The 56,337-nt window shown below is 61.4% G+C and carries 53 protein-coding genes and 1 riboswitch (1 of these 54 only partly in view); of the genes, 14 read left to right on the forward strand and 39 right to left on the reverse strand.

From position 1 onward, the window contains the following. From ACQ4WS_RS17705 to ACQ4WS_RS17720, 4 genes are all read right to left on the reverse strand, one after another. Window positions 1-597, reverse strand: a 597-nt coding sequence (locus tag ACQ4WS_RS17705; protein WP_436478351.1) for a transposase domain-containing protein, incomplete at its 3' end; no start/stop codon positions are given. Between the two features lie 115 nt (window positions 598-712). After that, the gene (dxs, locus tag ACQ4WS_RS17710) at window positions 713-2,581 is read right to left on the reverse strand and encodes a 1-deoxy-D-xylulose-5-phosphate synthase (RefSeq protein ID WP_436478353.1); all 1,869 of its coding nucleotides are present in this window, start codon (window positions 2,579-2,581) and stop codon (window positions 713-715) included. Continuing rightward, entirely contained in the window at window positions 2,582-3,481 is a 900-nt protein-coding gene (locus ACQ4WS_RS17715; protein ID WP_436478355.1) for a polyprenyl synthetase family protein, read from the reverse strand. It abuts the gene before it with no gap. A gap of 8 nt (window positions 3,482-3,489) precedes the next feature. Further along, entirely contained in the window at window positions 3,490-3,741 is a 252-nt protein-coding gene (locus ACQ4WS_RS17720) for an exodeoxyribonuclease VII small subunit (protein WP_436478357.1), read from the reverse strand. A gap of 405 nt (window positions 3,742-4,146) precedes the next feature. On the opposite strand from ACQ4WS_RS17720, the gene ACQ4WS_RS17725 reads away from it, so the two are divergent. From ACQ4WS_RS17725 to ACQ4WS_RS17735, 3 genes are read left to right on the forward strand one after another with little or no spacing between them, the layout of a single operon-like run. Beyond that, complete coding sequence (locus ACQ4WS_RS17725) at window positions 4,147-5,247, forward strand: aromatic ring-hydroxylating oxygenase subunit alpha (protein ID WP_436478359.1); 1,101 nt, start codon at window positions 4,147-4,149, stop codon at window positions 5,245-5,247. Window positions 5,248-5,306: 59 nt separating this feature from the next. Beyond that, complete coding sequence (locus ACQ4WS_RS17730; RefSeq protein ID WP_436478361.1) at window positions 5,307-6,230, forward strand: DMT family transporter; 924 nt, start codon at window positions 5,307-5,309, stop codon at window positions 6,228-6,230. 13 nt (window positions 6,231-6,243) lie between these two features. Continuing rightward, the gene (locus ACQ4WS_RS17735) at window positions 6,244-7,095 is read left to right on the forward strand and encodes a sulfurtransferase (RefSeq protein ID WP_436478363.1); all 852 of its coding nucleotides are present in this window, start codon (window positions 6,244-6,246) and stop codon (window positions 7,093-7,095) included. Window positions 7,096-7,142: 47 nt separating this feature from the next. Here ACQ4WS_RS17735 and ACQ4WS_RS17740 read toward each other — a convergent pair whose 3' ends face one another. The 4 genes from ACQ4WS_RS17740 to polA form a co-directional block, all read right to left on the reverse strand. Next, window positions 7,143-8,879, reverse strand: a complete 1,737-nt coding sequence (locus ACQ4WS_RS17740; protein ID WP_436478365.1) for an ABC-F family ATP-binding cassette domain-containing protein — start codon at window positions 8,877-8,879, stop codon at window positions 7,143-7,145. Between the two features lie 271 nt (window positions 8,880-9,150). Further along, a complete protein-coding gene (locus ACQ4WS_RS17745; protein WP_051959370.1) occupies window positions 9,151-9,909 on the reverse strand; it encodes a ZIP family metal transporter in 759 nt (252 codons plus the stop codon). Between the two features lie 243 nt (window positions 9,910-10,152). Next, window positions 10,153-11,037 (reverse strand): dienelactone hydrolase family protein, encoded by an 885-nt coding sequence (locus ACQ4WS_RS17750; protein ID WP_436478368.1) that lies wholly within the window; start codon window positions 11,035-11,037, stop codon window positions 10,153-10,155. A 134-nt stretch (window positions 11,038-11,171) separates the two neighbouring features. Next, on the reverse strand, window positions 11,172-13,922 hold the full coding sequence (gene polA / locus ACQ4WS_RS17755) for a DNA polymerase I (RefSeq protein WP_436478369.1): 2,751 nt from the start codon (window positions 13,920-13,922) through the stop codon (window positions 11,172-11,174). Between the two features lie 291 nt (window positions 13,923-14,213). On the opposite strand from polA, the gene ACQ4WS_RS17760 reads away from it, so the two are divergent. The 3 genes from ACQ4WS_RS17760 (at window position 14,214) to ACQ4WS_RS17770 (ending at window position 16,437) form a co-directional block, all read left to right on the forward strand. Continuing rightward, window positions 14,214-14,609 carry a hypothetical protein gene (locus ACQ4WS_RS17760; RefSeq protein ID WP_436478371.1) on the forward strand — a complete coding sequence of 132 codons (396 nt, stop codon included), beginning with the start codon at window positions 14,214-14,216 and terminating at the stop codon, window positions 14,607-14,609. 83 nt (window positions 14,610-14,692) lie between these two features. Continuing rightward, a complete protein-coding gene (locus tag ACQ4WS_RS17765; RefSeq protein ID WP_436478373.1) occupies window positions 14,693-15,649 on the forward strand; it encodes a homoserine kinase in 957 nt (318 codons plus the stop codon). Between the two features lie 2 nt (window positions 15,650-15,651). Further along, window positions 15,652-16,437, forward strand: a complete 786-nt coding sequence (locus tag ACQ4WS_RS17770; RefSeq protein WP_436478375.1) for a BPSS1780 family membrane protein — start codon at window positions 15,652-15,654, stop codon at window positions 16,435-16,437. A 73-nt stretch (window positions 16,438-16,510) separates the two neighbouring features. Here the strand turns inward: ACQ4WS_RS17770 and ACQ4WS_RS17775 are convergent, their stop codons facing one another. Continuing rightward, on the reverse strand, window positions 16,511-18,820 hold the full coding sequence (locus ACQ4WS_RS17775) for a UvrD-helicase domain-containing protein (RefSeq protein WP_436478377.1): 2,310 nt from the start codon (window positions 18,818-18,820) through the stop codon (window positions 16,511-16,513). A 109-nt stretch (window positions 18,821-18,929) separates the two neighbouring features. On the opposite strand from ACQ4WS_RS17775, the gene ACQ4WS_RS17780 reads away from it, so the two are divergent. Beyond that, complete coding sequence (locus ACQ4WS_RS17780) at window positions 18,930-19,205, forward strand: hypothetical protein (RefSeq protein WP_436478379.1); 276 nt, start codon at window positions 18,930-18,932, stop codon at window positions 19,203-19,205. On the opposite strand, the gene ACQ4WS_RS17785 is transcribed toward ACQ4WS_RS17780, so the two are convergent. From ACQ4WS_RS17785 to ACQ4WS_RS17840, 12 genes are all read right to left on the reverse strand, one after another. Then, a complete protein-coding gene (locus ACQ4WS_RS17785; RefSeq protein WP_436478380.1) occupies window positions 19,202-20,065 on the reverse strand; it encodes a hypothetical protein in 864 nt (287 codons plus the stop codon). The genes ACQ4WS_RS17780 and ACQ4WS_RS17785 overlap by 4 nt on opposite strands. A 187-nt stretch (window positions 20,066-20,252) precedes the next feature. Further along, window positions 20,253-21,359 (reverse strand): S-(hydroxymethyl)glutathione dehydrogenase/class III alcohol dehydrogenase, encoded by a 1,107-nt coding sequence (locus tag ACQ4WS_RS17790; RefSeq protein ID WP_034749160.1) that lies wholly within the window; start codon window positions 21,357-21,359, stop codon window positions 20,253-20,255. A gap of 26 nt (window positions 21,360-21,385) precedes the next feature. Beyond that, entirely contained in the window at window positions 21,386-22,018 is a 633-nt protein-coding gene (locus ACQ4WS_RS17795) for an ANTAR domain-containing response regulator (protein WP_034749164.1), read from the reverse strand. A 79-nt stretch (window positions 22,019-22,097) separates the two neighbouring features. Further along, window positions 22,098-22,733: a thiamine phosphate synthase gene (gene thiE, locus ACQ4WS_RS17800; RefSeq protein ID WP_436478382.1), complete on the reverse strand. Its 636-nt coding sequence runs from the start codon at window positions 22,731-22,733 to the stop codon at window positions 22,098-22,100. Window positions 22,734-22,743: 10 nt separating this feature from the next. Next, complete coding sequence (locus ACQ4WS_RS17805; protein WP_436478384.1) at window positions 22,744-23,505, reverse strand: hydroxymethylpyrimidine/phosphomethylpyrimidine kinase; 762 nt, start codon at window positions 23,503-23,505, stop codon at window positions 22,744-22,746. 2 nt (window positions 23,506-23,507) lie between these two features. Further along, on the reverse strand, window positions 23,508-24,302 hold the full coding sequence (locus tag ACQ4WS_RS17810; RefSeq protein ID WP_436478385.1) for a thiazole synthase: 795 nt from the start codon (window positions 24,300-24,302) through the stop codon (window positions 23,508-23,510). 15 nt (window positions 24,303-24,317) lie between these two features. Next, window positions 24,318-24,521, reverse strand: a complete 204-nt coding sequence (gene thiS, locus ACQ4WS_RS17815; RefSeq protein ID WP_436478465.1) for a sulfur carrier protein ThiS — start codon at window positions 24,519-24,521, stop codon at window positions 24,318-24,320. Window positions 24,522-24,541: 20 nt separating this feature from the next. Continuing rightward, on the reverse strand, window positions 24,542-26,455 hold the full coding sequence (gene thiC / locus ACQ4WS_RS17820) for a phosphomethylpyrimidine synthase ThiC (protein ID WP_436478387.1): 1,914 nt from the start codon (window positions 26,453-26,455) through the stop codon (window positions 24,542-24,544). A gap of 79 nt (window positions 26,456-26,534) precedes the next feature. Next, window positions 26,535-26,650, reverse strand: a riboswitch (TPP riboswitch). Between the two features lie 84 nt (window positions 26,651-26,734). Further along, window positions 26,735-26,989, reverse strand: a complete 255-nt coding sequence (locus tag ACQ4WS_RS17825) for a hypothetical protein (protein WP_436478389.1) — start codon at window positions 26,987-26,989, stop codon at window positions 26,735-26,737. A 39-nt stretch (window positions 26,990-27,028) separates the two neighbouring features. Beyond that, entirely contained in the window at window positions 27,029-27,835 is an 807-nt protein-coding gene (locus tag ACQ4WS_RS17830; protein ID WP_436478391.1) for a response regulator, read from the reverse strand. A 28-nt stretch (window positions 27,836-27,863) separates the two neighbouring features. Then, window positions 27,864-30,107 carry a PAS domain S-box protein gene (locus ACQ4WS_RS17835; RefSeq protein ID WP_436478393.1) on the reverse strand — a complete coding sequence of 748 codons (2,244 nt, stop codon included), beginning with the start codon at window positions 30,105-30,107 and terminating at the stop codon, window positions 27,864-27,866. Window positions 30,108-30,151: 44 nt separating this feature from the next. Further along, complete coding sequence (locus ACQ4WS_RS17840; RefSeq protein WP_436478395.1) at window positions 30,152-30,892, reverse strand: Crp/Fnr family transcriptional regulator; 741 nt, start codon at window positions 30,890-30,892, stop codon at window positions 30,152-30,154. A gap of 237 nt (window positions 30,893-31,129) precedes the next feature. Here ACQ4WS_RS17840 and ACQ4WS_RS17845 point away from each other — a divergent pair, with 237 nt between their 5' ends. Then, window positions 31,130-33,178, forward strand: coding sequence for a putative bifunctional diguanylate cyclase/phosphodiesterase (locus tag ACQ4WS_RS17845; RefSeq protein WP_436478397.1), 2,049 nt, complete (start codon window positions 31,130-31,132; stop codon window positions 33,176-33,178). Here the strand turns inward: ACQ4WS_RS17845 and ACQ4WS_RS17850 are convergent. Then, window positions 33,175-34,215: a porin gene (locus ACQ4WS_RS17850; RefSeq protein WP_436478399.1), complete on the reverse strand. Its 1,041-nt coding sequence runs from the start codon at window positions 34,213-34,215 to the stop codon at window positions 33,175-33,177. The two genes, ACQ4WS_RS17845 and ACQ4WS_RS17850, sit on opposite strands and share 4 nt — an antisense overlap. 456 nt (window positions 34,216-34,671) lie before the next feature. Further along, entirely contained in the window at window positions 34,672-34,830 is a 159-nt protein-coding gene (locus tag ACQ4WS_RS17855; RefSeq protein WP_436478400.1) for a hypothetical protein, read from the reverse strand. Between the two features lie 264 nt (window positions 34,831-35,094). Here ACQ4WS_RS17855 and ACQ4WS_RS17860 point away from each other — a divergent pair, with 264 nt between their 5' ends. The 4 genes from ACQ4WS_RS17860 to ACQ4WS_RS17875 all read left to right on the forward strand — a co-directional run bounded on the left by ACQ4WS_RS17860 (window position 35,095) and on the right by ACQ4WS_RS17875 (window position 41,676). Continuing rightward, entirely contained in the window at window positions 35,095-37,902 is a 2,808-nt protein-coding gene (locus ACQ4WS_RS17860; protein ID WP_436478402.1) for a valine--tRNA ligase, read from the forward strand. 114 nt (window positions 37,903-38,016) lie between these two features. Continuing rightward, complete coding sequence (locus tag ACQ4WS_RS17865; RefSeq protein ID WP_436478404.1) at window positions 38,017-38,472, forward strand: DUF2147 domain-containing protein; 456 nt, start codon at window positions 38,017-38,019, stop codon at window positions 38,470-38,472. A gap of 275 nt (window positions 38,473-38,747) precedes the next feature. Then, window positions 38,748-40,523: an ice-binding family protein gene (locus tag ACQ4WS_RS17870; protein ID WP_436478406.1), complete on the forward strand. Its 1,776-nt coding sequence runs from the start codon at window positions 38,748-38,750 to the stop codon at window positions 40,521-40,523. A 13-nt stretch (window positions 40,524-40,536) separates the two neighbouring features. After that, complete coding sequence (locus ACQ4WS_RS17875) at window positions 40,537-41,676, forward strand: OmpA family protein (protein ID WP_436478408.1); 1,140 nt, start codon at window positions 40,537-40,539, stop codon at window positions 41,674-41,676. Between the two features lie 40 nt (window positions 41,677-41,716). On the opposite strand, the gene ACQ4WS_RS17880 is transcribed toward ACQ4WS_RS17875, so the two are convergent. The 11 genes from ACQ4WS_RS17880 to tyrS all read right to left on the reverse strand — a co-directional run bounded on the left by ACQ4WS_RS17880 (window position 41,717) and on the right by tyrS (window position 50,867). Beyond that, a complete protein-coding gene (locus ACQ4WS_RS17880; RefSeq protein WP_436478467.1) occupies window positions 41,717-42,199 on the reverse strand; it encodes a YaiI/YqxD family protein in 483 nt (160 codons plus the stop codon). Between the two features lie 35 nt (window positions 42,200-42,234). Continuing rightward, a complete protein-coding gene (ruvB, locus tag ACQ4WS_RS17885) occupies window positions 42,235-43,290 on the reverse strand; it encodes a Holliday junction branch migration DNA helicase RuvB (RefSeq protein ID WP_436478410.1) in 1,056 nt (351 codons plus the stop codon). A gap of 12 nt (window positions 43,291-43,302) precedes the next feature. After that, on the reverse strand, window positions 43,303-43,881 hold the full coding sequence (gene ruvA, locus ACQ4WS_RS17890; protein ID WP_219134988.1) for a Holliday junction branch migration protein RuvA: 579 nt from the start codon (window positions 43,879-43,881) through the stop codon (window positions 43,303-43,305). A gap of 42 nt (window positions 43,882-43,923) precedes the next feature. Further along, the gene (ruvC, locus tag ACQ4WS_RS17895) at window positions 43,924-44,463 is read right to left on the reverse strand and encodes a crossover junction endodeoxyribonuclease RuvC (protein WP_436478412.1); all 540 of its coding nucleotides are present in this window, start codon (window positions 44,461-44,463) and stop codon (window positions 43,924-43,926) included. A 134-nt stretch (window positions 44,464-44,597) separates the two neighbouring features. Further along, on the reverse strand, window positions 44,598-46,184 hold the full coding sequence (purH, locus tag ACQ4WS_RS17900) for a bifunctional phosphoribosylaminoimidazolecarboxamide formyltransferase/IMP cyclohydrolase (protein ID WP_436478414.1): 1,587 nt from the start codon (window positions 46,182-46,184) through the stop codon (window positions 44,598-44,600). Between the two features lie 102 nt (window positions 46,185-46,286). Then, window positions 46,287-46,520, reverse strand: a complete 234-nt coding sequence (locus tag ACQ4WS_RS17905; RefSeq protein ID WP_008445162.1) for a helix-turn-helix domain-containing protein — start codon at window positions 46,518-46,520, stop codon at window positions 46,287-46,289. 168 nt (window positions 46,521-46,688) lie between these two features. Further along, the gene (gene dusB, locus ACQ4WS_RS17910; protein WP_436478417.1) at window positions 46,689-47,741 is read right to left on the reverse strand and encodes a tRNA dihydrouridine synthase DusB; all 1,053 of its coding nucleotides are present in this window, start codon (window positions 47,739-47,741) and stop codon (window positions 46,689-46,691) included. Window positions 47,742-47,847: 106 nt separating this feature from the next. Continuing rightward, window positions 47,848-48,492 carry a histidine phosphatase family protein gene (locus ACQ4WS_RS17915; RefSeq protein ID WP_436478419.1) on the reverse strand — a complete coding sequence of 215 codons (645 nt, stop codon included), beginning with the start codon at window positions 48,490-48,492 and terminating at the stop codon, window positions 47,848-47,850. Window positions 48,493-48,495: 3 nt separating this feature from the next. Continuing rightward, complete coding sequence (locus ACQ4WS_RS17920) at window positions 48,496-49,128, reverse strand: YbhB/YbcL family Raf kinase inhibitor-like protein (protein WP_436478421.1); 633 nt, start codon at window positions 49,126-49,128, stop codon at window positions 48,496-48,498. Window positions 49,129-49,155: 27 nt separating this feature from the next. Beyond that, entirely contained in the window at window positions 49,156-49,605 is a 450-nt protein-coding gene (gene dtd, locus ACQ4WS_RS17925; protein ID WP_141171706.1) for a D-aminoacyl-tRNA deacylase, read from the reverse strand. Beyond that, a complete protein-coding gene (tyrS, locus tag ACQ4WS_RS17930) occupies window positions 49,602-50,867 on the reverse strand; it encodes a tyrosine--tRNA ligase (RefSeq protein WP_436478423.1) in 1,266 nt (421 codons plus the stop codon). The genes dtd and tyrS overlap by 4 nt, the downstream gene beginning before the upstream one ends. A 152-nt stretch (window positions 50,868-51,019) precedes the next feature. Here tyrS and ACQ4WS_RS17935 point away from each other — a divergent pair, with 152 nt between their 5' ends. Then, the gene (locus ACQ4WS_RS17935; protein ID WP_152253546.1) at window positions 51,020-52,387 is read left to right on the forward strand and encodes a M23 family metallopeptidase; all 1,368 of its coding nucleotides are present in this window, start codon (window positions 51,020-51,022) and stop codon (window positions 52,385-52,387) included. A gap of 144 nt (window positions 52,388-52,531) precedes the next feature. Continuing rightward, window positions 52,532-53,623: an anhydro-N-acetylmuramic acid kinase gene (locus ACQ4WS_RS17940; protein WP_436478426.1), complete on the forward strand. Its 1,092-nt coding sequence runs from the start codon at window positions 52,532-52,534 to the stop codon at window positions 53,621-53,623. Between the two features lie 65 nt (window positions 53,624-53,688). Here ACQ4WS_RS17940 and erpA read toward each other — a convergent pair whose 3' ends face one another. From erpA to rplM, 5 genes are all read right to left on the reverse strand, one after another. Continuing rightward, window positions 53,689-54,051, reverse strand: a complete 363-nt coding sequence (gene erpA, locus ACQ4WS_RS17945) for an iron-sulfur cluster insertion protein ErpA (RefSeq protein WP_029496047.1) — start codon at window positions 54,049-54,051, stop codon at window positions 53,689-53,691. Window positions 54,052-54,149: 98 nt separating this feature from the next. After that, on the reverse strand, window positions 54,150-54,539 hold the full coding sequence (locus ACQ4WS_RS17950) for a bactofilin family protein (protein ID WP_436478428.1): 390 nt from the start codon (window positions 54,537-54,539) through the stop codon (window positions 54,150-54,152). 90 nt (window positions 54,540-54,629) lie between these two features. Continuing rightward, window positions 54,630-55,667, reverse strand: a complete 1,038-nt coding sequence (gene argC, locus ACQ4WS_RS17955) for an N-acetyl-gamma-glutamyl-phosphate reductase (protein WP_436478430.1) — start codon at window positions 55,665-55,667, stop codon at window positions 54,630-54,632. Between the two features lie 179 nt (window positions 55,668-55,846). Then, on the reverse strand, window positions 55,847-56,239 hold the full coding sequence (gene rpsI, locus ACQ4WS_RS17960; protein ID WP_010393285.1) for a 30S ribosomal protein S9: 393 nt from the start codon (window positions 56,237-56,239) through the stop codon (window positions 55,847-55,849). Between the two features lie 9 nt (window positions 56,240-56,248). Further along, window positions 56,249-56,337 carry the 3' end of a 50S ribosomal protein L13 gene (gene rplM, locus ACQ4WS_RS17965; protein WP_010393282.1) on the reverse strand. Its footprint extends 340 nt past the window's final position, so only the last 89 of its 429 coding nucleotides appear in the window; its start codon lies off the right edge, out of view; it ends in the stop codon at window positions 56,249-56,251.

The following is a 56,337-nucleotide window of genomic DNA, read 5'->3' on the forward strand; positions in this document are numbered from 1 at the left end:
ATCGATTAGCTTTTTGGCGTACAGCATTTCGTTCGTGCCGTAAGGCCCAAACGCAGCGCTGTGAACAAGATGGGTTGACAACGCAGTGACGGTCACCCCGCGTACCTGAGGGTAGCTTGCGATGGCGCCACTGGAATAATTTTGTGCGCCGAAGTGTTCACGGGTCTCAGCATTGTCGTGGGTCCGCAAGGTGGTCCCGTCCATGGCAAACAACACCAGCCCTTTAAATACATAGGCGCGGCGATCCTGGCCGCACCAATGCTGCGCCGAGTGATCGAACAGCCATTTCAACGGGTCTGAACCGAGGCGCTGGCGCGCCTGGGCAGCTGCGCTCTTGCTGACAAAAGGGGTCTGCGCGTCTGGAACGGCCAAGCCCAGATCATCGAGGACCTCACAAATGGACTTGTGGCGATAGAGCGCCAATGCCACCATCAGCCAGACGACTTGCTCCGCTGGCAGGCGACGATGGCGGATGCTCGTTGCATCAGTGCGCTGCACGGCTTGCTCAATCCACTCGACCGGCAAGTGTTCGCCCAGCCGGCGCCAGTCAGGTGCTTCAAGGTGATTAGCAAGGAAGTGGAGAGTATCGTCGAGCATAGCCAGGCAGGTTAACAGCAGACCCTGACGTTTACAAGCCCAAAATGAAAATGCCGTTCAGTCTTAACTGAACGGCATTAGCACTGCAGTGCCGCTTTTCCGTATGCCGGCAAACTTAGCTGACGGCGGCCAGGCGCGGCTGGGCGCCGCCAAAACGCTGCTCGATCGATGCGGCGATGCCGCTGGCGTCCAGGCCCACGCTTTTCAGCAACTGCACCGGGTCGCCATGGTCGATGAAGACGTCCGGCAAGCCCAGCATCAAAATTGGCTTGACGATCCCTGCGGCCGCCAGGGCTTCGGCCACGGCCGAGCCGGCGCCGCCCATGATGCAGCCCTCTTCCACCGTCACCAGGTAATCGTGTTCTGCGGCCAGCTGTTTCACCAGTGCCACGTCGAGCGGCTTGACGAAGCGCATGTTGGCCACCGTCGCGTCGAGCTTCTCGCCGGCCGCCACGCCAGGCGCCACCATGGAACCGAAGGCCAGGATGGCGATGCGCTTGCCGTGGCGCTTGACTTCGCCCTTGCCAATTTCAATGCTGGTCAGTTCCGGCACGATGGCCACGCCGGCGCCGGCACCGCGCGGATAGCGGATCGCGGCCGGGCCCGGGTAGTGGTAGCCCGTGGTCAGCATTTGACGGCATTCGTTTTCGTCGGACGCGGCCATGACGACCATGTTCGGGATGCAGCGCAAGAATGCCATGTCGTAATTGCCCGCGTGCGTGGCGCCGTCGGCGCCCACCAGGCCGGCGCGGTCCAGCGCGAACGTCACGTCCAGGTTTTGCAGGGCCACGTCATGGATCAGCTGATCGTAGGCGCGCTGCAGGAACGTGGAGTAAATGGCCACGACGGGTTTCAAGCCCTCGCAGGCCAGGCCCGCGCCAAACGTCACGGAATGCTGCTCGGCAATGCCGACGTCAAAGTAGCGGGTCGGGAATTGCTGTTCGAACTTGACCATGCCCGAGCCTTCGCGCATGGCGGGCGTGATGCCCACCAGGCGCTTGTCGTGCGCGGCCATGTCGCACAGCCAGTTGCCGAACACTTCCGTGTACGTCATCTTGGCCGGCGCCGTGGCCGGCTTGATGCCCTCGGCCGGATTGAACTTGCCCGTGCCGTGGTACAAAATCGGTTCCGCCTCGGCCAGCTTGTAGCCCTGGCCTTTTTTGGTCACCACATGCAGGAATTGCGGGCCCTTCAATTGCTTGATATTTTGCAAGGTCGGGATCAGCGAATCGAGGTCGTGGCCATCGATGGGGCCGATATAATTGAAACCGAATTCCTCGAACATGGTGGCGGGCACGACCATGCCTTTGGCGTGCTCTTCAAAGCGCTTCGCCAGTTCCAGCACGGGGCCGGGCAAGACGGACTTGCCGACATTTTTCGCCGCAGCATAGAACTGGCCGGACATCAGGCGCGCCAGGTGGCGGTTCAGCGCGCCCACAGGCGGCGAGATCGACATGTCGTTGTCGTTCAAGATCACCAGCAAGTTGACGTCTTCCTGCACGCCCGCATTGTTCATCGCCTCGAAGGCCATGCCGGCCGTCATCGAACCGTCGCCGATCACGGCGATCGCATGCAGCGGGTCGCCCTTGATCTTGGCGGCCTGCGCCATGCCCAGCGCGGCCGAGATCGACGTCGACGAGTGCGCCGTGCCGAAGGTGTCGTATTCGCTTTCGTCGCGTTTCGGGAAGCCGGAAATGCCATCCTTCTGGCGCAGGGTATGCATGCGCTCGCGCCGGCCCGTCAAAATCTTGTGTGTATAGGTCTGGTGGCCCACGTCCCAGACGATGCGGTCGTGCGGCGTGTTGAACACGTAATGCAGCGCGACGGTCAGTTCGACCGTGCCCAGGTTGGACGACAAGTGGCCGCCCGTCTTGGAAACGGAATCGAGCAGGAAGCTGCGCAATTCCTGGGCCAGCGGCACCAGTTGCGAGCGGGCCAGCTTGCGCACTTGCGCTGGTTCATTGATGGTTTCTAACAGTTTCATTTATGCCTTCCGCTGCACGACCAGGTCTGCCAGCTCGCGCAAACGGCGTGCCTTGTCCCCGAATGGCGCCAGCGCCGCATGGGCGTCGCACCGCAATTGTTCTGCCAGGGCTCTCGATGCTTCCAGCCCCAGTATCGATACGTAAGTGGGCTTGTTGGCGGCCGCATCCTTGCCCGCCGTCTTGCCCAGGGTGGCCGAGTCGGCCGTGGCGTCGAGCACGTCGTCGACCACCTGGAACGCCAGCCCGACGGCGCGCGCATACGCGTTCAGCGCCGTCATCTCGTCTGGCATCAAATCCTTGCCAGCCAGCGCGCCCAGGATCACGGCCGCGCGCAGCAAGGCGCCCGTTTTGAGTTGATGCATCTGTTCCAGCTGCGGCAAGGTCAAGGCCAGGCCGACACTGTCGAGGTCGATCGCCTGGCCGCCGCACATGCCAGAGGAACCGGAGGCGTGCGCCAGCAACTTGACCATGGCCATTTGCCGCCCCGGTGGAATGGCCGCACCGTCGGCCAGCAGCATGAACGCTTGCGATTGCAGCGCGTCACCCACCAGCAGGGCCGTCGCTTCATCGTAGGCGATGTGCACGGTCGGCTTGCCACGGCGCAAGGCATCGTCATCCATGCACGGCATGTCGTCGTGCACCAGCGAATACACGTGAATCATTTCCAACGCACAAGCAGCGCGCGCGAGGGTATCTTGATCGGCATCAAACAATTCACCGGCCGCCATCACCAGCAGCGGGCGCACGCGCTTGCCGCCGCCCAACAGCGCATAGCGCATGGCCGCGTGCAACTTGTGCGGCACGGCGTCGGCCGCAGGCAAAAATTGGTCGAGCCGGCCTTCCACGCCCGACTGGGTGGCTTGCATCCAGTCGCCGAAGGTCACGCCGTCTTGTTGCATGTTCGCCATCATAGCGCGGCCTCGCCGGCATCCACGAAGGGTTTCAACATGTCGCCTTCGAGTACTTTCACCTGTGCTTCGACGCTGTCGAGCTGGCTTGCGCAATACTTGACCAGTTCCGAGCCGCGCTGGTACGCCGCGACCGATGCTTCCAGCGGCAACTGGCCCGCTTCCATTTGCGTTACCAGCTGCGCCAGTTCCGCCATTGCCTCTTCAAACGAGGCCGGCGCTGCGGCAGCGGCAGTTAATTTCTTCGACATAGACTCAGATCTCTTCGTGGCACGAGGGGCTTGTAGGGAGACGCCGGGGATTCCCGGCCAGCATAGAAGCGTTATTTTAGAACAAACCACACTATTAAGTGAAAACTAAAGCGCAATCGTCGCGCTCAAAGTCAATAGCGTTGCCAGCTTGGCAGTGGATTTTAGCCGAATCGCCCCCCTCTGCCGGAAATTGCACGCCAAATGACAATGTTTCTCATTAATAGGCTATTTGCCGCAGGGGTTTGGCAATGCCGAGGCCGATACGCGCTATAATCGCCGGTTCTGTCCGAAATACCGTTTCAACAAATTTGAATTCAGGTCTTTGCGGATTCTTTCTCTCTGTAGCGGTTGCCCAGGGAATGGCCTGGGGCACTGCTGACCGTTGTACATTTATGAGGGGTTGGGATGTCCGATCTGGCTACTCACGCCAAGCTGGCGCGTTCAAACGCGCAACTTCCGGTCCACGTCTATTTTGACGAAACGCTGTTGCAGCGTGAAATGCAGCAATTATTCCAAGCCGGTCCGCGCTATGTCGGGCATGCGCTGATGGTGCCGGAAACCGGCGATTTTGCGACCCTGGCGTCTGAGAACGAAGGGCGCATGCTCGTGCGCAACGCCAATGGCATCGAAGTGCTGTCCAACGTGTGCCGCCACCGGCAGGCGCTGATGTTCAATGGCCGCGGCAATGCGAACCATATCGTCTGTCCGCTGCACCGCTGGACCTACGACCTCAAGGGTGAATTGATCGGTGCGCCGCATTTCCCCGAGACGCCGTGCCTGAACCTGTCGAAAACCCCGCTGCAAAGCTGGAATGGCTTGCTGTTCGAGCAAAACGGCTACAACGTGATGGAAAAATTGAAAGATTTGTCCGTCTCGAAAGACCTCGATTTTTCCGGCTATATGTTCGACCACGTGGAAATCCACGCGTGCGACTACAACTGGAAGACCTTCATCGAAGTCTACCTCGAGGATTATCACGTGGAACCGTTCCACCCGGGCCTGGGCAGCTTCGTCAGCTGCGACGACCTGCGCTGGGAGTTCGGCAAGGATTACAGCGTGCAGACGGTGGGCGTGCACCGCGGCCTGCAGCAGGCCGGTTCGCCTGCCTATAAAAAATGGCAGGAGCAGGTACTGCAATTCCGCGGCGGCGAAGCGCCACCGTATGGCGCCATCTGGCTGACCCTGTATCCGAACATCATGGTCGAATGGTATCCGCACGTGCTGATCGTCTCGACCCTGTGGCCCGATGGTCCGCAAAAAACGCGCAACGTGGTGGAATTCTATTACCCGGAAGAAATTGTGTTGTTCGAGCGCGATTTCGTCGATGCGGAACGGGCTGCCTACATGGAAACCTGCGTCGAGGACGATGAAATCGCCCAGCGCATGGATGCGGGCCGCAAGGCCCTGATGGCGCGCGGCGTGAGCGAAGTGGGCCCTTACCAGTCGCCGATGGAAGACGGCATGCAACATTTCCACGAGTGGTACCGCAGCAATATCGAACTGTAACGAGTAGAGGGGCCGCATTGCGCGGCCCTTTTTTTATCCTCCCATTTCCCAGGAATCCTATGCAATCATTGTGGATGCTGTTTGCCAGCTTTATGTTCGCCATCATGGGCGTGTGCGTCAAGCTGGCGTCGGAGTTGTATTCGACGTCCGAAATCGTCATGTACCGCGGCATCATCGGCATGACCGTCATGAGCTGCACCATCCTGTACCAGGGCGGCAGCTTCAAAACCACGATGCCGGGCCAGCATCTGTGGCGCGGCATCGTGGGCGTGATCGCCCTGTGGCTGTGGTTTTATGCCATCGCCATCCTGCCGCTGGCCACGGCCATGACGCTCAATTACATGGCGCCCATCTGGATCGCCGTGATCCTGCTGGCCGGTGGCTGGTGGAAAGGCATGCAACAGGTCGAGTGGCCGCTGGTGGCGGCGATTGCCATGAGCTTTGTCGGCGTAACCCTGCTGCTGCAACCCGTGTTCGAAACGGACCAGCTGGGCGGCGCCATCACGGCCCTGATTTCCGGCATGCTGTCGGCCCTCGCTTACTTGCAAGTGCGCAAGCTGGGCTTGCTGGGCGAACCTGAATACCGCGTCGTGTTTTATTTCTCGGTCGTCAATTTCCTGGCCGGCGTGATCGGCCACGTGGCCAGCGCCGGCGGCGGCCCCGTCGTCTGGCACGCGCACACGAGCGATTACGGCATCGGCTTGCTGGCCGCCATCGGCCTGTGCGCCACCATGGCGCAGATGGCCATGACGCGCGCCTATCGCCTGGGCAAGACCCTTGTGGTTGCCAATTTACAATACACGGGCATCGTCTTTTCCAGCTTCTGGGGCGTGGTGATCTTCGGCGACCTGTTCGACTGGCACGGCTGGGCCGGCATCGGCATCATCCTCGCCTCGGGCATCGCGGCAACCTATTACAATACCCGCAACACGGCCCGTGGCGCGGCGATAGCGCGCACGGATCCCATCGCCAGCGAAGTGTAAAGGAGCATTCCTGATGTACACCACCTTGATCCAGGCCAGCGAACTGGCCAGCCATCTGAATGACAGCAACTGGGTCATCCTCGATTGCCGCCACGACTTGCTCAACCCCACGGCCGGCAGCGATGCGTTTGCCGCCGGCCACATCCAGAACGCGCAGTTCGCCGATATCGACACGGCCCTGTCCGGTCCCAAGACGGCGCGCGGCGCGGACTTTACCGGTCGGCATCCCTTGCCCGACCGCAACGCCCTGCTGGCTACCTTGCGCGGCTGGGGCATCCATGACGACACGCAAGTAGTCGCCTATGACGGCCAGGGCGGCATGTTTGCCGCGCGTTTGTGGTGGTTGCTGCGCTGGCTCGGCCACCCGGCCGTGGCCGTGCTCGACGGCGGCCTGGCCGCCTGGCAGGCGCAAGGCTTGCCCCTGGTCACGCCCGTCGCGCCCCGCCCTGCCGGCACGCTCATGGAAAAAGCCAGCCTGACGCGCACGGTCAGCGTACGCGACGTCATTGCCAACCTGGATACGCAAGCGCTGACCGTCCTCGACGCGCGCGCCCCCGACCGTTATCGCGGCGAAAACGAAACCATCGACCCTGTGGGCGGCCATATCCCCGGCGCGAAGAACCGTTTCTTCAAGGATAACTTGCAGGCGGACGGCCGCTTCAAATCCGCTACAGACCTGGAGCAGGAATTCGCGGGCCTAATCAGCACGGCTGAATCTACTATCCTGCAGTGCGGCTCCGGCGTGACGGCCTGCCACAACTTGCTGGCCATGGAAGTGGCCGGTTTAAGCGGCGCGGCCCTGTATCCCGGTTCGTGGAGCGAATGGTGCGCCGACCCGGCGCGGCCCGTGGCGACGGGGACTTAAAAAAAATGGCGGACCAGATGGTCCGCCATTTTCTTACCAGTGGATAACTACGACGTTATCCCCGGCGCCTGATTCAACTGCGCCAGCTCCGCCTGCCACGCCTGCTGGCTGGCCGGCTTCTGGTGGCGCGGTTTTCTCGCCAGGTCTTCCGCCAGCAATTGCTCCAGTTCGCACAAGCGCTCCAGCTGCACGTCGATGTCCGTCAGTACCGCAGACGCCTGCTCCACGCGCGGCGCGGGTGTCAACGCCGGCCCATCCTCGGCGCTCAGCCTTGCATAGGCGCTGGCCGCATCCGGCCACTCTTCCAGATGGCCATCGGCCACCACCCAAAAGCGATTGCATGCCGTCTCGATCAGGTCGCGGTCGTGCGACACCAATAAGCAGCCGCCGGCAAAGCCGAGCAGCGCTTGCCCCAGTTCCGCCTTGCCCTGCATGTCCAGGTGGTTGCTCGGTTCGTCCAGCAGCAGCAAATGGTAGCTGGCCAGCGACAGTCCCAGAAACAACAGGCGCGCCCGCTCGCCGCCGCTCAGGGTGGCCACCGTCTGACCATGGCGCGCATACGGAAAACCGGCCGCAATCAAGGCCTGCTTGCGCGCCACCTGGCTGCGCGCAGCCTCGTTTTGCACGGCAAACGGGTACAGGGCGTCGGACAGGTCGGCCGTATCGGCCAGTTGCCTGAGCGACTGGTCGTAATAACCGATGTTGGCCGCCTTGTGGTAGCGCAAGTCCGCCCGTTCCTCCTGTGCCTGTACCGCTTGCCAGCACAGGCGCAGCAAGGATGACTTGCCGCTGCCGTTGGCGCCCAGCAAGGCGATGCGGTCGCCCGGTTTCAGCCACAGTTGGCCGACCTGGAACAGCACGGGAGAGGCCGGCACGGCGCGCACATCGAGTTCGTCCAGCGCCAGCAGCTGGTCGGCCGCCAGCGCCTTGCCCCGCAGGCTCAAGCGCCAAGGTGCGCCATCGCTGACGAACGACTGTTCATCCTGCAGCTTGTCGATGCGCCGCTGCATGCTTTTGGCCTTGCGCGCCATGCCGACGTTATCGTAGACCTTGCCCCACAGAGCCAGGCGGGTGCTGCTGACGGCCAGGCGGTCGATTTCCTTCTGTTCGGCCGCATGCCTGGCGGCAGCGGCCATATCGGCTTCGGCCAGCGCCGCCAGCGCGGGGCCGCACGGCAAGTCGAAATCATACAGGCGGCTATCGCGCAAGATCCAGCTGCGCGTGGCCACGTTGTCGAGCAGGCGCTGGTCGTGCGAGACGAGGATGAAGGCGCCGCGCCAGGCCAGCAGGAACTGCTCCAGCCACAGCAGGGACGGCAAGTCCAGATGATTGCTCGGTTCATCGAGCAGCAGCACGTTCGGCTCCTGCAGCAGGGCGCGCCCCAGCAGCAGCCGCGTGTGCTGGCCGCCGGATAAGGAATGCACGGGCACTTGCGCCGTCTCGTGCTCGAAGCCTAACTCGGCCAGCAGGCTGTCGACCCGCCAATGCAGTTCCGGCTGCTCCAGCACGGGCGCCAGCAAGGCGTCATACAGGCTCAGCTTGGCAAGTTCTGGCGGCAAATGCTGTTCCACGTGCTGCAAGCGGCAGGCACGGGCGACGTGGATGGTGCCGGAGGTCGCTACACGTGTGCCGCTGAGCAAGCCCAGCAAGGTGGATTTGCCGCAGCCATTGTGGCCGATCAGGCCGATGCGGTCGCCCTGGCGCAAGGTAAAGGCGAGTTCGTTGAAGAGGAAACCGTCGTGGGTATCCAGTTGTAAAGCTTGGGTAGAGATAAGGGTAGTCATGGCTCTTGTCTTTGTTCGGGATGCAAGCATCCGCGTTAACAGGAGCGCTAACGAAAACCGTGAGCCGAGAAAGGACTCTAGAGAAAAACTCTATGCAGGAGGGTGGCTTTGCTCTGGCCTGGTTATCGCAGCGCGATAGAACGTGGGCAAGAGCTTGCAAATGTGCTTAAAGAACGCGCATCCCATAGGGCGAGCATAAAAATTTCCATATTTTCCTCCTTTCTGTGCAAGTTAGTCAGAAAGGCAATACTACACCCGGCAGCGCCAGGCATCAACCGCCGTGGCGCTTATGCGTCAAAAACAGCACGATGCACACGCCCAGCGCGATCAATAGCACTTGCGGAATGGTTTCGCGCAGGGTGGCGCGACGCTGCATCTGCGGCATCAGGTCGGACAGTGCAATATATATGAAGCCGGACGAGGCGAACACGAGCACGTAAGGAATCAGGTTGCTGGCGCGATCCAGGGTGAAATAGCCGAGCAATCCACCGGCCACCGCCATCAGGCTGCACAGCAGATTGAAGATGTAGGCGCGCAGGCGCGAGAAACCGGCATTGAGCAGCACGATGAAGTCGCCGATTTCCTGCGGAATTTCATGCGCGATGATGGCCAGGCCCGTCACCAGGCCCAGCTTCGGGTCGGCCAGGAAGGCGGCGGCGATCAGGATGCCGTCCGTAAAGTTGTGCATGCCGTCGCCGACGAGGATCATCCAGCCAGCCTTGCCCGCCTCGTGCTTGTCGTGGCCGTGCGCATGGTGGTGGCCATCGCCTTCGTGATGGTGCGAATGGCGCAGGATGGCGAATTTTTCCAGCATGAAGAAGGCCAGCAAGCCCGCCAGCAAGGTGGCGAACAGGCTGCGCGGGTCCGCTTGCGACTCAAACGCTTCCGGCAAGGCGTGCAGCAGGGACGTCGACAACATGATGCCGACGGACAAGCTGACCATGCGCTCGACCACTTTGGACAGGAATGCAAACGAAAAGATCGCCGCCGCGGTAATGCTCAACACGCCCGCGATCGTGGTCGCGAGCAAAATGGATATAAGGACGGGATCGATGATTTTCTTACCTCAAAATGGCGCCGGGTCACTGGCGCCCGCGATGCTGGCGTCTGGCCTGATGAATGCGTTGTTATCTATTGTTTACATTTGCGCGTTTGGCGGCAGCGTAGCGCGATGAAGATGCAATTGTACTGCATTGACGCGCACCGGGCATTTTACAGCCCGGTGCGCCTTTCGCGCCAACTTCTGGAAGATGCGGTATTTTTCTGTTGCAGATCACGCCACGCCGTGGCTCTTGAACCAGGCCAGGCAGCGTGCATAGCCGTCTTTCGCATCCGCCGCCACATAGCTGGGACGGTAATCGGCGTTGAAGGCGTGGCCCGCATCGGGATACACGACAAATTCCGACTTGTTGCCGCCCTTGCCCAGCGCATCTTTCATCTTGCCGATCGATTCCTGGCTGATGCCCGTATCCTTGCCGCCATACAAGCCCAGCACGGGAACCTTCAAGCTGGCGGCGATATCGATGGGGTTCTTCGGCTGCAAGGGATTGGGCTCGCCCACCAGGCGGCCATACCAGGCCACACCCGCCTTGACGGCCGGATTGTGCGCCGCGTACAGCCACGTGATACGCCCGCCCCAGCAAAAGCCCGTAATGCCCAGGCGACTCGTGTCGCCGCCATTCTGTTTTGCCCACGCAACAACAGCATCGAGATCCGCCATGACCTGCGCGTCCGGTGTCTTGGCGATGATGCCTTTCATCAATTCCGGGATGCTGGCCACCTTGGTGGGATCGCCCTGGCGCACGAACAAATCGGGCGCCAGCGCCAGATAGCCCTGCTTGGCGAAGCGGCGCGCCATGTCAGCGATATGTTCATGCACGCCGAAGATTTCCGAAATGACCAAGACCACGGGCAAACCCGTCTTGCCCTCCGGCTGCGCCGCATACACGGGCACGGCCTGGCCATCGACCATCACCGACATGGTGCTCGTGACGAGTCCGACGGAATCGGTCTTGATGACGTTTTGCGCCGCCACAGGCAATACGGCCACGGCAAAGCCCGTTCCCAGCGCCACCTTCAGGAAACCACGCCGGCCGTCCGGCCCAGACATGCTGCTCTGGCCCAGCAAACTTTCACAATCGGTGATCATGTCGCTCATGCGTTTCTCCTGAAGGGTGTGTTGACAAAAAATGTCGGCTTACGCGCTGCGCGCTAAGCCGACCTACGGTCATTGCTAATGTTAAACATGTAGGTCGGCTTAGCGGGGCATGCCCCGCGTAAGCCGACACCGCATCAGTGCGCTTCGTCCCAGTTCTTGCCGATACCTACCTCAGCCGTCAGTGGTACTTTCAGCGCGGCCACGCCAGCCATCAGTTCCGGCAGCTTGCGCTTGACCAGTTCCAATTCCGCGTCCGGCACTTCCAGCACCAGTTCATCGTGCACCTGCATGATCATCTTCGTTTGCAAGCCGTCCGTTTCCAGCCAGCCTTGCACGGCGATCATGGCCAGCTTGATCAGGTCGGCGGCCGTGCCCTGCATCGGCGCGTTGATCGCCGCCCGTTCCGCGCCCTGGCGGCGCGGGCCGTTCGGCGAATTGATTTCCGGCAACCACAGACGGCGGCCGAACACGGTTTCCACGTAGCCGCGCGCCTTCGCTTGCTGGCGCGTGTCTTCCATATACTGTTTCACGCCGGAGAAGCGGGCAAAGTAACGGTCGATATAGCTTTGCGCGGCCGTGCGGTCCACGCCCAGGTTGCCGGCCAGGCCGAACGCGCTCATGCCGTAGATCAAGCCAAAGTTGATGACCTTGGCGTAGCGGCGCTGTTCGCTCTGCACCTCGGCCGCCGGCACGCCGAAGATTTCAGCGGCCGTGGCGCGGTGAATGTCGATGCCGTCGGCAAACGCGCGCAACATGGCTTCGTCGCCCGAGATATGCGCCATGATGCGCAATTCGATTTGCGAATAGTCGGCCGAGACGATGTGGCTGCCGGGCGGCGCGATAAACGCTTCGCGGATGCGCCGGCCTTCCGCGCTGCGGATGGGAATATTCTGCAAGTTCGGGTCGTTCGACGCCAAGCGCCCCGTCACGGCCACGGCTTGCGCATAGTTCGTATGCACCCGGCCCGTGGTGACGTTGATCATCTTCGGCAATTTATCCGTGTAGGTCGATTTCAGCTTGGCCATGCCGCGGTATTCCAGCAGCACTTTGGGTAGCGGATAATCCTCGGCCAGCTTTTGCAAAACTTCCTCATCCGTCGATGGCGCACCCGTCGGGGTTTTCTTGACCACCGGCAGCTTCAGCTTTTCAAAGAAAATTTCGCCGATCTGCTTGGGCGAACCCAGGTTGAACGGCTGCTCGGCCAGTTCATACGCCTTCTTTTCCAGTTCGAGAATTTTCACGGCCAGCTCGGCCGACTGAATGTTGAGCAATTCATCATCGATCAGCACGCCATTGCGCTCGATCTTTTGCAAGACCACGGCCGTCGGCAGCTCGATCTGTTCATAGATGAAGGTCAGTTTTTCATCGTTGGCCACATTGCCCCACATGGCATTGTGCAAGCGCAAGGTGACGTCGGCATCCTCGGCCGCGTATTGCGCCGCCTGCGCCACTTCCACCTGATTGAAGGTGATCTGCTTGGCGCCCTTGCCGCACACGTCCTCGAACGGAATCGTCGTGTAGTTCAGGTGGCGCAGGGCCAGGCTGTCCATGTCGTGCTTCTTGTGCGACTCGAACACATACGATACCAGCAGGGTATCGTGGGCGATGCCGCGCAACGTCACGCCATGGTTGGCGAAGATATGACTGTCGTATTTCAGGTTCTGGCCCAGCTTGGGCTTGTTCGCATCTTCCAGCCACGGGCGCAATTTCGCCAGCACGTGTTCGCGCGTCAACTGTTCCGGCGCGCCCGCGTAGTCGTGGGCCAGCGGGATGTAGCAGGCGGCGTGTTCCGCAACGGACAGGGAAATGCCGACCATTTGCGCCGTCATCGGTTCCAGCGACGTGGTTTCCGTGTCGACAGCCGTCAAGGGCGCCGCATCGATCAGGGCGATCCATTTGTCCAGCTGCTCATCCGTCAGCACGGTTTCATACACGGCCTCGACCGCAGGGGTGGCATCGGCAAACATGTCGCCCGTGGTATTCGTCGTGGCTACCGGTGCACCGACGGGCGACATCGGTGGCGGCGTGGCGCCCAGTTCGCGCAGCAGTGCCTTGAAACCGTAGCGCTGGAAGAAGGCCAGCAGCGCTTCCTTGTCTTCGTGTTTCGCCACCAGCGAGTCGGCGATCGTTGTCATGTGGCCCGACAAATCGCAATCGGTCTTGACAGTGATCAAGGCGCGCGCCTGCGGCAACCATGGCAGGGCCGTGCGCAGGTTTTCACCCACGGCGCCGCCCACCTTGGCCGCGTTTTGCATGACGCCTTCCAGGCTGTCGTACAAGGTCAGCCATTTGACGGCCGTCTTCGGGCCGCATTTCGACACGCCCGGCACGTTGTCGACCGTATCGCCGATCAGCGACAGATAATCGATGATGCGGTTCGGCGGCACGCCGAACTTGACCAGCACGGCCGCTTCATCGAGCTTTTCATTGCTCATGGTGTTGATCAGAGTCACCTGGCTGTTGACCAGTTGCGCCAGATCCTTGTCGCCCGTGGAGACCACCACGTTCATGCCGGCGGCAGCCGCTTGCACGGCCAGCGTCCCGATCACGTCATCGGCTTCCACGCCGTCGACCATCAGGATCGGCCAGCCCATGGCGCGCACGGCTTCGTGGATGGGTTCGATTTGCAATCGCAGGTCGTCCGGCATCGAGGCGCGCGTGGCCTTGTACTCGGGATACATGTCATCGCGGAAAGTTTTACCCTTGGCATCGAACACGCAGGCGATATAGGCGGCCGGGTAATCGGCGCGCAGGCGGCGCAGCATGTTGACCATGCCGTGCATGGCGCCCGTGGGATAGCCGTCCGGGCTGCGCAAGTCAGGCAGCGCATGGAAAGCACGATAAAGGTAACTGGAACCGTCGACTAACAGCAGGGTGTTTTGCATAATGCCAATAAAATAAGGTGAGCCGCGCCAGCCGGGACGAAACAGCGGCGGGCGGGCGGAATATCGCACAATTATCGCAGAGTTTAGGACGGCGCCACCGGCCGCAATGCGTGCTGCTCTTGCTGTTTTTGCCACACTGGCGGCCCCGTGCGGACGTGCGGGTTGCCGCTGCGGGCCATTTCGGCACATTTAAACAGCATTGCCTACCAGTTTGTTACAATGCCTTATAGATAAATTGACGGCATTACACGCTGCACGCGCTGCAGTCCCACACATGGAAGCGAACCCATCATGATGCGTACATCGACACTCTGGACATTCCTCGCCCTGCCCCTGCTGGCATGTTCGGCCATTGCCAGCGCCCAGACGCAGGCCAAACCGAGCGACGCGCCACCGCAGCTGGAACGCATCGATGAATTGGGCGAAGCGCCCATCACCGTGGCGCCGGCCGCAGCCAAGCAGCAGATTACCGAAAAACGCGAAGCAGGCGTGACGTCCGAAGTGAAAGTCACGAGCGGCGGCAGCACCTATTACATGAAGCCGGCCGCCGGCGCCGACCAGGCCAACGGCAACGCCCTGCGCGGCCCGCAATGGAAAGTGCTGGAGTTTGACCTGAGCAAGAAGAAACAGAAACAACGCGATGAAGAGGCAGCGGACGCGCCAGCACCACCAGCACCAGCGAAGTAAGCAGCCACTCTCTTCTGCCCTGCCCCGGCTACCTGCGGGGCAGTCGGCTTTTTTTGACCTTTTAGACCATTCCTCTCTTTCCCATGGCAGTTTTTACCGCGCTACAACTGGACGATATCGGCCAGTGGATCACGCAGTTTCCACTCGGCAAACCTCTGGCGCTCAAGGGCATCGCGTCCGGCATCGAAAACAGCAATTTCTTCCTGAGCACGGAGCGCGGCGAGTACGTGCTGACGATCTTTGAAAACCTCAGCTTCGAGCAATTGCCGTTTTATCTGCAACTGATGCGCCATTTGGCGGACCGGGGCGTACTGGTGCCCGCACCGATCGCCAATGCCGACGGCGAACTGGTAACAGCCTTGCAAGGCAAGCCGGCCGCCATCGTCAGCAAACTCGATGGCAGTTCGCAGATGGCACCGCAAGCCGTGCATTGCGCGGCCGTGGGGGCCATGCTGGCGAAGATGCACCTGGCGGGACGCGATTTCCCCCTGCAGCAGCCGAATTTACGGGGACTGGACTGGTGGAACACCACCACGCCGCTGGTCTTGCACCACCTCGATGATGCCAGGGCGCATTTGCTGCGCGCGGAAATCCACTTCCAGGACGCCTTTGCCGCCTGCGCCACCTACAAGGCCATCCCGCGCGGTCCCGTGCATGCCGACTTGTTCCGCAACAACGTCATGTTTGACGGCGAGCAACTGACGGGCTTTTTCGACTTTTATTTTGCCGGCTGCGACACCTGGCTGTTCGACGTGGCCGTCACCGTCAACGACTGGTGCGTGGACCTGGCCACGGGCGTGCTCGACAAGGTGCGCGTGCGCGCCCTGCTCGACGCCTACCAGCGCGTACGGCCGTTCACTGCCGAGGAACAAACGGCATGGCAAGCAATGCTGCGCGCCGCCGCGCTGCGCTTCTGGCTGTCGCGCCTGTACGATTATTACCAGCCGCGCGAAGCGGAAATGCTGACCCCGCACGACCCCTCGCATTTCGAACGTATTCTGCGCGAACGTATCGCCACACCTGCTCCGGAACTGTTTTAAACATGGAAAAATTACCTGCAAGTACAGGTTGGCAATGGGTGAAACAGGGCTTCTCCCTGTTTCGCAAGCAACCTGGCGGCATGTCGATGCTGTTTCTCGGCTATATGTTCTGCATGCTGGCCGTCAGCATCGTGCCCGTACTGGGCCAATTGCTGCCCGTCATCCTCGTGCCCGTGTTTTCCGTCGCCTTCGTGCAAGGCTGCCTGAATATCGACCAGGGCAAGCGCGTCCTGCCCAGCCTGCTGATCTCGGGCTTCCGCAAGCCGGCCTTTCCTTCCCTGTTCGGACTGGGCGTGCTGTACATCCTGATGGCCATCGTTGCCATCGGCGCCTCGACTCTGGTGGACGATGGCTTGCTGTGGCAACTGGTCACGGGACAACTGACGGAAGAGGCGGCGCGCACCGCCATCCCCGAATCGCGCCTGGGCCTGGGCATCCTGCTGGCAATCATGCTGTACGTGCCGGCCGCCATGGCCTTCTGCTTTGCCGCACCGCTGATTTACTGGAAACAAACCGGGCTGGGCAAATCGCTGTTCTTCAGCTTTTTCGCCGTCTGGCGTTCGCTGTCGGCCTTCATCGTCTTCGCCGCCACCTGGTTTGCCATCAGCGTTGTCACCAGCCAGTTGCTGGCCGTCATCTTTGGCCGCACGCCGCTGATGATGCAGCTGATGATGCCGCTGTCGATGATACTCACCATCATCATGCATTGCTCGTTCTACGCCGCCTACCGCCAGATCTTCGGCCTGCCCGTCGATGAGAGCAAGACGGTGTCGCTGGACAAAAATTAAAGCTGGGGTCAGACCCTCAACACCGCTAACGCAAAGCTTGGCGTTAACATGGCCGGGGGTCTGACCCCGGCATTTAGCGTCCCAGCCGTTCCAGTTTCGCGATGCCCAGGTCCAGCACCTTCATGCCATGCTGGCCGAAGTTGATCTGCGCGCGCGCATTGCCGCCGCCGCCTTCGATATTGACGATCACGCCTTCGCCGAACTTGGCGTGCGCCACCGATTCACCGATGCGCCAGCCGCCGCCCGTGGCTTTTTGTGCGATCTTTTGCGCAATCGCATTGTCCGAACCCAGACTGGCCACGCGGGGCGCCTCGTCCCAGGCCGACTTGCGGTTGCCGAACCAATTCGCCTGCACCTTCGGCGACAGCCATTTCAGCGATTCTTCCGGCAATTCGTCGAAGAAGCGCGACTTCATGTTGTAGCGCGTCTGGCCATGCAGCATGCGCGTCTGCGAAAAGCTCATGTACAGCCGCTTGCGCGCGCGCGTGATCGCCACATACATCAGCCGGCGTTCTTCTTCCACGCCATTGTCTTCCTTCGAACTGCTTTCGTGCGGGAACAGGCCCTCTTCCAGCCCCGTAATGAAGACGTTGTCGAATTCCAGGCCTTTGGCCGAGTGCACCGTCATCATCTGCAAGGCATCCTGGCCCGCCTGCGCCTGGTTATCGCCCGCTTCCAACGACGCGTGCGACAGGAAGGCCGAGAGGGGCGACATCACGGCCGGCAACGGCGCGTCCGCGTCCAGAATCTCGATGCCATCCTGGTTGACGACGGGCGCGCCCGACTGCGCCTGGGCGGCAGGCCCCAGGTGCGCCGGTGCTGCCTGGCCGTAACCTTCTTCGGAAACGAACTGGCTGGCCGCGCTGACCATTTGCTCCAGATTCTCGATGCGGTCGGCGCCTTCCTTTTCATTCTGGTAATGCTGCAGCAAGGTACTCGCTTCCAGCACCACTCTGACCATTTCCGGCAGGGACAATTGCTGCGTTTCGAAGCGCACGCCCTCGATCAGTTTCACGAAACCGGCCAGCACGCTGCCCGCCTTGCCGGCCACATACGGCACGGATGCGTACAGCGAAATGCCGTATTGCTCGGAAGCGGCCTGCAATTGCTCGATCGAACGCATGCCGATGCCGCGCGTAGGGAAATTGACCACGCGCAGGAAGGCCGAATCGTTGTGCGGATTGTCCATCAATTGCAAATAGGCAATCGCGTGCTTGACCTCGGCGCGCTGGAAGTAGCGCTGGCCGCCATACACGTGATACGGAATCGCGGCCGAAAACAAGGCGTGTTCAATCACGCGCGACTGCGCATTCGAACGGTACAAAATCGCGATCTCACTGCGCGAAGCGCCATCGGCGATCAGGCTTTTCGCCTCCTCGATGATCCACTGTGCTTCCTGCAAATCAGAACTGGCTTCATACACGCGCACCTGCTCGCCATGGCCCGCGTCCGTGCGCAAATTCTTGCCCAGGCGCTTGCTATTGTTCGCGATCAACACGTTGGCGCTGTCGAGGATATGGCCGTGCGAGCGGTAGTTCTGCTCCAGCTTGATCAAGTTCTTCACCTGGAACTCGTGCTCGAAGGCACTCATGTTACCCACGTTGGCGCCGCGGAAGGCGTAGATGCTCTGGTCATCGTCGCCGACGGCAAACAGGGCGCCGCCATCGCGGCTGCCATGGCCGGCCAGCAATTTGAGCCAGTTGTATTGCAGGTTATTCGTATCCTGGAACTCGTCGACGAGGATGTGGCGGAAACGCGCCTGGTAGTGTTCACGCAGGGGTTGGTTGCGGCTGAGCAATTCATACGTGCGCAGCAGCAATTCAGCAAAATCGACGACGCCTTCGCGCTGGCACTGGTCGTCGTACAACTGGTACAGCTCGACCATCTTGCGCTCGTGCGCGTCGTACGCTTCCACGTCCGTGGCGCGCAAGCCCTGGTCCTTGGCATTGTTGATGAAATACATCACCGTCTTCGGCGGGAATTTTTCATCATCGATATTGTTTGCCTTCAACAAGCGCTTGATCACGGACAACTGATCCTGCGAATCGAGGATCTGGAAGGTCTGCGGCAGGGCCGCATCGCGGTAATGCGTGCGCAGCAAGCGGTTACACAGGCCGTGGAAGGTGCCGATCCACATGCCGCGCGTATTGATCGGCAGCATGGCCGACAGGCGCGTGAGCATTTCCTTGGCGGCTTTATTGGTAAACGTCACGGCCAGGATGCCGGGCGGCGATACCTGCTGGGTCTGGATCAGCCACGCGATGCGGGTGGTCAGCACGCGGGTCTTGCCCGAACCGGCGCCCGCCAGGATCAGCGCATGCTGCGCCGGCAGCGTCACGGCGGCGTATTGTTCGGGATTGAGGTTGTGAAGAAGATTTTGCATGCCGTGATTATACCGGCATGGCTAAAAATACTGTGCATTTGTCCAGCGGTCGCGCCAGTTTTCCATGTGCGCGCTACAATCGGCGTCCCGACACAGCGGCCTGTATCCCATGACACCACCCACTCACCTCGACGGCGCCCGCGTACTGGCCTGGGCCTGGTCCGACTTGCCGTTCGGCCACGTCACCGATGAGCATGGCGCCGCCCCCATCGCCATCCACGGCCTGGCCGTGTGCCACTACGGGGACGAGGCGCGTGTTTACCGCTTCAGCTGCGATGCGCACTGGGCAACGCTGCAAGATGAGGTGTATACCAGCGTAGACGAGGCCAGGGGGCAGCTGCCGGCGCAATACCGCGCCGTGGCCGCCATCTGGAACCAGGCCTAGCGCACCGGCCTGGCCTTGCCTTCGCTGAGCGCCTGGGCGATCACCTGGCGGGTAGTCTTGTCGGCTGCTTTCGATGCCGTTTCCTGCTGGCGTCCCAGCGCTTCCATTTGCTTGCCCAGGGTTTCCATCGGCTTGCCGCGCTGATCCATCTGGCGCGACAGCGCATCCACCTTGGCCGCTTCGCGTTCTTGCGTGGCGACAATGCGATCGTTGACCTCTTCCATGGCATCCTGCGCATCCTCCATCTGCTGCTGCAGGCGCTCCACCTCGCGCCCGGCGGCGCGGCGCGCTGTCTCCGTGCCCGCTTGTGCCTGGCGGCGCGCCGCCTCGCCCATCTTGCGGCCCAGTTCATGCTGCTGGCGGCCCAGCGTTTGCAGCTGCTGCGCATCGCGCGTACCGCCATTCGCCTGCGCTGCGCCATGGGCGCCCATCTTGCTGCCCAGTTCGCCCATCGCCTTGCCATGCTCGCTCATCTGCTTGCCCAGACCGCTCATCTGCAAGCCCAGCTGCTGCGACGGCTTCCAGGCGTCGCGCACGCGGGCCAGCAGCGCAGCATCCTGCGTCACATAGCCCTTTCCCTGGTCACGGAACCACAGGAAATGCCCCTTGAGCGAACGCTGCAGCTGTTTAATCTGCTGGCCATCGACATCGGTGCCTGCCATGGTGACGCTATCCTCGCTGCTATCGACGAGCGCATAGCCATCGCCGCTGCCCATGGAGATAGTGATTTTCTTGCTGGGGGCGGCCGGTGCGGCCGGTGGCGCGGGCGGCTCGGGCGGCTCGGGCGGCTGCACGGCCAGCGCACTGCCGCCAAGCAGCATACCGGCCAGGCTGAGGATCAAACGATAGGAAGTGGACATGGCTGCCTCGTCGCAAAAGTAGTGGAGCGTTGACTTTAACGGCGGATGAATCACGTCTCCAGCACCGTGCGACAGGCTGCACAAAGGCTGGCCTGGATGGCAGGCTTGCGCGATGAATGGCAAACCACGGGCAAAAAAAACGGAGGCCGCAGCCTCCGCAAAAACACCGTGGTACGGCGTATTTCAATTAATACAGCACGACGGAGCGGATCGATTCGCCGCTCTTCATCAAGTCGAAACCTTGATTGATATCATCGAGCTTCAGCCTGTGTGTGATCAAATCATCGATATTGAGCTTGCCTTCCATATACCAGTCGACGATCTTCGGCACGTCCGTGCGGCCGCGCGCGCCGCCAAAAGCGGAACCTTTCCACACGCGCCCCGTCACCAGCTGGAAGGGGCGCGTGGAAATTTCCTGGCCGGCCGCCGCCACGCCGATGATGATGGACTGGCCCCAGCCCTTGTGGCAGCACTCGAGCGACTGGCGCATGGTGGTGGTGTTGCCGATGCATTCAAACGAATAGTCGGCGCCGCCGTCCGTCAGCTGCACGATGGTGTCGACCACGTTTTCCACCTCGTTGGCGTTGACGAAATGCGTCATGCCGAACTTGCGCGCGATGGCCTGGCGCGCCGGGTTGATATCGACGCCGATGATCTTGTCGGCGCCGACCATCTTCGCCGCCTGGATGACGTTCAAACCGATACCGCCCAGGCCGAACACGACCACGTTGGCACCCGCTTCCACCTTGGCCGTAAACAGCACGGCGCCCACGCCCGTCGTCACGCCGCAGCCGATATAGCAGACTTTGTCGAAAGGCGCGTCTTCGCGGATCTTCGCCAGCGCAATTTCCGGCACGACGATGTAGTTCGAGAAGGTGGAGGTGCCCATGTAGTGGAAGATGGGCTTGCCGTCGATGGAAAAGCGCGAGGTCGCGTCCGGCATCAGGCCGCGGCCTTGCGTGGAGCGGATCGACTGGCACAAGTTGGTTTTTTGCGACAGGCAGAATTTGCACTGGCGGCATTCCGGCGTGTACAGGGGGATGACGTGGTCATCCTTTTTCAGGCTTTTCACGCCCGGGCCCACGTCGACGACGATGCCGGCGCCTTCATGGCCGAGGATGGACGGGAAGATGCCTTCCGGATCGGCGCCCGACAAGGTGTAGTAATCGGTGTGGCAAATGCCGGTGGCCTTGATTTCGACCAGTACTTCGCCCTCGCGCGGGCCGGCCAGATCGACTTCTTCTATCGTCAGCGGGGCGCCCGCCTTCCATGCAATCGCTGCTTTGGTTTTCATGTGTGTCCTGTCTATGGTTGAAACGCTTACTTGGTTTTCGCCCGGTTCAAAAACGCGCCGTGCAAGCCGTTCAGGGTTTCCTCGGCCAGCAGCAGCTGGCTGGCGATTTCATTGATCTTGCGGCGGCTGGAACGGGCGTGGTCGCGCAGCACCTCAAACGCCGTGTTGCGGTCCGTCTGGAATTTCCCCATCAAGAGGCCCACGGCCAGACTCGTTTCGCGGCCGGCGGCCAGCGCCGCATTCAGGTTCAGTTCGGTACGGCGCAGCTGGCGGATTTCATCGGCGCGCGCCAGGCCCGCTTCGAATGCGGGCATCAAGCGGCCTTCATCGACGGGTTTCACGACATAGCCGACGGCGCCGTAGGCGGCCGCCTGCTTGCCCGATTCGCTGTCGCCGCTGCCGGACAGGAACATGAACGGCACGGCCGTTTCGCCATGCAGGCGCTTGGCCAATTCCAGGCCGGACATGCCCGGCATATGGATGTCGAGCAAGGCCAGGTCCGGCTCGCGCTGGGCGATCAGCTGCAGCGCCACTTCGGCCGAATGGGCCAGGGCCGTCTCGTAACCGGCATGGCGCAGGACTTCGCCGAGGAATTCCAACAGGAGTTGGTCATCGTCAACGATCAGGATAAGGCGTTTCGCGGCGGCTGGCTGACTCATGGGTAAAGGGACCTCGGTAATGAATGATGTTCTTATTATATGCCGATTATTCCTCCAAACCAGCCTTGCACGCCCATGCTCATGCCGCAAACAAGTGATTGAATTGCTGCACCGCAATATCCACGTCGTCCGCCTGATAGACCTTGCTCAATAGGTTGCCAAATACGCTGCTGATGGCCGCCACCATGTCGGCGCCGCGCGCGACCAGCGGCGCGGCGTTCTCCGGCGTCATGCCGCCGATCACCACGCAGGGCAAGGCGATCTCGCACTTGGCTTGCAACACGATATCGAGGGGCGTCGTGAGCGGGTATTTTTTCACCAGCGACGGATAAAAGCCGCCGAAGGCGACATAGCTGGCGCCGCCAGCCTCGGCCGTCCTTGCCAGGGCCATGTCGCCATAGCAGGAAGCGCCAACAATCTTGTCCTTGCCCAGGCGCGCGCGCACCTGGGCCACGGACGCATCCGTGCCGCCCACGTGCACGCCATCCGCGTCGAGCTCTTCGCACAGCTCGATAAAATCATTGATGATGAAGGGCACGCCATATTTGCGGGCCAAGGCCAGCAAGGCGCCCGCCTGTTCGCGCCGCTGCTCCGCCTCGGCGCTCTTGTGGCGGTATTGCAGCAGGGCCACGCCGCCGTGCAAAGCCTGTTCCGTGATATCGAGCAGGCGGTCGGTGTCATCCCAGTTCGGGGTGACCAGATACAGTCCACGCATGATGTTTTCCTTATTGAATGAATCGTTGCGGCATGAGTTGACCTGGCGCAATCGCATACGCGCCAGCCAGGGCCGCATGGCAATAGCGTTGCGCGCCATCGAACGCCTCTTGCATCGGCATGCCTTGCGCCAGGCGCGCCACAATGGCCGATGCCAAAGTGCAGCCGCTGCCGTGGAATTCACCCGGCAGACGGGGCCAGCGCCACGCGCGCTCGCCGCCCCCGGCGTCGAACCAGCGGTTGACGATTACCTCGCCCTCGCCATGGCCGCCCGTCACCAGCACGTGCTGACAGCCTTGCGCGCGCAAGTTTTCCTCGCCACCGAGGGCCGCCGCTTCCGGCCCGTTCGGTACGATGACGGTAGTCAGCGGCAGCAAGGGCGCCAGCGCCAGCACGGCATCGTCCCGGCTGAGCACGTCGCCATGGCCGCTGGCCAGCACGGGATCGAGCACGACGGGCAAGCTTGGGTGGGCCAGGCGCAATTGCGCGATCAGTTGCGCAATGACGGCCGCATTCGCGGCGCTGCCGGGAATGCCGATTTTCACGGCGCTGATCAGCATCTTGGCTATCAGCGCCTGCGCCTGACGGCGCAGCAAGTCCGGTGCCACCGGTTCGACAGCAAACACGCGGTCATTGTCCTGCACCGTCAGCGCCGTGATGACGGGCAAGGCATGTGCACCCTGCGCGGCAATCGCCACGATATCGGCGGCGATGCCGGCACCGCCCGAAGGATCGGCGCCGGCAAACACCAGCACGGTCGAACGCTGTGGCATCGTCACGCCAACCGGCCCGCCATCGGCGACGAGGGCGAGGCGGCGAATTTACGCGGCATGCGGCCCGCCAAAAAAGCTTCTCGCCCGGCCCGCACGGCCAGCTTCATCGCATGCGCCATGCGCACGGGATCGCGCGCGCCGGCAATGGCCGTATTCATCAGCACGCCATCGCAACCGAGTTCCATGGCGATGGCAGCGTCCGACGCCGTGCCCACGCCTGCATCGACGAGCACCGGCACTTTCGCCTGGTCTATGATCAGGGACAAGTTCCACGGATTCAAGATGCCCATGCCCGAACCGATCAGTGACGCCAGCGGCATGACGGCCACGCAGCCGATGTCTTCCAGAATTTTCGCCTGGATGGGGTCGTCGCTGCAGTAGACCATCACGTCAAAACCATCCTTGACCAGCGCTTCGGCCGCGATCAGGGTTTCCGGCATGTGCGGAAACAGGGTCTTTTCGTCGCCCAGCACTTCCAGTTTGACCAGATTGCGCCCGCCCAAGAGCTCGCGCGCCAGCTGCAAGGTGTAGACGGCGTCTTTCGCGTTGTAGCAGCCGGCCGTGTTCGGCAAAATCGTGTACTGCTCCGGCGGCACAAAATCGAGCAGGCTGGGCGCGTTCGGGTCTTGCCCGATATTCACGCGGCGGATCGCCACCGTGATGATCTGCGCCTCTGCCGCATCGGTGGCCTCGCGCGTCTGCGGCAAATCCTTGTACTTGCCGCTGCCCACCAGCAAGCGCGATTGGTACTGTTTTCCTGCGATGGTCAGCAAGTCATTAGTTGTTGCGGTATTCATGTGCTTTTCCTTAGTCTAGCCGCCGCCGATGGCGCGCACTATTTCAACCTGGTCTTGTACCTGCAAAACCTGTCCCGGCCACGCCTTGCGCGGCACCACATTGCGGTTGACGGCCAGCGCCAGCGCCTGGTTTTCCAGCGACAGCGCGGTAATCAGTTGATCGAGGGTTTGCCCCGGCGGTACCTGGTGCGGCGCGCCGTTGAGCGTGATCTGTATCAATGCAGGCATCACGCTCTCCTTCAGACCTTGCGGTACAGCTCAGCGCCGTTCTTGATGAATTCGATGGCCTTGATTTCCATGCCCTGCTTGAGCACCTTGTCTTCCGCAATGCCCATGCCGGCCGCGTATTCACGCACTTCCTGCGTGATCTTCATCGAGCAGAAGTGGGGCCCGCACATGGAGCAGAAATGCGCCACCTTGGCCGAATCCTTGGGCAAGGTTTCATCGTGGAATTCGCGCGCCTTGTCCGGGTCCAGGCCGATGTTGAACTGGTCGTCCCAGCGGAATTCGAAGCGCGCTTTCGACAGCGCGTTGTCGCGGATTTGCGCGCCCGGATGGCCTTTCGCCAGGTCGGCCGCATGCGCCGCGATCTTGTACGTGATGATGCCGTCCTTGACGTCGGCCTTGTTGGGCAAGCCCAGGTGCTCCTTCGGCGTCACGTAGCACAGCATGGCCGTGCCGTACCAGCCGATCATGGCCGCGCCGATGCCCGAGGTGATGTGGTCGTAGCCGGGTGCGATATCGGTGGTCAGCGGCCCCAGCGTGTAGAACGGCGCTTCGCCGCACTGTTCCAGCTGCAAGTCCATGTTTTCCTTGATCAATTGCATCGGTACGTGGCCCGGGCCTTCGATCATCACTTGCACATCGTGCTTCCAGGCAACCTGCGTCAGCTCGCCCAGGGTTTTCAGCTCGCCCAACTGCGCCTCGTCGTTGGCATCGTAGATGGAGCCGGGACGCAAGCCGTCGCCCAGCGAGAACGATACGTCGTACGCCTTCATGATTTCGCAGATCTCTTCAAAATGCGTATACAGGAACGATTCCTGGTGGTGCGCCAGACACCATTTCGCCATGATGGAGCCGCCGCGCGAGACGATGCCCGTCAAGCGCTTGGCCGTCATCGGCACATAGCGCAACAGCACGCCCGCGTGGATGGTGAAATAGTCAACACCCTGCTCGGCCTGCTCGATCAGGGTGTCGCGGAAAATTTCCCACGTCAGGTCCTCGGCCTTGCCATTGACCTTTTCCAGCGCCTGGTAGATAGGTACGGTGCCGATGGGCACGGGGCTGTTGCGCACGATCCATTCGCGCGTTTCGTGGATGTGCTTGCCGGTGGACAAGTCCATCACGTTGTCGCCGCCCCAGCGGATGGCCCAGGTCATCTTTTCCACTTCCTCGCCTATCGAGGAGGTGACGGCGGAATTGCCGATGTTCGCATTGATTTTCACCAGGAAATTGCGACCGATAATCATCGGCTCGACTTCCGGATGGTTGATGTTGGCGGGGATGATGGCGCGGCCGCGGGCGATTTCCTCGCGCACGAATTCCGGCGTGATTTCCGCAGGAATGCTGGCGCCGAACGACTGGCCAGGGTGCTGGCGGCCCATCAGCTGGGCCAGGCGCTCGCCCATGGGGCCGGAGGCTTGCAGTTCGCGCAAATACTCCTGGCGGCGCATGTTTTCGCGGATGGCCACGAATTCCATTTCCGGCGTGATGATGCCGCGCCTCGCGTAATGCATTTGCGTGACGTTCTTGCCGGCAATGGCGCGGCGCGGCTTGCGGTGCAAGTTGAAACGCAGCTCGGCCAGTTTCGGATCCGCCAGGCGGGCGATGCCGTAGTCGGAGGTGGGGCCGGGCAATTCTTCCGTGTCGGCGCGCTCCATGATCCACGGCAGGCGCGGCGTATCGAGGCCGGAACGGATGTCGATCTGCACGTCCGGATCCGTGTAGGGGCCGGAGGTGTCGTAGACGTAGATCGGCGGATTCTTTTCGCCGCCGAACGATGCTTCCGTATCGGACTGGCTGATTCTCCGCATGGGCACGCGGATATCGGGGCGGCTGCCTTCAACATAGATCTTGCGCGAATTGGGCAGCGGCGCGATGGCGGCTTCGTCGACCGTGGCGGTGGCGGAGAGGAATTTCGGGTTGGCGTTCATTTTGGCTCCTTGGCTAGACTATTTTTAAGCCTGGAGCCAGCTAAGGAGGTTCGGCTGTGCGCACGCGGAAAAGCGGGGTGCGTTCATCCTAAAGCTTCCCTTCGCTGGCATTATCCAGATCAGGTTCGGAGGGTATTTCTCACCCGCGCTTGCACCGTGTTTCCACAGCGAAAGGCAGGACCCCTAGCGTTTGCCGCCTTGCGGCAGCGAGCCAATTATACGCGGTTCACACCGCGTGGCCAGATGATTTCTTGCAGCTGTCGTCTTTGTGCTTCTGTGTTACTTCTTCTTGCCCCAGCGCCAGCTGGTCGGTTCACCCTTCAGCTGGCAGATGAAAATGAGCACGGCAACGATGGCTGCTTCATAGATGATGTACAGCGCCAGCGATTCTTGCGGCGGGAACAGGAAGGCGCCGCAGGCAAACAGCCCCAGCGCGCTCAAAAACACCAGCCAACCTTGCCAGGTGATGGGCAAACCCCATCCCCAGCCATAGGTCTTGGCGGGAAACCAGTAGGAAGGAGTTTTGTCTGCCAAGGTACTTTCCTTGTCGATATCGATGGCAGCAAGTATAAATCAGGCGCTGCGATGGCGCTCCGTGACATCGAGGCCGATGCCGCGGTAGCCGATGAAGCGACTGCCATTGTCGAACATCGGTTCGCCGCTGACCTGCAGGTATTGCGTGCTGCCGTCGAGGTTGGCGCGGCTGTAGATAAAATCGAGAAACGGTTCGCGCGCGGCAATTTTTGCATCGAGCAAGGCCCGCTCGGCCGCGTTCCAGCGCTGTGGCTCTTCCTCGCTGCCGATGCCCAGCATTTCAGCCACGGGGCCGGAAAATCGCGTCAGATTGCCTTGCGCATCCTGTTCCCAGTACCAGTCGGACGACAGTTCCGTGAAGCGCTGGAAGCGCGCTTCGCTTTCGCGCAGCTCCGCTGTGCGCGCTTCCACCATCTGTTCCAGCGACTTGTTGTATTCAGCCAGCTTCTGGTACAGCAAGCGCACTTCCAGCATGTTGTGGATGCGCGTCTTCACCTCCACCAGGTCGAAGGGCTTGCTGACGAAGTCCTTGGCGCCGGCCTGCAGCGCGCGCAGCTTGTGGCCGGGCTGGGCCGTGATCACCAGCACGGGCAAATAGCTGCCCGCCTCGAGGTCGCGCAAGCCTTCCATGACCTCGAAGCCATCCATTTCCGGCATTTGCAAGTCGAGCAGGATCAGGTCGTAGCGGTGCTGCTGGTGCAGCGCGCACACGGCTTGCGGGTCCATGGTGGAAGTGATGCGCGTATAGCCGGCATTGCGCAGCACCTGTTCCAGCAGCATGACGTTCGCCTCCTGGTCATCGACGATGAGAATGCTGGCGTTCAGGATCTCGGTGGCTTGAAGCATGGCGGTGTTCCTAAAAATAAGTGCTGAATTAGCGTACTGCGTGAATGTCGTCGGCCAGGCCGTGCGCGGCCGCATGGTGCAGGGCCACGTCGAGCGCATCCATGAATTCGACGACCTTGATCGGCTTGGTCAGGTAGCGGAAGAAGCCCGCTTCCAGGCCCTTCTCGATGTCGCGCGGCACGGCGTTGGCCGACAGGGCCATCACGGGAATATGGCTGGTGAGCGGATCGTCGTGCAGGATGTGCAGGGCGCCATAGCCGCTGATGCCAGGCAGGTTGATATCCATCAAGATCACGTCCGGCTGATACGTGCGCGCCAGGTCGATGCCCAGGTGCGCATCGATGGCCGTCAGCAGCTTCAAATCGCTGCGGCGGGCGATCAATTGCTCCACCAGCGCCAGGTTGGCGGGATTGTCTTCCACATACAGCAAGGTGCGCTGGCTTTCCTGATTTTCCTGTACCACCGGCAAGACTTCGCCCTCCTCCAGGTGCAACTCAGGCGCGTGCGAGGCTTTGAATTCCACCCAGAAAGTGGTGCCCAGGCCCACCGTGCTATCGACGCCAATCTCGCCGCCCATCAGTTCGACCAGTTGCTTGGTGACGACCAGGCCGATGCCCGTGCCCTCTTCCGTGCTGCTTTCCTGACCCAGGCGGTTGAAAGGCTGGAACAGCTGACTCATCTGTTCGGCATTCAGGCCGGCGCCGCTGTCGGTGACGCTGGTGCGCACCTTGTCGCCGCGCTGGCGGCAATCGACTTTCACGCTGCCGCCGCTCTGGTTGTACTTGATGGCGTTCGACAGCAGGTTGATCATCACCTGTTTTACGCGCGTGCGGTCGGCATGCACATAGAAAGCCTGGCCGCAGCGGGGGAAATGCATGCTGATGCCGCGCTTTTCCGCCTGCGGCGCGATCATCGCCTGGCAATCCTGCAGCACGTCGAGCAAGGACATCGCCTCTTCCGACATGGTGACCTTGCCCGACTCGATCATGGCCAGGTCGAGAATTTCATTGATCAAACGCAAAAGATACCAGCCGCCCTTGAGGATCTGGTCGATCGAGCGCTGCTGCGGCAGGCTCGGCGCCGGCGTCTCGGACGCCATCAGCTGGGCAAAGCCCAGCACGGCGTTCAGGGGCGTGCGCAATTCATGGCTCATGCTCGACAGAAACTCGGACTTCGCCAGATTCGCCTTTTCCGCCGCCTGGCGGGCCTTTTCCATTTCGATATTCGTGTCTTGCAAGGCTAGTTCGAACTGCTTGCGTTCCGTCACGTCGCGGGCGGCGGCAAACACGCCCTGCAGCTTGCGGTTGCGGTCGTGGAAAGTCGAGGCGTTGTATGACACCACCGTCTGCTTGCCGTCGCGCGCCAGGGCCGTCAGCTCGTAATTGGTCAACTTACCTTCGCGCAAGACACGCGCGATGGCTTCCTCGGCCCGTTCCGGTTCCGTAAAATAATTCTTGCACGGCGCGCCGATCAATTCGTCGCGCGTGCAACCCGTCAGCGCTTCCATCTGCTGGTTGACGTCGCTGATGATGCCGCGCGGGTCCGTCGTCATCAGGGCGTCGATATTCGATTCAATCAGCGAGCGCGTATAGAACTGCTGCTCGCGCAGGCGCTGGTCCAGCAGCGCCTGTTCCGCCTCGACCTGCTTGCGCGCCGTATTGTCGGTGCCGATCAGCAAGTAACCGATGACCTTGCTTTGCGCGTCGCGCAGGGCCGTCACGGAGACGATGGCGGGGAATCGGCTGCCATCTTTGCGGATGTAGGTCAGCTCATAAATGTCTTCGATGCCACGCGTGGCCTTGAACACCAGCGCTTCCACACCGGGCGTGATGACGGTGTCGAGTTCCGCGCTGAGGGCGGCGGCGCGCGCGATGATTTCTTGCGCGTCGGAAATACCTGCCGGCGTCAGCTTGTCGACTACGTCGCTGGCTTCATAGCCGAGCATGCGTTCGGCGCCCACATTGAAAATCTGGATCACGCCTTGCGCATCGGTGGCAATGCACGAGAAATTGGCGCTGTTGAAAATCGCATCCTGCAAGGCGCCCGCCTTGAGCAGCTGGCGCGGCAGGCTGGCCGCCACCGTGCGCCGGTACAGCGCCACGAGCAGCATCAGCAGCAAAAACACCAGCGCGTCGATGACGCACGCCGTTTCGAACGGCGCGCGCCAGGCCAGCAGGCCCACAGTCAGCAGCGCGATGGCGCTGAAGGAAAACGCCAGCGCCATGGGCCATCGCGAAGCGACGCCGGTGGGGATATTTTCGACAGATTGCATGAGGTAGCCTGGGCTGTAACAACGATAAGAGGGAAATGCGGTGATCAGTAAGCTTGGCGCTGGCGCACGTCCGACAACAGGCGCGTGAATTCCTTCTTCACCACGCCATAGCATTCGCACACGTGGCCTTCGAGACCGGCGCGGTCCAGCACGGAGATATGGCCGCGCCGGTAACTGATGAAACCGCGCGCCTGCAGGCGCCCGGCCGCTTCCGTCACGCCTTCGCGGCGCACGCCCAGCATATTGGCGATGAGTTCCTGCGTCATGGTCAGTTCGCGGTTCGGCAGGCGGTCCATGGTCAGCAGCAGCCAGCGGCACAGTTGCTGTTCCACCGTATGGTGGCGGTTGCACACGGCCGTCTGCGACATTTGCGTGATCAGGGCTTGCGTATAGCGCAGCAGCAAGCGCATGACGGGGCCGGCACGGTCGAATTCTTCCATCAACAGGTGGGCCTTCAGCCGGTAGCCGACGCCACCCGTCTGCACGACGGCGCGGCTCGGTGTCGAGTTGCCGCCCATGAACAGCGACACGCCCACCACGCCTTCGTTGCCGACGCCGGCAATTTCCGACGAGCCGCCGTTTTCCAGCAGGTAGTGAATGGAAACGATGGCCGTGGTGGGGAAATACACATGCTGCAGCTTGTCGCCCGAATCGTAGATCACGTCACCGAGCAGCATGGAGACTTGCTCCAGATGGGGGGCCAGACGCGCGAAATCGGCGTCGAGCATGGCGGCGAGCAAATGGTTTTGATTCGGGTTGTGCAACTGGGCATGCGGACTCGACATGGGCAGGTTTCCTGGTTTCCAGTCGTCAGCTAGGGGATAGAAGTAAGACGTCCGAACGAGGGCCGCCATATGCAGCAGCGTAACACAGCGCTTGCACAATGCCGCGACTATATTTCTTGTGAGCATGGTTGTCCGTTCGGTAGCGAACGGACGTCCATTCACCGCGCGCCCTACAGTCAATCACTGCCAGGGCTGCCAGATCATGGATCGGCGCCGGCACCGCTACCGGACGCCATCATGCAATCATTCTTCAAACGTATTTCCATTTCCGTTTCCACCTCGGCCCTGATCACCCTGGCTGTCGGCCTGTGCCTGACGGCGCTATGCTATGTCTCGGCGCGTCAGATCGAGTCGGAAAGCACCCGGCTGCTGCTGCAGTACCACGCCAACGGCATGGACGCGGACGCCAACCATCGCGGCTCGCTGTACGTGCTGCTGGGTGGATTACTGTCGAGCCTGCTGGCAACGGCGTATGTGTTTCAGCTCGTCTCGCGCAATTTCGTGATTGCCCGCATCACGGGCGAGCGCACGGCAGCGCTGCAATTCGCCAACCTGCGCCTGTCCGAAGACATCGCCGCGCGCATGCACAATGAAAAGTCGCTGCGTTTGCGCGAACGCATCATCGAAGTGTCGGCCAATGCCATCATTCTGTGCAGCGCCGACGCGCCAGGCTACCTGATCGAGTACGTCAATCCCGCCTTCGAGCGCATCACCGGTTATGCGGCCGAGGAAGTCATCGGCCAGCGCCTGGAAGACTTGCAGGGGCCCGCGCAAGGGCGGCAAGACATGCATGAGATTACAGCCGCCCTGCGCGAACAGCGCGAAGGCAAGGCCATCGTGTGCAATTTTCGCAAGGATGGCAGCTGCTACTGGAGCGAGCTGTTCGTCGCGCCCGTGCGCGACGATGGTGATGGGCCCGTCAGCCACTTTGTCGTGGCGCAATACGACATCAGCACCGTCATGCGCTTCGAACAAGAGCTGGAATTCCAGGCCAGGCACGATATCCTCACAGGCCTGGCCAACCGGGCCCTGCTGCGCGAACGACTGGAGCAGGCGATGGCCGTGACGCGGCGCAACGGCCTGCCCCTGTGGGTGGTGTTCATCGACCTCGATCGCTTTAAATTCGTCAACGATACCCTGGGCCACGATGCGGGCGACCAGGTGCTGAAAAACGTGGCCGCGCGCCTGCGCGACGCCACGCGCGAAGTCGACACGGTGGCCCGCCTGGGCGGCGACGAATTCGTGCTGCTGCTGCCCCAGCATGGCAATGGCGAACCGGGCGCCGCCATCCTGCAGCGCATCCAGGACGCCGTGGCGCAGCCGCTGCAACTGGGCGAGTATGAATTTTTTCTCAGCTGCTGCATGGGCGTGGCCGTGTATCCCGACGATGGCCAGAATGCCGACACCTTGATCAAGCACGCCGACATCGCCATGTACCGCGCCAAGGAACAGGGACGAGGCCACTGGCAATTCTATGCCTCGGGCATGAATGCGGGCACCCTGGAGCGGCTGGGGCTGGAAAGCGAATTGCGCCACGCCCTGGAGCGGGGGCAGTTCCACCTCGAGTACCAGCCCCAGCTGGATCTGGCCAGCGGCGCGGTGGTGGGCATGGAAGCGCTGCTGCGCTGGCAACATCCGCAACTGGGGCGCATTCCGCCTGCCAGCTTCATCGGTCTGGCCGAGGAAATGGGCTTGATCACGCCCATCGGCGACTGGGTGCTGCGCACGGCGTGCGCCCAGACGCGCGCCTGGCAACTGGCCGGCCATGGCCCGCTGCGCCTGGCAGTCAACCTGTCGGCACGGCAATTCAAGCAAAGGAATCTGCTGCACGCGGTGGCGCAGGCGCTGGCGGAAACGGGCCTCGATGCCGCACATCTGGAGCTGGAGTTGACGGAAAGCATGGTCATGCATAACGTGGAACAAGCCACGGCCATCATGCGCAAGCTGAAGGGACTGGGCGTGCAGCTTTCCATCGACGACTTCGGCACCGGCTATTCCAGCCTGGCTTACCTGCGCCACTTTCCCATCGACGTGTTGAAAATCGACAAGACCTTCGTCAGCGACATTACGCACAGCGACGACGACGCGGCCATCGTGCGCGCCATCATTTCACTGGCGCACAGCCTGCGCCTGAAAGTGATCGCGGAAGGCGTGGAAACGGCGCAGCAGCTGGCCTTCCTGCGCCAGCACGGCTGCGATCAGATGCAGGGCTATCTGTTCAGCCGCCCCCTGGCCGCGCCCGCCTTCGAAGCGCTGCTGAACGAAGGCAGCATGCTGCCCGCTTAAAACGCGTGGCGCAGGCCGACGTTGAAGGCGCGGTTGCCGCTGCCCACTTCTGTCGCATTGCCCACCATATAGGCGGCGTCGTTGCGGTTGCGGATATGCGCGTAGGCAAGATACACCTTGCTGCGCTTGGACAAGGCATACGTGGCGCCGATGGCCAGCTGCCGCGCATCGCGGTTGGCAGAGTCGCGGTCATCCTTGTGCACATACGAGGCCAGCAAGGTGGTCGCGCCCAGCGGCACGGAGACGCCGACGATGGCGTCGCGGCTGTCGCTCGACTGGGCCGGCGCCTGCGCCGCGCCATATGGGTTTTCCGCAAGGAACATGCTGCTGCCGTCGCCCGTGTTGCGGCCATAGCCGGCAAACGCCGTGGCCACGCCAAAGTTGTAGTTGCCGGCCAGAATCGTGTTGTTGACGTCGGCCTTGCCCGGCTCGCCGGCGCGGCTCTGGCGCGCCAGGCGCAGGGTCAATGGACCGTTAACATAAGCGAGGGCCAGGCCCAGCGAACGTTGATCTGCCGCAATTCCCGTGTGCTCGCCAGCACCGTACATCACCGTCGCCGTCACGCCGCGCAACTCAGGCGAGGTGTAGCGCACGGTGTTGTCGATGCGCGTGGCCGAATAACCGGCCAGATTGGTCGCCGCGCCGGCCAGGCCGCCCTCGAACGGATCGGCTACGTCCGTCAGCGCCTGGCTTTGCAGGTTGTACTGGCGGCCCACGGTCAGCATGCCCAGCGGGCTGTTCAGGCCGACAAAAGCCTGGCGGCCGAACAACTGGCCTGCCTGATCCGAGCGGCCCGTGTCGCTCAGGACACCCGCTTCCAGGGTGAACACGGCTTGCAAGCCGTTACCCAGGGATTCCGTGCCGCGCAAACCGAGGCGCGAACCGGCCGACACGCCGCTGGTGAGCTTGCTGACGCCGCCTTCCTGCACCAGGCCCGCATCCATCAAGCCATACACTTCGACGGATGACTGGGCGTGGGCGGCAGGCAAGGCGCCCAGGGTGCTGGCAAGGCCGGCAAAGATGGCGATTTTTTTCATGATGATTTCCTTGTAAAAGCGAAACCAGGAAAGCGGCGGCCACGGCAAGGCCACAGGCGGCAAGGCGCCATGCGGGGTGTGCCGTGTCAAAAGACGACGCGCCGGACAAAATATCCTGGCTAAGCTGTGGCGGCAGCGGCGTGAAATGAGGCTCCGCTTTGATTCCGCCGTGAATGGTGCACCGCTGGCGGTGCGCGTGGCTCAGGCGCCCGGCCCGAAGGGGACGCGCTGAAGGTGGCTGGCATCGCAGATGCGCTGGCCTTGAGACGCGGACGAGAGTTGGATAAAACTGCGTCTGCTGGCGCCGTCCGCAAGGATGAGGCAGGAGGCGCCGAGGCCGACATTATAGCATCGGCAGCGCCCTTATCCCCGTTCTGTTGCAGGAAAACGACTCGCCAGGCCGCCAAAACACGGCGATGCCGCCGCGTAAGATGGCGCATGCCGTCCAGGCAAACGCTATTGCAGCGGCAGGCCGGCGGCCTTGCCCTGATCCTTGTATGGCGGTGCGGCGGCCGCCTTCAGCAAGGCCAGCACGGCTTTACTTTCCGGCGTCGACGCGCGTTGCTGCGCCATCTTCAACACGGGCAATTCCCCGCCCAGCGGATCGGCGCCCATCCTGCAGAGCCGCCATCCCCTCCGGAACGCCGGCGCACACGCCACCGCCAGCCCATCCGGCGCCGAGCACGGCCAATTGCCACATTTTCTTCATGATCGCCTGGGCATTCAAATAATGTTGCAAAGATGACAGCTTAAAAAAAATACAATGAGGCAATATTGCGCAATCGTGCGCGGCTTTTCGGGCCATCCAGCCCCGCTATTTGCTGCGCATGCTTTATGCACCCCTTATAATGGTTCCTTTTGCCAATCACACGCCAAATCATGGAATTAGCCAAGTCTTTCGAGCCCGCCGACATTGAACAATTCTGGCGCACCGAGTGGGAACAGCGCGGTTACTTCACCGCCACCCTCGATGCCGGAAAACCTTCCTTCAGCATCCAGTTGCCGCCGCCGAACGTCACCGGCACCCTGCACATGGGCCATGCGTTCAACCAGACCATCATGGATGGCCTGACGCGCTACCACCGCATGCTGGGCCACAACACGGCCTGGATTCCCGGCACCGACCACGCGGGCATCGCCACGCAAATCGTCGTGCAACGCCAGCTGGACGCGCAAAAGATTTCACGCCATGACCTGGGCCGCGAGAAATTCGTGGAAAAAGTGTGGGAATGGAAAGAAAAATCCGGCTCCATCATCACCGGGCAAATGCGCCGCCTGGGCGCCTCGGCCGACTGGCAGCGCGAATACTTCACGATGGACGAGCCGCGCTCGAAAGTCGTCACCGACGTCTTCGTGCGCCTGTTCGAGCAAGGCCTGATCTACCGCGGCAAGCGCCTCGTCAACTGGGACCCCGTGCTGGGCACGGCTGTTTCCGACCTGGAAGTGGTGTCCGAAGAAGAAGACGGCTCCATGTGGTACATCAAGTACCCGCTGGTCGATGGCAGCGGTTTCCTGACGGTAGCAACGACCCGTCCTGAAACCATGCTGGGCGACGTGGCCGTGGCCGTCGATCCGACGGACGAGCGCTACACAGCGCTGGTGGGCAAGATGCTGAAACTGCCTTTGAGCGACCGTGAAATCCCCATCATCGCCGACGAATACGTCGACAAGGAATTCGGCACCGGCTGCGTCAAAATTACCCCGGCGCATGACATGAACGATTACGCCGTGGGCCAGCGCCACAAACTGGCGCAGATCGTCATCCTGACCCTGGACGCGAAGATCACCGACGACGCGCCGCAAGCCTACCGCGGCATGGACCGCTTCGCCGCGCGCAAGCAAATCGTCGCCGACCTCGACGCGCAAGGCTTGCTGGAACAGGTCAAGCCGCACAAGCTGATGGTGCCGCGCGGCGACCGCACGGGCGTCGTCATCGAGCCGATGCTGACGGACCAGTGGTTTGTCGCCATGAGCAAGCCGGCCCCGGAAGGCACTTTCTTCCCCGGCAAGTCGATCGCGGAAACGGCGCTGGACAAGGTCGCCAATGGCGAAATCAAGTTCGTGCCGGAAAACTGGAGCACCACCTACAACCAGTGGCTCAACAACATCCAGGACTGGTGCATCTCGCGCCAGCTGTGGTGGGGCCATCAAATCCCGGCGTGGTACGACGACGCCGGCAATATCTTCGTTGCCAAGACGCAAGCTGAAGCGGAAGCGAAAGCACTGGCCGCCGGCAGCGCGGGCCCGTTGAAGCGCGACGACGACGTGCTCGACACGTGGTTCTCGTCCGCCCTGGTGCCGTTCTCGACCATGGGTTGGCCGGAAGAAACGCCGGACATGAAGGCTTTCCTGCCATCGTCCGTGCTGGTAACGGGTTTCGACATCATCTTCTTCTGGGTCGCGCGCATGGTCATGATGACGGCGCACTTCACGGGCAAGGTGCCGTTTGAAACCGTCTACGTGCATGGCCTGGTGCGCGATTCGACGGGGCAAAAAATGTCCAAGTCGAAGGGCAACACCCTGGACCCGATCGACCTGATCGACGGCATCGACCTGGAAGGCTTGATCGTCAAGCGCACCACCGGCCTGATGAACCCGCGCGACGCGGAAAAGATCACCAAGGCGACGCGCAAGGAATTCCCGGAAGGCATTTCGGCCTACGGCACGGACGCCGTGCGCTTCACCATGGCCAGCTATGCCTCGCTAGGCCGCAACATCAATTTCGACCTGGGCCGCTGCGAAGGCTACCGCAACTTCTGCAACAAGATGTGGAACGCCACCCGTTTCGTCATGATGAATACGGAAGGCAAGGATTGCACGCCGAACGACGCCGACCTGTCGCAAGCCGACAAATGGATCATCTCGCTGCTGCAAAAGGCGGAACTGGACGTGGCCAAGGGCTTTGAAGACTTCCGTTTCGACAATATCGCCGCCACCATCTACAAATTCGTCTGGGACGAGTATTGCGACTGGTACCTGGAAGTCGCCAAAGTACAAGTCCAACAAGGCACGGAAGGCCAGCAGCGCGCCACCCGCCACACCCTGCTGCGCGTGCTGGAAGTGGTGCTGCGCCTGGCCCATCCGATCATCCCGTTTGTCACGGAAGCGCTGTGGCAGACGGTGGCGCCTTTGGCCGGCAAGACGCTCAAGGCGGAAGGTGATTCCATCATGATGCAGCCGTACCCGATCGCCAACACCGACAAGATCGACGAATCGGCCGAAGCGTGGATGCAGCAGCTGAAAGCCTTGACGGATGCGACGCGCAACTTGCGCGGCGAAATGCAAATCTCGCCTTCCGTGCGCGTGCCGCTGATCGTCGAAGCGGGCAATGCGACGGAAAAGGCCGCGCTGGCCTCGTACGCACCGTACATCCAGTCGCTGGGCAAGCTGGCCGAAGTGCAGATCGTCGATACGCTGCCGGACTCGCCAGCGGCCGTCGCCATCGTCGGCACCACCAAGCTGATGCTGAAAGTGGAAATCGACGTGGCTGCCGAACGCGAGCGCCTGGGCAAGGAAATCGCCCGCATCGAAGCAGAAATTGCCAAAGTTAATAGTAAATTAGGCAATGAAAGCTTCGTCGCGCGCGCCCCTGCCGCCATCGTTGCCCAAGAAAACGAGCGTTTGCTCAGTTTTTCGGCCACAATTGAAAAATTGCGCGAACAGTTTGCTAAACTAGCCAGCGCATAAGGCAAGTTTGGAAGGATTGCGCGGCGTCATCCGTGACGCCGCGCAAGATAGCTGGTCTTGCCTTGGTATATATACTGTTTCGTAACAGATCAAAAAAACCACAGGAGACTAGCGATGCATAAACTATTCAAAGCAAGCGTACTGGTGGCCGCCCTGGCCATCGCCGGCAGCGCCACCGCGCGCGACGGCAACTACACCCCCGTCGGCACGTGGAAAACCATCGACGACGCCAGCGGCAAGCCGAAATCCCTCGTCGTCATCACGGAAAGCAACGGCGTCTTGCAAGGCAAGATCGACAAGCTGTTCCGCGGCCCGAATGAAGATCAAAACCCCAAGTGCGACAAATGCACGGGCGCCAACAAGGACCAGCCCGTCATCGGCCTGGTGATCCTGTCGGGCCTGAAATATGACGGCAAGGAATGGACGGGCGGCGAAATCACGGATCCGGCCACCGGCAAGGTCTATAAAAGCAAGGCCGAGCTGACGGAAGGCGGCACCAAGCTGCAAGTGCGCGGCTATGTTGGCGTGCCGATGTTTGGCCGCTCGCAGACGTGGTTGCGCGAAGAGTAATTAACGCACGCCCTGCCCTGTCAAAGCCGGCCATGCGCCGGCTTTTTTGCGTCCACCTGCGCCACACCTGTTGTTTTCCAGGCCGAATTCTTCTCATTTCAAGGTATTTCCAACTGCGGGGAAGCTAAGCGCGCCAGCGCACATACCTCCAGTTTCCTAAATGAAATAGTGCATGCCTGTGACGCCATCGCCCTGTAGCGAAGGGCGGCATGGCTCTGCAGGATGACCTCATCCGCAGATGCCCGGCAGTGACTGCCATGCACAAAGGAACGCACATGAACCTCTTCAAACGATATCTGAACCCGCTGCTCGTCTCGGCAGGCTTGCTGGCCATGGCCGCCCTGGCCGGCTGCGGCGGCGGCGACCAGGGACGCGATCCCATCCTCGGCTTGCCGGCTGCCACCTTGTCCAGCCTGGCCGTCACGCCAGCCACGGCCACAGTCGCCATCGGCGCGGGCCAGCAATTCACGGCCATCGCCACGTATAGCGACGGCTCCGCGCAGGACGTCAGCGCCAAGGCGGCCTGGACATCGGCCACGCCTGCTGCAGCCAGCGTCAATGCCAGCAGCGGCATCGCCGCCGGCGTCAGCGCCGGCAGCAGCAGCATCAGCGCCACGTTTGGCGGCAAGAGCGCGGCGGCCCAGTTGACCGTCTCGCCCGCCACCTTGACGGCGATCGCCATCACGCCGCTTGCGCCCTCCATCGCCATCGGCGCAACGCAGCAATTCGCAGTGACCGGAAGCTTCAGCGACGGCGCCACTCGCGACGTCACGGCCGTCTCGGCCTTTGCCTCGGCCAGCCCCGCCACGGCCAGCATCGCCGCTGGCGGCTTGGCGCTCGGCAAGGTTGCCGGTACCACGCAGATAACGGCCACCACGGGCACGCTGACGGCCAGCACCGTGCTAACCGTCACGCCAGCCACCTTGCTGGCTATCGCCGTCACGCCGCAAAACCCCATCGTGCCCGTCGCCGCGACGCGCCAGCTGGCCGTCCTTGCCACGTATTCGGATGGCAGCAGCGTCAACGTCACGAGCGGCAGCAGCTTCGTTTCAGTCACGCCCGCCTCGGCCACCGTCGCCAGCAATGGCCTCGTCACCGGCGTTGCCTTTGGTAGCAGCGTCATGAATGCCAGCTTCAACGGCAAGACGGCCAGCAGCACCGTCACCGTGCCTGCCGCCACCATCGTCAGCATCGCCGTCACGCCGGCCACCGCCAGCATCGCTGTCGGCGCCACGCAGCAATTCGTTGCCACCGCAACCTATTCGGACAGCTCGAACGCCGTCGTCACCAACGGCGCCATCTGGACCTCGGGCACCGTTGCCAACGCCAGCGTACTGAACACGGGCGTCGCCACCGGTATCGCTGCCGGCACCAGCAACATCACGGCCACGGCCGGCGGCCAGTCGGGCAGCGCGTTGTTGACCGTCACCGCAGTCGCCATCCCGCCCGTCCTGAACCCGATCATTCTGGGCCGCGCGGCACCGTTCGGTGTGCTGGCCGGCACTTCGATCACGAACAATTCGGGCGGCACCACCCTGATCACGGGCGACGTCGGTGCGCCTTCGCAAACCACCGATCCGACCCAGGCGGCCGGCTTTAGCAATTACAAGTCGGGCGCCATCCTGGCCGGCGCCATGACGGATTTGCAAGCGGCGATCACGAACGGCAATAGCCGCACTTGCGACGTCAGCTTTGCTGGCGGCATCGACCTCGGCGGACAAACCTTCGGCCCTGGCGTGTATTGCTATGCGGGTGCCATCAGCATCACGGGCACGTTGACACTGAACGGTCCTGGCGTGTATATCTTCCGCACGGCATTGACCCTGGATTCGACCGTCAACTCCATCGTTGCCCTGAACAATGGCGCCACGGCCGACAACGTCAGCTGGCTGCCCGTCGGCCCCACCACCCTGGCCGCGAACAGCGTCTTCAAGGGCAATATCCTGGGCCAATCGGCTGCCATCACGGTGGGCGACAACACGACCTTGCTCAATGGCCGCGTGCTGACGGCTGCCGCCGTTACCCTGCGCAACAACCAGATCACCAAATAATCGGAACATGACGATGACTATCGCACACACACTGGGCGCCCTGAGCGTCATGACCGGCGCCTTGCTGGCGGCGCAATCGGCGCAGGCGCAAGACAACACTTTCATCAACCCGGACTGGGCCAACAGCGCCTGGTACATCGGCGCGGGCGTGGGCCAGTCGCGCGCCACCATCGACGAGCCGCGCCTGCGCGCCAGCCTGGCCGCCAACGGCGAAACCGTCACCGGCTTTAGCAAGGATCAGCGCGACACCGGCTATAAGCTGTTTGTCGGCCGCCAACTGAACCAGTACTTCGCCGTGGAAGGGGGCTACTTTGACCTGGGCAAGTTCGATTTCCAGTCCACCACCAGCGGCAACGGCGTGCTGAACGGACAAGCGGCCTTCCGCGGCGTGAACCTGGACTTGCTGGGCCAGCTGCCGCTGTCGCAGCGACTGTTCTTGCTGGGACGTGTCGGCATGCACTACACCAAGACCAACACGGAATTCAGCGGCAACCGCCTGCTGGGTTCGACCAATACCCATGCCAGCGAGCGCAAGCTCAATGCCAAACTGGGCCTGGGCCTGGAATACAAGTTCAGCGAAGCGCTGGCCCTGCGCGGCGAAGTCGAGCGTTATCGCTTGAACGACGCCGTGGGCAACCGTGGCGATGCGGACCTGTATTCCGTCAGCCTCGTGTATAAACTGGGCCGCCCGGCCAGTGCCACGCCCGCCTACCAGCCGGCGCCCGAAGTCGCCCCTGTCGTCGCCATGCCGGCACCGCTGATCGAAGCCAAGCCCGCACCGGTGCCCGTGGCGGAAAAAGTGTCGTTTGCCTCCGAAGCGTTGTTTGATTTCGATCAATCGACGCTGAAGCCGCAAGGCAAGGCGGCACTGGACCAGCTACTCGGTCAATTGACGGGCATGGATCTGGAAGTCATCGTCACGGTCGGCCATACGGATGCCGTCGGTTCCGACGCCTACAACCAGAAACTGTCGCAGCGCCGCGCCGAAGCCGTCAAGGCTTACCTGGTGGCGCAAGGTGTGGAAACGAGCCGCGTCTACACGGAAGGCAAGGGAGAAACGCAGCCGGTAGCCGACAACACGAGTGCCGCCGGGCGCGCCAAGAACCGCCGCGTAACGGTGGAAGTGGTGGGCACGCGAAAAGTTGTGCGCTAGATCAAACTGACGCGTAAAAAAACCGGCTTGCCGGTTTTTTTTACGTCTGCCGCACTGCCACTACCACTGCAGGCTTGCGGTGATGCTTGCTCAGGTGCCGGTCCAGGCTGTTGGCGAACTGTTGCCGGTCGGACTGGCTGAAGGCGGCAGGCCCGCCCGTATCGACACCGCCGCTGCGCAACTCTTCCATGAAGGCGCGCATCGTCAGTTGCTGGGCGATATTGTCTTTCGTATAAAACTCGCCGCGCGGGTTCAGCGCAAAGCCGCCCTTGGCCAGCACGTCGGCGGCCAGCGGGATGTCGCCCGTGATGACCAGGTCGCCGGGATTGAGCAGGCGGACGATTTCCTGGTCGGCCACGTCCGCGCCGGACGGCACTTGCACGGTGCGGATGAAACGCGAGGGCGGCACGCGCAAGCCCTGGTTGGCGACCAGGGTGAGCGGCAATTCCAGGCGCTCGGCCACGCGGTACAAAATTTCCTTGATGACGACGGGACAGGCATCGGCGTCGATCCAGATTTGCATGCCGGGCGGCTGTCCGCCCTGGCCAGTGTCCGCCATCACAGTTCCCACGCTTCACCGCCCGGGCTCATGCGCGGCGCGCTGACGCCGAAGTGCAAATAGGCGGCCGGCGTGGCGACGCGGCCACGGGGCGTGCGCTGCAGGAAACCTTGCTGTATCAGATACGGTTCCAGCACGTCTTCGATGGTATCGGCCGCTTCGCCGATGGCGGCGGCCAGGTTGCCGATGCCGACGGGGCCGCCGCCGAACTTGAACAGCACGGCTTCGAGCAGCTTGCGGTCCATCACGTCGAAGCCGGCGGAATCGACGTCGAGCATGGCCAGCGCGCGGTCGGCCACCACCTTGGTGATCTCGCCATTGCTTTTGACTTCAGCGAAATCGCGCACGCGGCGCAGCAGGCGGTTGGCGATGCGGGGAGTGCCGCGCGCGCGCTGGGCGATTTCATGCGCGCCTTCCGGGTCGATGGGAGCTTTCAGCAAGGCGGCGCTGCGCGTGACGATCTTCGTCAATTCGGCCGTGTTATAAAACTCCAGCCGCGCGACGATGCCGAAGCGGTCGCGCAGCGGGTTGGTCAGCATGCCGGCGCGCGTGGTGGCGCCAACCAATGTAAACGGTTGCAAATCGAGCTTCACGGAACGGGCGGCCGGGCCTTCGCCAATCATGATATCGATTTGATAATCCTCAAGCGCCGGATATAAAATTTCTTCGACAACAGGCGACAGGCGGTGAATTTCATCGATGAACAGGACGTCGTTCGCTTCCAGGTTCGTCAAAATCGCCGCCAGGTCGCCCGGGCGCTCCAGCACGGGGCCGGAGGTCTGGCGCAAATTGACGCCCATTTCGCGCGCGATGATGTGCGCCAGGGTCGTCTTGCCCAGGCCCGGCGGGCCGAACAGCAAGGTGTGGTCGAGCGCTTCCTTGCGCTGGCGCGCGGCCGTGATGAAAATCTCGAGCTGGTCGCGGATCTTTTCCTGCCCCACATACTCATCTAACTGCTTCGGGCGCAAGGCTCGTTCGATGGCCTCTTCGTTATGCGAGATGGGCGCCGCGTCGATGATGCGCTGCTCCGTGAAGATATCGGTCTGGATGCTCATGCCGTGTTCCCGTTAGCCTTTCGACAGCGCCTTGAGCGCCAGTTTGATGCCGTCCGAGACGCCACTGCTGGCCGGCACGTTTTTCACGGCCGCCATTGCTTCCTTGTCCGAGTAGCCCAGCGCCAGCAGGGCATTGAGGATATCGGACTGCGCATCGGGCGCAGCGTGTGCGCCAAGCGGGCCGAGATCCGCACCGATCTTGCCCTTCAGTTCCAGCAGCAGACGTTCGGCCGTCTTCTTGCCTATGCCCGGTACTTTCACCAGACGGCCCGAATCCTGCAAGGTGATCGCCTGCGCCAGGTCGGCAATCGTCATGCCGGAGAGAATCGACAAGGCCATGCGCGCGCCCACACCCGTGATCTTGATCAACTGGCGGAACACGGCCCGCTCGGCCGCATTGCCGAAACCAAACAGCAGATGCGCATCTTCGCGGATGGCCTGGTGCGTGAACAGCACGACTTTTTCGCCCACGTGGGGCAAATTGTAAAAGGTGCTCATCGGCACGTCGACTTCGTAGCCGACGCCCTGGCAATCGACCAGCAATTGTGGCGGATTCTTTTCAAGCAAAATACCGGAGAGACGGCCTATCATCGCGTGTTCCTAATGTTATGTATATATGTGAGGGCCATGCGCTTATCCCACTAAACGGCCGCGCTTCATGCGCAGACCCTGCAGTTGCGGCGCCAGCGCGCCGAGCATAGCCAGCGCATCGATGCTGTTGGCATGGCAAATGGCCACACCCAGCGCATCGGCCGCATCCGTGCCGGGCAAGCCGGGCAAGGACAGCAGCCGCGACACCATTTCCTGCACCTGCTCCTTGGCCGCCTTGCCATGACCTGTGACAGCCTGTTTCACTTGCAGCGCCGTATATTCGGCCACCGACAGGTCGGCATGCACGAGCGCGCAAATGGCCGCGCCGCGCGCCTGGCCCAGCAGCAAAGTCGATTGGGGATTGACGTTGACAAACACTTTTTCGATGGCCGCGCAATCGGGCTGGTAGGTGCCGACAATTTCGCTCACACCCTGCAGGATGATCTTCAGGCGCGGCGGCAATTCCCCTTCGGAACCCGTCTTGACAGTCCCCGACGCGATATAGCGCAGCTTGTTGCCGTGTTTTTCAATGACCCCAAAGCCGGTGGTGCGCAGGCCAGGATCGATGCCAAGAATAATCATCGCCAGATTCTATAATGAATACGGCAGGCACCGGTGAATAACCGATGCCTGCCGTTCTATACATCGTCACCCCACAAGCAACATCCGGGGTCAGACCCGGCGGGTCTGACCCCAGCATTTGCCGTTGGGTTTAATTAATGACGGAAGTGACGCGTGCCCGTGTAGAGCATGACCACGCCGCGCTCGTCCGCCGCATCGATCACTTCCTGGTCGCGCATGGAGCCGCCCGGGTGGATGACGCAGGTCGCGCCCGCATCGACGACGACGTCGAGGCCGTCGCGGAACGGGAAGAAGGCGTCCGACGCCACCACGGAACCGGTCAGCGACAGGCCCGCGTTTTGCGCCTTGATGGAAGCGATGCGGGCCGAGTCGATACGGCTCATCTGGCCAGCACCCACGCCCAGGGTCATGTTATTGCCGCAGAAAACGATGGCGTTCGACTTGACGAATTTCGCCACTTTCCAGGCGAACATCAGGTCGGACAATTGCTGTGGTGTTGGTTGCAGCTTGCTGACCACGCGCAAGTCACCGATACCGACGTTTTTAGCGTCCGGCGATTGCACCAGCAGACCGCCACCCACGCGCTTGAAGTCCATGGCGTTGACGCCATTGCCCAACGGGATTTCCAGCATGCGCACGTTTTGCTTGCTCGACAGAATCTGTTTCGCTTCCGCGGAGAACGACGGGGCGATCAGCACTTCCACGAACAGCTTGGCGATTTCGCCGGCGGTGGCGCCGTCGAGTTCCGTGTTGAAGGCGATGATGCCGCCAAACGCGGAAGTCGGGTCTGTCTGCAGGGCGCGCGCATACGCTTCGGCCGCATTCTTGCCCAGCGCCACGCCGCATGGGTTGGCATGCTTGACGATGACGCAAGCAGCGCTTTGCTCGAAACCGCCCAGGCTCTTCACGCATTCCCAGGCCGCATCGGCATCGGCGATGTTGTTGTACGACAATTCCTTGCCTTGCAGCTGACGGTAGTTGGCCAGCGCGCCATCGGTGGTGACCAGGTCGCGGTAGAAGGCGGCGCTCTGGTGCGGGTTTTCACCGTAACGCATGTCTTGCACTTTCTCAAAGGCAACGTTGAGGATGTGCGGATAGGCGCCACGCTCGGCGTGCACCTTCGTCGGGCCCAGGCTGGTCAGGTAGTTGGTGATGGCGCCATCGTATTGCGCCGTGTGCGCAAAGACTTTTTTCGCCAGCATGAACTTGGTGTCATAGCTGACATCGCCTGCCTTGCCGTCGGCGGAGCGCATTTCCGCCAGCACCGCGTCGTAGTCGGTCGGGTCGCAGATGACGACCACGTCCTTGTGGTTCTTGGCTGCCGAGCGCAGCATGGTCGGGCCGCCGATATCGATGTTTTCGATGGCGTCTTCCAGCGTGCAATCGGCCTTGGCAACCGTGCCCTGGAACGGGTACAGATTGACCACCACCATGTCGATGGTCGGCATGTCGTGTTCGACCAGTTTCGCCATGTGCTCAGGGAAATCGCGGCGCGCCAGGATACCGCCATGCACTTTCGGGTGCAGGGTCTTCACACGGCCATCGAGCATCTCCGGGAAACCCGTGTAATCGGCAACTTCCGTGACGGGAACACCGTTGTCTGCCAGCAATTTGGCGGTGCCGCCCGTGGAGAGGAGGTTGACGCCCAGGGCAGACAGGGCGCGGGCGAATTCGAGAACGCCGGTCTTGTCGGAAACGGAGAGAAGAGCTTGTTTGATCATGGCTGTGGCTAGGTGGTTAAGTGTTCTTGGCGAATGGCGCCACTCAGTCGTCTGGCTGAGGCGGCGGCGGATTCAAATCTTGGCGTCACTTGCATGCCGGCATTACAGCAAACCGTGCTCCTGCAATTTCTTGCGCAGGGTATTGCGGTTGATGCCCAGCATCTGCGCGGCGTGCGACTGGTTGCCATCGGCGCGTGTCATCACGACTTCCAGGATGGGCTTTTCCACGGTCAGCACGACCATGTCGTAGATATTCGATGCTTGCTGTTCGCCCAGGTCATTGAAGTAATCTTCTAGACTTTTCTGTACGACTTCCTGAATGCTTTCTTTGCTCATTTTTATGCTTCAACCGGCTGAACACCTGGCAATCCGGTGCCGCGCCGCTCATGCGGTCCGCGTGCTGCCCTCTTGCCTCGGTGTTGTAATTAATATTGCATGACGCTCTGTATAGGCGCTCGCCCTTGTACTGCTGGTCACTGATTTACGCTGCTTGTTGCTATCTGCTCATGCTGCCGTGGCCATAGGTTTGATCACATCGATCAGGCCACTTTCACTCGATTCGGAGAGGCGGTATTGTAACCGCTCGCCAAATTTCCATTGCGACTCAAAAAATTGATCTACGGCCAGCAATTGCGCGTCCGTCGATTCCAGCAAGTTCATTTGCTGTCGGAACGCTTCGCCGCCTTCCAAGTCTTTCACATACCAGCCGATGTGCTTGCGCGCCGTGCGCACACCGAGGAATTCGCCATAAAAAGCGTAATGGGCGCGCAAATGCTCGTCCATCAGGGTACGCACTTCATCCACGTAGGGCGCTGGCAACAAGGCGCCGGTGCGCAAAAAATGGTCGATTTCACGACAAATCCACGGCCGGCCCTGCGCCGCGCGGCCGATCATGACGGCATCGGCGCCCGTTTGATCGAGCACAAAGCGGGCCTTTTCCGGGCTGGTAATGTCGCCATTGGCTACCACGGGGATGCCCACCAATGCTTTCACAGCAGCAATAGTTTCGTATTCGGCATCGCCCTTGTAGCCATCGGCGCGCGTACGGCCGTGCAAGGTCAGCATCTGGATACCGGCCTGCTCGGCGATGCGGGCGATTTTCAGGGCATTCTTGTTTTCGCGGTTCCAGCCCGTGCGAAATTTCAGGGTGACGGGCACGTCGACGGCATTGACGACGGCGTGCAAGATCTTTTCGACCAGGCTTTCGTTTTGCAGCAGGGCCGAACCGCACCAGCTGTTGCACACTTTTTTGACGGGGCAACCCATGTTGATGTCGATGATCTGCGCGCCCCGGTCCACGTTGAACTTGGCGCAATCGGCCAGGTCTTGCGGATCGGCACCGGCGATTTGCACGGCCTTCGGCTCCATTTCGCCTTCGTGGTCCGTGCGGCGGGCGCTTTTTTCCGTCGCCCACAGGCGCGGATTCGACGCCGCCATTTCCGACACGGCATAGCCGGCACCCAGCTGCTTGCACAACTGGCGGAAAGGCCGATCCGTCACGCCCGCCATGGGAGCGACGAAAACGTTGTTGCGCAGAATGTGAGGGCCGATTTGCACTGAAGAACCTGGAATGGACGGGGGAACCTGCTATTTTAACCGATTCCCTGCCTATTTAATAAGCACTATTTTTTGCATTAGTGCGTCAGAGTGACGCTGGGGCCGCTTAGCCCAGCTCGTCCATCGCGGGCGCGCTCAGATGTTCGATATTTCCCCAGTGCACTAAATGCAGCTTGCCGTCGGCATACGAAAAACGGTTGACGCTGGCATTTTTCACCTGGAAGTCGCGTGGACTGTCGAGCGTCATGCCGACCGCTTCGCGGTAGGCGCACTCGAGCACGCCGCCATGCGCCACGATGGCGATCGTCTGACCGTCATATTGCCCGGCCCAGCGGGCGATGGCGCCATTCGCGCGCGCATAGAACTGGCGGAAACTTTCGGCCTCGCGTTCGCCCGACGGCATCACGGCATCGATCTGCCGCGATTGCCATTGCGCATACTCGTGCGGATGGCGCGCGGCGATGTCGGCATACAGCAAGCCTTCGAAAGCGCCATAGCAGCGCTCGCGCAGCAGGGGGTCCGTCTGCACGGGCAACTTGTTCACGTCAGCCACGGCTTGCGCCGTCTGCTGGGCGCGCTGCAGATCGCTGGCGATGATGGCGGCCAGCGGTTCGTCCGCCAGCGCCTGCCCCAGCGCCCCCGCTTGCGCCAGGCCCGCCTCGTTCAAGGCGATGTCGATATGGCCCTGCAGGCGGCGGCCCGCATTCCAGGCCGTTTCGCCATGGCGTATCAGTAAAATCGTGGTGCTCATGCTTTATTTCTTCAGGGTAAGTGCCAGTTCGGGGTTGAGCGAATAGGCGACGACGAGCTGGGCTTCGTCAAGGATGTGGCCGTACAAGGCGGCATGCGCTTGCTGCCCCGTAAAACGCTCGGGCAGCGCCAGGCGCGGCACGTCGAGCGCATACAGGCGGAAGATGTAGTGGTGGATGCGCTCGTCATTCCACGGCGGGCACGGGCCATCATAGCCGTAATAATCACCGGCCATGGCGGCATCGCCGGCAAACCAGCCCGTGTAGTCATTGATGCCCTGGCGCAACACAGTACCAGCAGGCTTGCCGCGTGGCGTGATGCCGCTGGAAAACTCTCCGGCGGCAATGACCCGCATGGCTGGCGGCAAGTCGAGCAAGCTCCAGTGATAAAAGTCGCCGCGCGGCGCCGTCAGCGGCAGCGATTGGTCATCGCGGTTGGCCAGGCTGGCGTCTTGCGGCGCATCGGGGTCGATGCAGAACAGGGCCAGCGACTCGGTGCCGCTCGGCACCTCATCCCAGGCCAGATGGGGATTGCGGTTGCCAGCGAGGCGCACGCGGCTGGCCGGATCGATCTCGGCAAAAGCATACTCGGCCGGCATCAGGCCGCCATCACGAAACGTCTCGCTCCACAATTTCATCGCTTGCTCCTCTTTATATTTTTTTAGTTATTGCTTTGCGTTCACTTGTAGCCAGAAGGTGACGGGGCCGTCGTTCGTCAGCGACACTTGCATGTCGGCACCGAACTGCCCCGTTTGCACGCTCGCATGGCGGTGGCGCGCCTGTTCCACGAAATGCGTGAACAGGCGCAAACCGTCCTGCGGCGCGGCTGCCGGCGTGAACGACGGACGCGTGCCGGACTTGGTGTCGGCCGCGAGGGTGAACTGCGGCACCAGCAGCAAGCCGCCGGCCACGTCCGTCACACTGCGGTTCATCTTGCCCGCTTCGTCGGCAAACACGCGGTAGCCAAGCAGCTTGGTCAGCAGGGCGTCCGCTTCCTTCTCCGTATCGCCCCGCTCCGCACACACCAGCACCATCAGGCCGGCGTCGATGGCGCCGATGGTGGCGCCGGCAACGTCAACCTTTGCCTGCGTAACGCGCTGCAGCAGCGCGATCATGCCGTCAAGGTGACGCGCGCGAAACTGCGCTTGCCAACTTGCAACACGAATTCGCCGGCCGCCACTTGCAAGCCCTTGTCGCTGATGACGGTGCCGTCGATGCGCACGCCGCCCTGGTCGATCTTGCGCATGGCTTCCGACGTGGATGGGCACAGGCCTGCTTGCTTGAGCAATTGCGGGATGCCCAGCGGTGCGCCAGCCAGGCTTACTTCCGGGATATCGTCGGGAATGCCGCCCTTCGAGCGGTTGACGAAGTCGGCCAGTGCATCTTCGGCCGCCTGCTGCGAATGGAAACGGGCGACGATCTCTTGCGCCAACGCAACCTTGGCATCGCGCGGATTACGGCCTTCCTCGACTTCGCGCTTCAGCTGGGCAAGTTCGGCGATCGAGCGCCACGACAGCAGTTCGTAGTAGCGCCACATCATGACGTCGGAAATACTCATCAGCTTGGCGAACATGGTGTTGCCCGGTTCCGTGATGCCGATGTAGTTATTCTTCGACTTGGACATTTTTTCCACGCCGTCCAAACCTTCCAGCAGCGGCATGGTCAAAATACACTGCTGTTCCTGTCCGTACTGCTTTTGCAGTTCGCGGCCCACCAGCAGGTTGAACTTCTGGTCCGTGCCGCCCAGTTCCAGGTCCGACTTCAGGGCTACCGAGTCGTAGCCCTGCATCAGCGGGTACAGGAATTCATGCACGGAAATAGGAATGCCGCCCTGGAAGCGTTTGGTGAAGTCGTCGCGCTCGATCATGCGCGCCACCGTGTAGTGGGAAGCGAGCTGGATGATGCCGCGCGCGCCCAGCGGATCGCACCACTCGGAGTTATAGCGGATCTCGGTCTTGCTGGCGTCCAATACTAAAGATGCTTGCGCGAAATACGTCATCGCGTTAATCTCGATCTGTTCGCGGGTCAAAGGCGGGCGCGTGACGTTGCGGCCTGAAGGGTCGCCGATCATCGAAGTGAAGTCGCCAATGAGGAAAATGACTTGATGACCCAGGTTTTGCAACTGGCGCATCTTGTTCAGCACGACAGTGTGGCCTAGATGCAAGTCGGGTGCAGTCGGGTCCAGGCCCAGTTTGATGCGCAGCGGAACACCGGTTTTCTCGGAGCGTGCTAATTTTTGCGCAAATTCGCTTTCGATCAAGAGTTCGTCGACGCCACGCTTGGTAATCGCGAGGGCTTCTTGTACTCTGTCCGACAGCGGAAGCGCGGTCTGAGCGGCGTTAGCCTTTGTAGGCGATGCGGTGGTGTTGATTTCCATAAAATTTGACTGTAGATCTCAAAATGGTAGTAGGTTTGCGGAGTTTGCTATAATGCTCGATCCCATCAATCTTGCCGTATGAGCGAACCAAAATAACAATAACAAAGAGCACTAGTTCACGAATCGTTCAAGGGCAAATTTTAACTGATTGCATGAACCCTATACATAAAATCACAGGCTCACGCTTGTACACACAGCTGACGACGACACGCAAGGCACGCATTATTGGCGCCTCCGCAGTGCTGCTCGCCGTGGCCGCTTTCGGCGCGGTCGCCGTGTCGCCCATGGCGCCCGACGCTTCCGATCTGCCGGTGACGTCCATCGCCCAGAACCTGGAAATGCCTGATCTCGCCTCGCAAATTTCCGCGATGGAACAGGTAGACCAGAATTTCACCCACGAAGAAAAAGTCCGCGCTGGCGATACCCTCGCCACCCTGCTGACCCGTCTCGGCGTGGATGATCCGGCGGCCGCCAATTTCATCAAAACCGACAAGATCGCGCGCGGCGTGATGTTGCTGAAATCGGGCAAGCGCGTGCAAGCGCAAACGACCGAAAACGGCGACCTCAACTGGATGCGCGCCACGCTCGTCGACGGCACGGACAAATCGGTCAAGAACATCCTGATCACCCGCAAGGGCGACAAGTTCGTGGCCACGGAAGTGGCAGCCCAGCTGGAACGCCGCGTTGAAATGCATGCGCGCAAGATTACTTCCACCCTGTTCGCCGCCACCGACTCCAGCCTGGACGGCACCCGCCTGCCAGACTCGATTTCCGCGCAAATCGTGGAAATGTTCTCTACCAATATCGACTTCCGCTCCGACCTGAAACGCGGCGACTCGTTCAACGTGGTCTACGAAACATTCTGGCAAGATGGCGAATTCGTCCGAGCGGGCCGCATCCTGGCCGGTGAATTCACCAACCGCGGCACGACTTACCAGTCCGTTTGGTTCGAAGACCCAGCCAGCAAGCAAGGCGGCGGTTACTACAGCTTCGACGGCAAGTCCCTCAAAAAAGCCTTCCTGAAATCCCCACTCGAATTCTCCCGCATCTCGTCCGGCTTCTCCATGCGCGTACACCCGATTTCCGGCAACTGGAAAGCGCACAAGGGCATCGATTTCGCTGCAGCAACGGGCACCCCTATCCGCGCTTCGGGCGATGGCGTGGTCGATTCCGTCGGCATGCAAAACGGCTACGGCAATGTTGTTGTCCTGAAACACTGGGCCAACTACACGACCGCCTACGCCCACATGAGCCGCTTCGCTTCGGGCCTGAAAAAAGGTCAAAAAGTGAGCCAGGGCGATGTGATCGGCTACGTCGGCACCACCGGCTGGTCCACGGGCGCCCATTTGCACTATGAATTCCGCGTCGGCGGCGTGGCACAAGATCCAAGCAAGCTGAACGTACAAGCCCAGGCGCCGCTGACGGCCGCCGAGCTGAGCCGCTTCCGCATGGTCTCCGCCGACATGATGCACCGCTTCACCCTGCTGCGTCCGAACGACACGGCACTGGCGTCGCGTTAAGAGACACTGCAACACCGCCTTCGGGCAACAACAAAGGCACCGCCCATGCAGATGGCCGGTGCCTTTGTTTTTTCCACGTGCTTTTGCGTACGGCACAAATGCGGCACAATGTCCCCCATCACTTACGCACGCAAGGAAACACCCATGCTGTATATCGGTTTAATGTCGGGCACCAGCCTCGATGGCGTTGACGGTGCGCTGGTCGACTTTTCCGACGAGGGCACGCGCAGCCTGGGCGATGCGTACATTCCCTTCCCCACCAGCCTGCGCGCCGACCTGATGGCCCTGCAAAGTGCTGGCCAGAATGAAATCGAACGCGAAGCACTGGCCGCAAATCAGCTCGTGCGCCATTACGCCGACTGCGTCGCCATGCTCTTGAGCAACGCAGGCATCGGCCCGGAAGCCATCGCCGCCATCGGCGCACATGGCCAGACCATCCGCCATCGCCCCGAGCTGGGCTTTACGCGCCAGTTGAACAACCCGGCCTTGCTGGCCGAACTGACGGGCATCGATGTCGTCGCCGACTTGCGCAGCCGCGACGTGGCCGCCGGCGGCCAGGGCGCGCCACTGGTGCCCGCCTTCCACCAGGCCATTTTCAATGTGCCCGGCCACACGCGCGTGCTGGCCAATATCGGCGGCATCAGCAATATCAGCGTGCTGCATGCGGACGGCACGGTAACGGGCTACGACACGGGGCCCGGCAATGCGCTGATGGATGGCTGGGTCTTGCAGCACCTGGGCCAGCCCTACGACGCCAACGGCGCCTGGGCCGCCACGGGCCAGGTCATCCCTGCCCTGCTGGCAGAATTGCTCAACGAACCGTATTTTGACTTGCCGGCGCCGAAAAGCACGGGACGCGACCTGTTCCATGCCGACTGGCTGACAAGCAAGCTGGCCAGCTATCCGCAAGCCCAGCCGGCCGACGTGCAGGCGACCTTGACGCAGCTGACGGCGGCCAGCCTGGCGCACGCTATTTTGCGCGACGGGGCGCAGGCGGAAAACGTGTATGTGTGTGGCGGCGGCGCGCAGAACGCCAGTCTGATGGCGGCGCTGGCCGCTGAATTGCCGGGCATGGCGGTGGAGTCGACGGCAGCCCTGGGCGTCGCGCCCAGCCAGGTCGAGGCGCTGGCCTTCGCCTGGCTGGCCTGGCGTTTTACACAGCGCAAGCCTGGCAACTTGCCGGCCGTGACGGGCGCGCAGGGTTTACGAGTACTGGGGGCGCTGTATCCGCGTTGAGCAGACGTCAAAACACAAATAGCGGATCATCGATCCGCTATTTTCTTGCTTGCCCAGTTTAGTATTTAAACGGAGAAAGACGAACCGCAACCGCAGGTGGAGGTCGCGGTAGGGTTTTTAATCACGAACTGCGCACCTTCCAGGTCATCCTTGTAATCGATTTCCGCGCCGACCAGGTACTGGTAGCTCATGGAATCGATCAACAGCTGGACGCCGTTCTTGACCATGGTGGTGTCATCTTCATTGACGATTTCGTCAAAGGTGAAACCGTACTGGAAGCCGGAACAGCCGCCACCCTGCACGAACACGCGCAATTTCAGGTCGGGATTGCCTTCTTCTTCGATCAGCTGCGCAACTTTTTCGGCGGCGCTATCGGTAAAGATAATGGGTGAAGGGATCACATCTTGCATTTCAGCGACGGCATTCATATCAGACACTCCTACTAGAAAACATTAACTCATTATAGACTGTTGCCGCAACTCGCGCTGCGGCAGCCGCTGATGCGGCTGGACGGTGTTGTTCCTGCTCACATTTCCGATACGGCCAGGTGCAGCACGGGGTCGGCACTCTCGTGCCGGCTGAGCTTTCCCTGCACCAGGGCGCCGCTGTGCATTTCCAGCACCTTGTAGTAGACCTCCCCTACAATGCGGGCTTTCGGCTGGATTTCAAGCATTTCGGACACATACACGGGGCCGTTAATCTCGCCGCTGACGACCAGGCTGGAGCAGCGCACTTCGCCATCGATGCGGCCCGCCTCGCCCAGCACCACATACGTGGGTTCGCCCGGCTCGCCCGTGACGTTGCCGCGCACATGGCCATCGATGCGCAGGCCGCCGCAAAACAGCAAGTCGCCCTCGATCCGCGTGGAAGCGCCGATCAGGGTGTCGATGGGGTTTTTCGCGTTGCGCTCGAACATGAACGTCATCCTGTCGGGGTCGGTGGCAAACCAATTTATCACAGGTCCGGCAAAAAGACGCCGGACCCGCGCAAGCACCTGCGCCGATAATTACGGCAGCAGGGCGATGTGTTGCAAACCGGCCGTTTCTTTCAAGCCAAACATCAAGTTCATGCATTGCACGGCCTGGCCGGACGCGCCCTTGACCAGGTTGTCCTGCACCACCAGCACGATGACGGTATTGCCGCCTTCGGGACGGTGCAAGGCTAGGCGCAGCATGTTCGAGCCGCGCGTGGAGCGCGTTTCCGGGTGCGAGCCAAATGGCATCACGTCGACGAAAGGCTCATCCTTGTATTGCTCTTCGAACAAGGCTTGCAATTCCTCATTGCTGACATCCTTGTTCAGCTGCGCGTACAGCGTCGAATGCATGCCGCGGATCATCGGCACCAGGTGCGGCGTAAAGGTCAGCGCCACTTTGTCATCCGTGAAGCGCTGCAGTTGCGCCGTCGTTTCCGGCAGGTGGCGGTGGCCGGCCACGCCATAGGCCTTGAAGCTGTCGCTGCTTTCCGAGAACAGGATGCCGATTTCCGCCTTGCGGCCGGCGCCGGATACGCCCGACTTGCAGTCGGCGATCAAGCCGCCCGCGTTGACCAGGCCAGCCTTGAGCAACGGGTAAAAGCCCAGCTGCATGGTGGTCGGGTAGCAACCTGGGTTGGCGATCAGACTGGCTTTTTTAATATCTTCACGGTTCAGTTCCGGCAAGCCGTACACCGCTTGCTCGATCAGTTCAGGCGCCGTGTGGGGAATCTTGTACCACTGCTCGAACTTGGCCTGGTCTTTCAAGCGGAAGTCGGCGGCCAGGTCGATGACTTTCACGCCGGCGGCCAGCAGGGCTGGCGCTTGCGCCATGGCAACACCATGCGGGGTGGCAAAAAAGACCACGTCGCACTGCTCCAGATTCGCCTTGTCCGGCGAGGAAAACGCCAGTTTTACGTGGCCACGCAGGGAAGGATACATGTCAGCAACGGGCAAGCCATCTTCCTTGCGCGAGGTAATCGCCGTCAACTCGACATCTGGATGGGTAGCGAGCAAGCGCAACAATTCCACGCCCGTGTATCCAGTGCCGCCGACGATGCCAACTTTGATCATGTTCTTTCCTTGTGTATAGATTGCATAAGATTGCAAAAAGAAGAGGGGAAACGCTACCCCTGCGGGTTTTCGCGTATTTTACAGCGCAACGGCGCATCCCGCTGAAATGCAAAAAAGCCGCGGAACCGAAGTCCAGCGGCTTTTCGACCAGCACCCCGAAAGGTGCTGTAGCGTAGAAATTAACGCTTCGAGAATTGCTTTGCGCGACGTGCTTTGCGCAGACCAACTTTTTTACGCTCGACTTCACGTGCATCGCGGGTCACGAAGCCGGCTTTCGCCAGTTCCGGTTTCAACGCTGCATCGTAGTCGATCAGAGCGCGGGTGATGCCGTGACGAACTGCACCAGCCTGGCCCGACTCACCGCCGCCATGGACGTTGACTTTGATGTCGAAACGCTCGACATTGCCGGTCAGTTCCAGTGGTTGACGGATGACCATCAGACCCGTTTCGCGCGAAAAGTATTCGTTTGCTGGTTTGCCGTTAACAACGATCAAGCCTGTGCCAACTTTGATAAAAACCCGAGCCACTGCACTTTTGCGACGGCCGGTTCCATAATTGTAATTACCGATCATGTCAGTTCCTTAGAGAACAAGTGCTTTAGGTTGCTGAGCAGCGTGCGGATGGGAACCTTCCGCGTACACTTTCAGCTTCTTGATCATTGCGTAGCCGA

Origin of the sequence: Janthinobacterium leeuwenhoeki (assembly GCF_051380795.1) — a bacterium.
Classification (GTDB): Bacteria; Pseudomonadota; Gammaproteobacteria; order Burkholderiales; family Burkholderiaceae_D; genus Janthinobacterium.

Bases quoted from the DNA above. Each gene is read 5' to 3' on its own strand.
- dxs (WP_436478353.1), bottom strand. From the start codon at position 2,581: ATGAAACTGTTAGAAACCATCAATGAACCAGCGCAAGTGCGCAAGCTG.
- ACQ4WS_RS17735 (WP_436478363.1), top strand. From the start codon at position 6,244: ATGTACACCACCTTGATCCAGGCCAGCGAACTGGCCAGCCATCTGAAT.
- ACQ4WS_RS17920 (WP_436478421.1), bottom strand. From the start codon at position 49,128: ATGAAATTGTGGAGCGAGACGTTTCGTGATGGCGGCCTGATGCCGGCC.
- ACQ4WS_RS17940 (WP_436478426.1), top strand. From the start codon at position 52,532: ATGCTGTATATCGGTTTAATGTCGGGCACCAGCCTCGATGGCGTTGAC.
- ruvC (WP_436478412.1), bottom strand. From the start codon at position 44,463: ATGATTATTCTTGGCATCGATCCTGGCCTGCGCACCACCGGCTTTGGG.
- ACQ4WS_RS17775 (WP_436478377.1), bottom strand. From the start codon at position 18,820: ATGCAAAATCTTCTTCACAACCTCAATCCCGAACAATACGCCGCCGTG.
- erpA (WP_029496047.1), bottom strand. From the start codon at position 54,051: ATGAATGCCGTCGCTGAAATGCAAGATGTGATCCCTTCACCCATTATC.
- ACQ4WS_RS17915 (WP_436478419.1), bottom strand. From the start codon at position 48,492: ATGAGCACCACGATTTTACTGATACGCCATGGCGAAACGGCCTGGAAT.
- ACQ4WS_RS17860 (WP_436478402.1), top strand. From the start codon at position 35,095: ATGGAATTAGCCAAGTCTTTCGAGCCCGCCGACATTGAACAATTCTGG.
- argC (WP_436478430.1), bottom strand. From the start codon at position 55,667: ATGATCAAAGTTGGCATCGTCGGCGGCACTGGATACACGGGCGTGGAA.
- ACQ4WS_RS17870 (WP_436478406.1), top strand. From the start codon at position 38,748: ATGAACCTCTTCAAACGATATCTGAACCCGCTGCTCGTCTCGGCAGGC.
- ruvB (WP_436478410.1), bottom strand. From the start codon at position 43,290: ATGAGCATCCAGACCGATATCTTCACGGAGCAGCGCATCATCGACGCG.
- ACQ4WS_RS17750 (WP_436478368.1), bottom strand. From the start codon at position 11,037: ATGAGCGACATGATCACCGATTGTGAAAGTTTGCTGGGCCAGAGCAGC.
- thiC (WP_436478387.1), bottom strand. From the start codon at position 26,455: ATGAACGCCAACCCGAAATTCCTCTCCGCCACCGCCACGGTCGACGAA.
- ACQ4WS_RS17840 (WP_436478395.1), bottom strand. From the start codon at position 30,892: ATGTCGAGTCCGCATGCCCAGTTGCACAACCCGAATCAAAACCATTTG.
- ACQ4WS_RS17875 (WP_436478408.1), top strand. From the start codon at position 40,537: ATGACTATCGCACACACACTGGGCGCCCTGAGCGTCATGACCGGCGCC.
- ACQ4WS_RS17880 (WP_436478467.1), bottom strand. From the start codon at position 42,199: ATGCAAATCTGGATCGACGCCGATGCCTGTCCCGTCGTCATCAAGGAA.
- polA (WP_436478369.1), bottom strand. From the start codon at position 13,922: ATGCAAAACACCCTGCTGTTAGTCGACGGTTCCAGTTACCTTTATCGT.
- ACQ4WS_RS17720 (WP_436478357.1), bottom strand. From the start codon at position 3,741: ATGTCGAAGAAATTAACTGCCGCTGCCGCAGCGCCGGCCTCGTTTGAA.
- ACQ4WS_RS17810 (WP_436478385.1), bottom strand. From the start codon at position 24,302: ATGAATACCGCAACAACTAATGACTTGCTGACCATCGCAGGAAAACAG.
- ACQ4WS_RS17855 (WP_436478400.1), bottom strand. From the start codon at position 34,830: ATGGGCGCCGATCCGCTGGGCGGGGAATTGCCCGTGTTGAAGATGGCG.
- ACQ4WS_RS17935 (WP_152253546.1), top strand. From the start codon at position 51,020: ATGAACCCTATACATAAAATCACAGGCTCACGCTTGTACACACAGCTG.
- thiE (WP_436478382.1), bottom strand. From the start codon at position 22,733: ATGCGTGGACTGTATCTGGTCACCCCGAACTGGGATGACACCGACCGC.
- ACQ4WS_RS17950 (WP_436478428.1), bottom strand. From the start codon at position 54,539: ATGTTCGAGCGCAACGCGAAAAACCCCATCGACACCCTGATCGGCGCT.
- ACQ4WS_RS17850 (WP_436478399.1), bottom strand. From the start codon at position 34,215: ATGAAAAAAATCGCCATCTTTGCCGGCCTTGCCAGCACCCTGGGCGCC.
- ACQ4WS_RS17845 (WP_436478397.1), top strand. From the start codon at position 31,130: ATGCAATCATTCTTCAAACGTATTTCCATTTCCGTTTCCACCTCGGCC.
- ACQ4WS_RS17715 (WP_436478355.1), bottom strand. From the start codon at position 3,481: ATGCAACAAGACGGCGTGACCTTCGGCGACTGGATGCAAGCCACCCAG.
- ACQ4WS_RS17760 (WP_436478371.1), top strand. From the start codon at position 14,214: ATGATGCGTACATCGACACTCTGGACATTCCTCGCCCTGCCCCTGCTG.
- ACQ4WS_RS17905 (WP_008445162.1), bottom strand. From the start codon at position 46,520: ATGAGCAAAGAAAGCATTCAGGAAGTCGTACAGAAAAGTCTAGAAGAT.
- ACQ4WS_RS17725 (WP_436478359.1), top strand. From the start codon at position 4,147: ATGTCCGATCTGGCTACTCACGCCAAGCTGGCGCGTTCAAACGCGCAA.
- ACQ4WS_RS17835 (WP_436478393.1), bottom strand. From the start codon at position 30,107: ATGCAATCTGTCGAAAATATCCCCACCGGCGTCGCTTCGCGATGGCCC.
- ACQ4WS_RS17785 (WP_436478380.1), bottom strand. From the start codon at position 20,065: ATGTCCACTTCCTATCGTTTGATCCTCAGCCTGGCCGGTATGCTGCTT.
- ACQ4WS_RS17770 (WP_436478375.1), top strand. From the start codon at position 15,652: ATGGAAAAATTACCTGCAAGTACAGGTTGGCAATGGGTGAAACAGGGC.
- ACQ4WS_RS17780 (WP_436478379.1), top strand. From the start codon at position 18,930: ATGACACCACCCACTCACCTCGACGGCGCCCGCGTACTGGCCTGGGCC.
- ACQ4WS_RS17830 (WP_436478391.1), bottom strand. From the start codon at position 27,835: ATGCTTCAAGCCACCGAGATCCTGAACGCCAGCATTCTCATCGTCGAT.
- ACQ4WS_RS17805 (WP_436478384.1), bottom strand. From the start codon at position 23,505: ATGCCACAGCGTTCGACCGTGCTGGTGTTTGCCGGCGCCGATCCTTCG.
- dtd (WP_141171706.1), bottom strand. From the start codon at position 49,605: ATGATCGCGCTGCTGCAGCGCGTTACGCAGGCAAAGGTTGACGTTGCC.
- ACQ4WS_RS17795 (WP_034749164.1), bottom strand. From the start codon at position 22,018: ATGAGTCAGCCAGCCGCCGCGAAACGCCTTATCCTGATCGTTGACGAT.
- purH (WP_436478414.1), bottom strand. From the start codon at position 46,184: ATGATCAAACAAGCTCTTCTCTCCGTTTCCGACAAGACCGGCGTTCTC.
- ACQ4WS_RS17790 (WP_034749160.1), bottom strand. From the start codon at position 21,359: ATGAAAACCAAAGCAGCGATTGCATGGAAGGCGGGCGCCCCGCTGACG.
- rpsI (WP_010393285.1), bottom strand. From the start codon at position 56,239: ATGATCGGTAATTACAATTATGGAACCGGCCGTCGCAAAAGTGCAGTG.
- ACQ4WS_RS17740 (WP_436478365.1), bottom strand. From the start codon at position 8,879: ATGACTACCCTTATCTCTACCCAAGCTTTACAACTGGATACCCACGAC.
- tyrS (WP_436478423.1), bottom strand. From the start codon at position 50,867: ATGGAAATCAACACCACCGCATCGCCTACAAAGGCTAACGCCGCTCAG.
- ACQ4WS_RS17765 (WP_436478373.1), top strand. From the start codon at position 14,693: ATGGCAGTTTTTACCGCGCTACAACTGGACGATATCGGCCAGTGGATC.
- ACQ4WS_RS17730 (WP_436478361.1), top strand. From the start codon at position 5,307: ATGCAATCATTGTGGATGCTGTTTGCCAGCTTTATGTTCGCCATCATG.
- ACQ4WS_RS17865 (WP_436478404.1), top strand. From the start codon at position 38,017: ATGCATAAACTATTCAAAGCAAGCGTACTGGTGGCCGCCCTGGCCATC.
- ruvA (WP_219134988.1), bottom strand. From the start codon at position 43,881: ATGATAGGCCGTCTCTCCGGTATTTTGCTTGAAAAGAATCCGCCACAA.